At 66.7% G+C, this 46,889-nt stretch carries 49 protein-coding genes (1 of these 49 running past the window's edge); 23 read left to right on the top strand and 26 right to left on the bottom strand.

Annotated elements, in window-relative coordinates:
• The 3 genes from AC3B5L_RS17785 to AC3B5L_RS17775 all read left to right on the top strand — a co-directional run.
• A partial coding sequence (locus AC3B5L_RS17785; protein WP_490096531.1) for a hypothetical protein occupies positions 1-207 on the top strand: 207 nt, incomplete at its 5' end.
• A 368-nt stretch (positions 208-575) separates the two neighbouring features.
• Positions 576-1,010, top strand: coding sequence for a hypothetical protein (locus tag AC3B5L_RS17780; RefSeq protein ID WP_490096530.1), 435 nt, complete (start codon positions 576-578; stop codon positions 1,008-1,010).
• Between the two features lie 9 nt (positions 1,011-1,019).
• The gene (locus tag AC3B5L_RS17775) at positions 1,020-1,679 is read left to right on the top strand and encodes a hypothetical protein (protein WP_490096529.1); all 660 of its coding nucleotides are present in this window, start codon (positions 1,020-1,022) and stop codon (positions 1,677-1,679) included.
• Positions 1,680-1,780: 101 nt separating this feature from the next.
• On the opposite strand, the gene AC3B5L_RS17770 is transcribed toward AC3B5L_RS17775, so the two are convergent.
• From AC3B5L_RS17770 to AC3B5L_RS17655, 24 genes are all read right to left on the bottom strand, one after another.
• Positions 1,781-2,200 carry a hypothetical protein gene (locus AC3B5L_RS17770; RefSeq protein WP_490096528.1) on the bottom strand — a complete coding sequence of 140 codons (420 nt, stop codon included), beginning with the start codon at positions 2,198-2,200 and terminating at the stop codon, positions 1,781-1,783.
• A 62-nt stretch (positions 2,201-2,262) separates the two neighbouring features.
• A complete protein-coding gene (nrdH, locus tag AC3B5L_RS17765) occupies positions 2,263-2,496 on the bottom strand; it encodes a glutaredoxin-like protein NrdH (protein WP_490096527.1) in 234 nt (77 codons plus the stop codon).
• Positions 2,497-2,538: 42 nt separating this feature from the next.
• Complete coding sequence (locus tag AC3B5L_RS17760; RefSeq protein ID WP_490096526.1) at positions 2,539-3,153, bottom strand: helix-turn-helix domain-containing protein; 615 nt, start codon at positions 3,151-3,153, stop codon at positions 2,539-2,541.
• 16 nt (positions 3,154-3,169) lie between these two features.
• The gene (locus AC3B5L_RS17755) at positions 3,170-8,185 is read right to left on the bottom strand and encodes a DUF8841 domain-containing protein (protein ID WP_490096525.1); all 5,016 of its coding nucleotides are present in this window, start codon (positions 8,183-8,185) and stop codon (positions 3,170-3,172) included.
• Positions 8,186-8,441: 256 nt separating this feature from the next.
• A complete protein-coding gene (locus AC3B5L_RS17750) occupies positions 8,442-8,774 on the bottom strand; it encodes a hypothetical protein (protein ID WP_490096524.1) in 333 nt (110 codons plus the stop codon).
• Positions 8,775-9,152: 378 nt separating this feature from the next.
• A complete protein-coding gene (locus AC3B5L_RS17745; protein ID WP_490096523.1) occupies positions 9,153-10,100 on the bottom strand; it encodes a hypothetical protein in 948 nt (315 codons plus the stop codon).
• A 15-nt stretch (positions 10,101-10,115) separates the two neighbouring features.
• On the bottom strand, positions 10,116-11,285 hold the full coding sequence (locus AC3B5L_RS17740; RefSeq protein ID WP_490096522.1) for an ATP-binding protein: 1,170 nt from the start codon (positions 11,283-11,285) through the stop codon (positions 10,116-10,118).
• A 142-nt stretch (positions 11,286-11,427) separates the two neighbouring features.
• A complete protein-coding gene (locus AC3B5L_RS17735; protein ID WP_490096521.1) occupies positions 11,428-11,841 on the bottom strand; it encodes a hypothetical protein in 414 nt (137 codons plus the stop codon).
• Complete coding sequence (locus tag AC3B5L_RS17730) at positions 11,838-12,413, bottom strand: prepilin peptidase (RefSeq protein WP_490096520.1); 576 nt, start codon at positions 12,411-12,413, stop codon at positions 11,838-11,840. Before AC3B5L_RS17730 ends, AC3B5L_RS17735 begins: the two co-directional genes overlap by 4 nt.
• A gap of 5 nt (positions 12,414-12,418) precedes the next feature.
• Complete coding sequence (locus AC3B5L_RS17725; protein ID WP_490096519.1) at positions 12,419-15,796, bottom strand: LysM peptidoglycan-binding domain-containing protein; 3,378 nt, start codon at positions 15,794-15,796, stop codon at positions 12,419-12,421.
• Positions 15,797-15,807: 11 nt separating this feature from the next.
• Positions 15,808-16,644 (bottom strand): hypothetical protein, encoded by an 837-nt coding sequence (locus AC3B5L_RS17720; RefSeq protein ID WP_490096518.1) that lies wholly within the window; start codon positions 16,642-16,644, stop codon positions 15,808-15,810.
• Positions 16,632-17,252, bottom strand: coding sequence for a hypothetical protein (locus tag AC3B5L_RS17715; RefSeq protein WP_490096517.1), 621 nt, complete (start codon positions 17,250-17,252; stop codon positions 16,632-16,634). Before AC3B5L_RS17715 ends, AC3B5L_RS17720 begins: the two co-directional genes overlap by 13 nt.
• Before the next feature lie 11 nt (positions 17,253-17,263).
• Positions 17,264-17,686, bottom strand: a complete 423-nt coding sequence (locus AC3B5L_RS17710) for a Tad domain-containing protein (protein WP_490096516.1) — start codon at positions 17,684-17,686, stop codon at positions 17,264-17,266.
• Positions 17,683-18,123 carry a TadE/TadG family type IV pilus assembly protein gene (locus AC3B5L_RS17705; protein WP_490096515.1) on the bottom strand — a complete coding sequence of 147 codons (441 nt, stop codon included), beginning with the start codon at positions 18,121-18,123 and terminating at the stop codon, positions 17,683-17,685. Before AC3B5L_RS17705 ends, AC3B5L_RS17710 begins: the two co-directional genes overlap by 4 nt.
• Complete coding sequence (locus AC3B5L_RS17700) at positions 18,123-18,536, bottom strand: TadE/TadG family type IV pilus assembly protein (RefSeq protein WP_490096514.1); 414 nt, start codon at positions 18,534-18,536, stop codon at positions 18,123-18,125. Before AC3B5L_RS17700 ends, AC3B5L_RS17705 begins: the two co-directional genes overlap by 1 nt.
• A gap of 2 nt (positions 18,537-18,538) precedes the next feature.
• Positions 18,539-18,745 (bottom strand): hypothetical protein, encoded by a 207-nt coding sequence (locus tag AC3B5L_RS17695; RefSeq protein WP_490096513.1) that lies wholly within the window; start codon positions 18,743-18,745, stop codon positions 18,539-18,541.
• Positions 18,746-18,808: 63 nt separating this feature from the next.
• The gene (locus AC3B5L_RS17690; protein ID WP_490096512.1) at positions 18,809-19,690 is read right to left on the bottom strand and encodes a hypothetical protein; all 882 of its coding nucleotides are present in this window, start codon (positions 19,688-19,690) and stop codon (positions 18,809-18,811) included.
• Between the two features lie 2 nt (positions 19,691-19,692).
• Entirely contained in the window at positions 19,693-20,571 is an 879-nt protein-coding gene (locus tag AC3B5L_RS17685) for a type II secretion system F family protein (protein ID WP_490096511.1), read from the bottom strand.
• The gene (locus AC3B5L_RS17680) at positions 20,568-22,139 is read right to left on the bottom strand and encodes a TadA family conjugal transfer-associated ATPase (protein WP_490096510.1); all 1,572 of its coding nucleotides are present in this window, start codon (positions 22,137-22,139) and stop codon (positions 20,568-20,570) included. Before AC3B5L_RS17680 ends, AC3B5L_RS17685 begins: the two co-directional genes overlap by 4 nt.
• Positions 22,136-22,936, bottom strand: coding sequence for a hypothetical protein (locus tag AC3B5L_RS17675; RefSeq protein WP_490096509.1), 801 nt, complete (start codon positions 22,934-22,936; stop codon positions 22,136-22,138). The genes AC3B5L_RS17680 and AC3B5L_RS17675 overlap by 4 nt, the downstream gene beginning before the upstream one ends.
• 2 nt (positions 22,937-22,938) lie before the next feature.
• Positions 22,939-23,637, bottom strand: coding sequence for an SAF domain-containing protein (locus AC3B5L_RS17670; RefSeq protein WP_490096508.1), 699 nt, complete (start codon positions 23,635-23,637; stop codon positions 22,939-22,941).
• Between the two features lie 27 nt (positions 23,638-23,664).
• Positions 23,665-24,315 carry a hypothetical protein gene (locus tag AC3B5L_RS17665; protein WP_490096507.1) on the bottom strand — a complete coding sequence of 217 codons (651 nt, stop codon included), beginning with the start codon at positions 24,313-24,315 and terminating at the stop codon, positions 23,665-23,667.
• Entirely contained in the window at positions 24,312-25,286 is a 975-nt protein-coding gene (locus tag AC3B5L_RS17660; protein WP_490096506.1) for a ParA family protein, read from the bottom strand. The genes AC3B5L_RS17665 and AC3B5L_RS17660 overlap by 4 nt, the downstream gene beginning before the upstream one ends.
• Positions 25,287-25,823: 537 nt before the next feature.
• A complete protein-coding gene (locus AC3B5L_RS17655; RefSeq protein ID WP_490096505.1) occupies positions 25,824-26,606 on the bottom strand; it encodes a hypothetical protein in 783 nt (260 codons plus the stop codon).
• Positions 26,607-26,891: 285 nt separating this feature from the next.
• Between AC3B5L_RS17655 and AC3B5L_RS17650 the strand changes: the two genes are divergently transcribed.
• From AC3B5L_RS17650 to AC3B5L_RS17555, 20 genes are all read left to right on the top strand, one after another.
• Positions 26,892-27,113, top strand: coding sequence for a hypothetical protein (locus tag AC3B5L_RS17650; RefSeq protein ID WP_490096504.1), 222 nt, complete (start codon positions 26,892-26,894; stop codon positions 27,111-27,113).
• A complete protein-coding gene (locus AC3B5L_RS17645) occupies positions 27,113-28,198 on the top strand; it encodes a conjugal transfer protein (RefSeq protein WP_490096503.1) in 1,086 nt (361 codons plus the stop codon). The genes AC3B5L_RS17650 and AC3B5L_RS17645 overlap by 1 nt, the downstream gene beginning before the upstream one ends.
• The gene (locus tag AC3B5L_RS17640; protein WP_490096502.1) at positions 28,198-28,509 is read left to right on the top strand and encodes a hypothetical protein; all 312 of its coding nucleotides are present in this window, start codon (positions 28,198-28,200) and stop codon (positions 28,507-28,509) included. The genes AC3B5L_RS17645 and AC3B5L_RS17640 overlap by 1 nt, the downstream gene beginning before the upstream one ends.
• Before the next feature lie 15 nt (positions 28,510-28,524).
• Positions 28,525-29,052 carry a hypothetical protein gene (locus AC3B5L_RS17635; protein WP_490096501.1) on the top strand — a complete coding sequence of 176 codons (528 nt, stop codon included), beginning with the start codon at positions 28,525-28,527 and terminating at the stop codon, positions 29,050-29,052.
• Positions 29,053-29,061: 9 nt separating this feature from the next.
• Complete coding sequence (locus AC3B5L_RS17630) at positions 29,062-31,659, top strand: ATP-binding protein (protein WP_490096500.1); 2,598 nt, start codon at positions 29,062-29,064, stop codon at positions 31,657-31,659.
• The gene (locus AC3B5L_RS17625) at positions 31,659-33,746 is read left to right on the top strand and encodes a hypothetical protein (RefSeq protein WP_490096499.1); all 2,088 of its coding nucleotides are present in this window, start codon (positions 31,659-31,661) and stop codon (positions 33,744-33,746) included. The genes AC3B5L_RS17630 and AC3B5L_RS17625 overlap by 1 nt, the downstream gene beginning before the upstream one ends.
• A 14-nt stretch (positions 33,747-33,760) precedes the next feature.
• Positions 33,761-34,942: a M23 family metallopeptidase gene (locus AC3B5L_RS17620; RefSeq protein ID WP_490096498.1), complete on the top strand. Its 1,182-nt coding sequence runs from the start codon at positions 33,761-33,763 to the stop codon at positions 34,940-34,942.
• 120 nt (positions 34,943-35,062) lie between these two features.
• Positions 35,063-35,623: a hypothetical protein gene (locus AC3B5L_RS17615; RefSeq protein ID WP_490096497.1), complete on the top strand. Its 561-nt coding sequence runs from the start codon at positions 35,063-35,065 to the stop codon at positions 35,621-35,623.
• A gap of 208 nt (positions 35,624-35,831) precedes the next feature.
• Positions 35,832-37,970, top strand: a complete 2,139-nt coding sequence (locus AC3B5L_RS17610; RefSeq protein WP_490096496.1) for a hypothetical protein — start codon at positions 35,832-35,834, stop codon at positions 37,968-37,970.
• Between the two features lie 8 nt (positions 37,971-37,978).
• Positions 37,979-38,155 (top strand): hypothetical protein, encoded by a 177-nt coding sequence (locus tag AC3B5L_RS17605; RefSeq protein WP_490096495.1) that lies wholly within the window; start codon positions 37,979-37,981, stop codon positions 38,153-38,155.
• Positions 38,156-38,168: 13 nt separating this feature from the next.
• Positions 38,169-38,885: an SOS response-associated peptidase gene (locus AC3B5L_RS17600; RefSeq protein WP_490096494.1), complete on the top strand. Its 717-nt coding sequence runs from the start codon at positions 38,169-38,171 to the stop codon at positions 38,883-38,885.
• Positions 38,886-39,034: 149 nt separating this feature from the next.
• A complete protein-coding gene (locus AC3B5L_RS17595) occupies positions 39,035-39,316 on the top strand; it encodes a hypothetical protein (RefSeq protein ID WP_490096493.1) in 282 nt (93 codons plus the stop codon).
• Positions 39,309-40,067, top strand: a complete 759-nt coding sequence (locus AC3B5L_RS17590; RefSeq protein WP_490096492.1) for a hypothetical protein — start codon at positions 39,309-39,311, stop codon at positions 40,065-40,067. The genes AC3B5L_RS17595 and AC3B5L_RS17590 overlap by 8 nt, the downstream gene beginning before the upstream one ends.
• Positions 40,068-40,069: 2 nt before the next feature.
• Positions 40,070-40,288: a hypothetical protein gene (locus tag AC3B5L_RS17585; RefSeq protein ID WP_490096491.1), complete on the top strand. Its 219-nt coding sequence runs from the start codon at positions 40,070-40,072 to the stop codon at positions 40,286-40,288.
• Positions 40,289-40,293: 5 nt separating this feature from the next.
• Positions 40,294-40,947 (top strand): hypothetical protein, encoded by a 654-nt coding sequence (locus AC3B5L_RS17580; RefSeq protein WP_490096490.1) that lies wholly within the window; start codon positions 40,294-40,296, stop codon positions 40,945-40,947.
• Entirely contained in the window at positions 40,944-41,501 is a 558-nt protein-coding gene (locus AC3B5L_RS17575; protein WP_490096489.1) for a hypothetical protein, read from the top strand. Before AC3B5L_RS17580 ends, AC3B5L_RS17575 begins: the two co-directional genes overlap by 4 nt.
• A 17-nt stretch (positions 41,502-41,518) precedes the next feature.
• Positions 41,519-41,797 (top strand): hypothetical protein, encoded by a 279-nt coding sequence (locus AC3B5L_RS17570; protein WP_490096488.1) that lies wholly within the window; start codon positions 41,519-41,521, stop codon positions 41,795-41,797.
• Between the two features lies 1 nt (position 41,798).
• Positions 41,799-42,263 carry a hypothetical protein gene (locus tag AC3B5L_RS17565; protein ID WP_490096487.1) on the top strand — a complete coding sequence of 155 codons (465 nt, stop codon included), beginning with the start codon at positions 41,799-41,801 and terminating at the stop codon, positions 42,261-42,263.
• Complete coding sequence (locus tag AC3B5L_RS17560; protein WP_490096486.1) at positions 42,260-42,568, top strand: hypothetical protein; 309 nt, start codon at positions 42,260-42,262, stop codon at positions 42,566-42,568. Before AC3B5L_RS17565 ends, AC3B5L_RS17560 begins: the two co-directional genes overlap by 4 nt.
• On the top strand, positions 42,568-42,738 hold the full coding sequence (locus tag AC3B5L_RS17555; RefSeq protein ID WP_490096485.1) for a hypothetical protein: 171 nt from the start codon (positions 42,568-42,570) through the stop codon (positions 42,736-42,738). The genes AC3B5L_RS17560 and AC3B5L_RS17555 overlap by 1 nt, the downstream gene beginning before the upstream one ends.
• Positions 42,739-42,769: 31 nt before the next feature.
• On the opposite strand, the gene AC3B5L_RS17550 is transcribed toward AC3B5L_RS17555, so the two are convergent.
• Together AC3B5L_RS17550 and AC3B5L_RS17545 are read right to left on the bottom strand one after the other, a co-directional pair.
• Positions 42,770-45,985, bottom strand: coding sequence for an Eco57I restriction-modification methylase domain-containing protein (locus AC3B5L_RS17550; protein WP_490096484.1), 3,216 nt, complete (start codon positions 45,983-45,985; stop codon positions 42,770-42,772).
• A protein-coding gene (locus AC3B5L_RS17545) for a helicase-related protein (protein ID WP_490096483.1) crosses the window boundary here: on the bottom strand, positions 45,982-46,889 show its 3' portion. The gene runs 2,380 nt beyond the window's last position; 908 of the gene's 3,288 nt are visible here — the last part of the coding sequence; its start codon lies beyond the right edge, outside the window — the gene reads right to left on this strand; the stop codon is at positions 45,982-45,984. The genes AC3B5L_RS17550 and AC3B5L_RS17545 overlap by 4 nt, the downstream gene beginning before the upstream one ends.

Raw genomic sequence — 46,889 nt, 5'->3', positions numbered from 1 at the left:
GCTAGAGCGCTCACGCGCTCAGCCGATGCCAGCTCGGCAGGCCGAGCTGTGCTCGTGGCTGCGGTTCCTCGTGGACTCAGCCCGCGGTCGGTGGCTCCGGGCTGCGCCCTCCGCTCGGCCGATGCCGGCCCCGGCCCCCGCTCAGCCGCGCTGGGGCCGGGTCTGCTCGAGGTGCTCGGTGCGCCAGGTGTTCTCCTCGCCCCGTGAGAAGTTGCGGGCCTCCGCTCGCGCTCCGCAGCTGCACTCGAGGATTGCAGTGCGCCAGGATCCGTATCCGTCGAACCTCTTGGGGAAGGCTGCGTGTATGCGTGCCTGGGGGCCGGTTCTCCCCTGCACGCGATCCTCGTGGGCTGCTACAGCATCGGGGGCCGTGATGCCGGCGTTGCGGCACCGGAGCAGCCATTCGGGGTCAGGGTCGGGGAGACTGCGCTCGAGGATCTCGGAGCGCGCTGAGATCAGCCAAGGGCGCGTAGGTGTGCTGGCGGCCGCGGTCATGATCCTCCCGTCCGATGGTCGAGGTGTAATCTCTATATTAAGCGTCATCAAAGGACTATTTATACTCACTGGAGGTTCCTATGCCTGGCCAGATGATTGGCTTCGCGGAGATCGCGGAGAAGATGGGCGTGGTGGTCCGTCACGCTCGCAGGGTGGTGAGTGAGGACCCGGACTTCCCCAAGCCGATCACACCGCCTTCGTTGCGCTCTCCTGGCTTCGATGAGGAGGAGGTCGACCGCTATCTCAAGCAACGGGCTGAGCGGTCGATGCGCCGAGTCGGCCGGCCGCCGGCTACGGTCGCAGGCCAGCGGGTGAAGCTCTCGCCTGAGCAGCTCGAGGAGATTCGCTTGGAGTTCCGTGGCCGATCGACGATTGCAGCTGCGGCGCGTGCGTTGGGGATTTCTGAGGTGACGATGCGTTTCCGGCTGAATGGCACATCCTCGTGGCTCCCTACCGAGCTGCCGAAGCTTGCCAGGCACCTAGGTGTGTCCGAAGCCGAGCTGCTCGGGAAGTAGGCCGCCGAGATGGAGCTGAACGAGGTCTGGAGTGATCGCCGGCTCGGCATCGCCCTGATGAACCGACTCAGCGCGTTCGGCCGGCACGGGCGAGTGGATACCCGTCTGATCGCGGAGCATTTCGGGGTAGCTCCCGGCACTGTGCGCCGTTGGATCCGTGAGGGCGTTCCGCGATCGCGCGTGGAGGCGTTGCGCGAGCTCGTGATGCCATCCGCGTCGATCCGCAGGCAGGAGAAGGTGGATCTCGACTACGCCCGTGAGGCGTTGTGGGATATCGGCGGCCGCGGCGCCCCGGTGAGCGAGCTGTGGGTCAAGAACGGATGGCTCAAGCCGCATTCGCTCGCGGTGGTGCTGTTCGGCGATCGGCAGTTGTGCACGGCCCGCCTCGGCCGCGCTGATGGCGATCGTACGAATGCCCGGATGCGGGCGGACGGCGGCGAGGTGATCGAGCTGGAGACGTTCCGGAACCGTTTCGCGGCCCAGATCGCCAAGATAGAGCTGCTCGAGCACGTTGCCGAGTGGCGGGTCTCGCTCCCCCACGGTGCGGTCAGCCGCGGGCATACAGAAGCATGGCTGGCATCAGCTCCTCGGCCGACGCTCGAGGAGCTGCGGCTGCATCCTGCGGTGAAGATCCCGCACACCAAACCGAGGAAGCCGAAAGCCCGGTGACCGATCAGGTCAACGGGCTTTCGAGCTGGGGAAGCTGGGCATCTCACCCTCATCTCCCGTGATCGGGACGTGGTCGGCTTCCGCGACCGTTGGTTGCCATCTTAGTTCTGTGAGCTGGTGACGTCGACGGGGCGCCAGATGACCATCGCGGGCAGCTCGAGGCGCGTCCAGGGGCTGAAGGGGCGGTCGTCTCCGAATACGACGCCATGGTCCTTGTCGAAGCGGCTGGCGACGGTGCCGGCTGCTGAGCGGACGATCACGCCGGCGGGCAGAGCGTCGAGCTCGTCTGCGGTCTGGACGACGTCGTAGAGGGCGGTGTGGTCGATGACGACCTTGAGGATCTGAGCCAGAGTCGACATGCTCCCGGCGAGCTCGCCGTGCATCTCCCCGAGGAGCTGACCGGTGACGGCGCTTCCGTCGTGGCGGTCGACGTCGGCAGCGAGATCCTCGCTGATCTCCGTGAGGAGGGCCTGGAGCGTCTCTCGGAGGGACTTGGGCGTGGTGGGTTCGGTGGTGGTCATTCGATCCTCCTGAGGCTGTAGAGGGCCGCACCTGGTGGGGTGCGGCCCTCTGCTGGTGACGGTCACGCCAGGCGTGCGGCGAGCTCGTCGATCTTGTCGGGGCGGAAGCCCGACCAGTGGTCCTCGTCGGTGACGATGACCGGGGCCTGCATGTATCCGAGGGCCTTGACCTGCTCGAGGGCCGTGGGGTCCTCCGAGAGATCGTGGATCTCGTACTCGATGCCCTTGGCATCCAGCGCGCGGTAGGTTGCATTGCACTGCACGCAGCTCGGCTTGGTGTAGACGGTGATCGACATGTTCACCTCCTCTCTCTGTCTGTTCGTGGGTCGGTGGATGGGTCAGAGTGCGCGAGGGTCGTCGCCTTGCGGGTGCTCGTCGATGCGGAAGTCGTCAATGGTGCGGAACTCCCAATCGGCGGGATACCGGCCGTCGCTGTAGAGCGCCTGCAGGTAGGAGAGCGCGGCGTCCTCGCCGTCGGTCGCGGCGATGTTCATGAGGGTCGAGTACTCCTCGGCGGTGAGCTTCACCTGGCTGTTGCGCTCGCGCATGCCGTGCTCACTGGTCGCGATCCCCTGGTAGCCGTGGACACGCACCCGGACAGGCTTGCTGCCGGTGAGGGCCTTCTGGTGTGCCGCGGCGCGGCGGAGGGTGCGCTCACGGCCGCGCTTCGTGGTCACGGACTGCCGGTTCTTCGTAGCGAGCTTCTTCAGGTTCTCGGTCCGCGGCTTGGTGTCGCCCTTCAGCCAACGCTGAATGGTGCGCTGGCTGACGCCCTGCCGGCGGGCGGCTTCCTTCGTGTCGATGCTCTCGGCGCCGCCGCGGACGGTGCCGTAGAGGTTCTGCAGCATCTCCTTGACGGTGGCATCCTTCGGCGCGGTCGCCTTGCGTCCGGTGAGCCCGGAGAACACCTTGTTGCGCCGGGAGGCGAAGTCGTCGGGAGTCATGTCGGCCATCGTCATCACCTCCGGGTCAGATCAGTTCCTGGTCGAGGAATTCTTTGCCCTCGTACCGGCCGCGGCCGGTGAGGAACTTCAGGTGCCCAGCGAGCTCGGTGAACCCTTCGGGCTTGAACTGTCCGAGGCCGCGACCGAAGTTGCGGGCCTCGCCCGGCCAGGCCTTCGCCGGGTCGATCTCGTTGCTCGTGTAGAGGACGGTGTCGGCGATGATCGCGACCGGCCAGCGGCCGGTGTTCTTGCCGATCTGGTGGATGCGGCGGATGATCGCCGCGCGGGCCTTCGCCTGGATCGCGTGGTAGCGCTCGGGGGCGTATCCGTCGCGGCCGCGGTGGTGCTCGTGGCTGGCCATGAGACCGAGGCCGCGAGTGTAGAGGTTCTTGAGCAGGTCGCGGGCTGCCGTGTCGTCCGGGTCGCCGGTGTCGAGGGCGGTGCGAGCGTCGCGGACGCGCTCATACCAGGTGTCGAGGAGGCGGGTGTGCTGTTCCCAGACGTAGGCCTCCTGGATCTCGAACGAGTATCCGCAGTCGAGGGCGATCTCGAGGGTGGGCGTGCTCACCCAGGTCAGCTGACCCGTGGTGTCCTCGTCGCGGTTGCGGGGGTCGAGCGGGTTCGGGGTGAGCCATTCGGCCTTCTCCGGCATCGGCACCCGCCAGTAGCCGGGGGTGTTCTTGTCGAAGGCGATCGGCGTGCCCTCGGGGAGGTAGGTGGGGGCGCCGACGCCGAGCTGCAGGCCGGCGACACCGGCGAGATAGGAGCCGCCGCGGTCGAAGCCGTGCACGTACCGGTGGGTGAGCTCCTCCTCGGTGGGCTTGCGCTGCCAGTTGATGTCCGCCTCGAGGGTTGCGATCTCCGCCGGCGGGACCGGCTCGGAGGGAGCGAACCGGAGCAGGCGCTGCTCCTTGCTCGGGGCTGTGGTCATCATGAGATCCAGCCCGGTCGTGGATGCCGAGACCGCGTAGGGCGCGCCGAGCGCATCCGCGAATCGCTGCAGCCGGCGGGCGACGTCGGCCGGGCCGGTCGCGCCGGCCATGATCGGCGCGAAGTCGTCCTTGAGCGCGGGGATGAGCACGAATCGGCCGCGCAGCTGCGGGTTCTCAGGGTGCCAGACACGGGTGGTGGCGTTGAGTGAGCGCTCGGTGCCGCCGACCTGCCAGCCGGCGTCGATCGCATCGGTGATGAACGGGATGTCCTTGGTGCGCTTCTTCAGCTCCTCGGTGAAGTCGAAGGTGCCCGGCTTGGGGAGATCTGCCATGGGCAGGCCGAGCTGCTGCGCGGCGCCGAGCGTGACGAACAGCTGTCCGTCCTCGTTCTTCCAGCCGTTCTTCACGCCGAGACGGAGGTGAGCGATCAGCTGAGCGACGTCGCCGAGGTGGCGCAGCGGGAAGGGCAGCTCGAGGCGCTCCCCTGACGGCATCCAGAGCCCGTCGACGTGCAGTACCGCCACGGCGCCCGCGAACGGGCTCGTGGTCTTCGCGGGCGCCGTGGGACGTGCCGCTGCAGGGGCTGGCGCCGAAGGCGTCGGCGTCGTGGGCTGTGTGGAAGCATCCGGAGCAGCGGCCGCAGGGGCCTCCGGCTCGTCGACGGCCGGCTCACGGCGGGGGCGCTCACCGGCGTCTGCCGGAGCTACGTCGAACAGAGAGGGAGGCTGCGGCGCCGTCGGCCCTTCAGACGGCCGCTGCGGCCCCGTAGACACGGTCCCCGGGGCGGGCGCACCGTCGTCGCCGTCAGCGCCGGTGAGGACGCTGAGCGGGATCTCCCAGACGCGCTGCTGCACACCCTCGATTCGGCGAAGAACTGCGGCACGACCTTCGTTGTCCGTGGATACCCATCCGTGCGCCTGGAAGGAAGAGCCGATCGACATCGGGGTATCAGAGAGGCTTTCGCCGGCGCCTCGGGCGACGCGGGAGATGAGCTCGTAGGTGACTCGCGGATTCAGGAGCAGCTTGGCATCCGGCCCATCGCCCTTGACAGCGCCGATCCGGGGGCCGTTGGGCAGCAGCATGTCGTGCGGCGGGTTCCCACGAAGGGTCCACCCGAACTGCTGCGCATGCGCGGGAGCGTCGCCCTGTGTGGTGGTGAGGTGCGCCATGTTGGCGGCGAGTCCCTCACGGATCAGCTCGATCGTGGTCATGCCGGGGTCGCCGGCGCCGTGGTCCTGTCGGCGGATCGCGGTCAGGATGCCGTCGATCGCCCACTCGAGGAACTCGTTCGCCTCGTCCCGGGTTATCGCGTCGACGTCGACGAGCATGCGCAGCATGATGTGGATGCCGTGGGTCGCGGCGACGGCAGCCTTCGTCATGCGGCCCTTGGCGCCGTCCGAGTGGGGCAGCGGCGAGATCCGCTCGAGCCACATCGCCGAGAGCGCCTCGTTGCTCGAGCGGCCGGGGGTGTCCTCGTCGAAGAACTCCGCCTCGAGAGCACGGCGGTGCTTGCAGAGCCACTGGATGAGCGCGGCGCCGAGGATGGCACGCGCCTGGCGGCGGTCCTTCTTCTCGAGGTCGGCGAACGTCTTCGGGGTGTCGACGATGTCGCCGGGGCTGATGTCGATGGTGAAGACGCGCTGCAGGCCCGATCCGTGCAAACCGACCTGCCCGGTGGCGATCACAGAGGCGTCGATCGGCTTGCTCTCGCTGGTGCCGCCGCGAGCCTTACCGATCACGCGGGGTGCGCGGTCGAAGATCGCGCGGGCGAAGTTGTCGATCTTCGCCTCGGCCTTGCGTGCGTCCTGTGCGTCGACGAAGTCGTCGGCGAGCACGGGCATGTGGCTGACGTGCTGCGCGAGGAGGCGAATCATGCCGATGAACGAACCGCCAGCCTGCGTCGCGGACAGGATCGTCTTGCTCGCTCCGACACGGTCCGTCAGCTCGGGAGCGAAGTAGTGCATCGCCTGGCGACCGCAGGAGGACTTGCCGGATCCGGGAGCGCCCTCGAGGTAGGTGATCAGCGGGACCGGAGCGAACGGCGCCTCCCAGACGAGGCCAAGCAGCGGGGCGATGACGCGGGCAGGAAGCTTCTCCCGCAGAGACACGGTGCCCCGGATCCAGGCCTCCCGCAGCACCTTCGGGTCGAGGGTCGGCTCGGGCACGGTGAGCTTCTGGATGCTGCTGGGCATGCGGACGTCGACGTCCAGGTGGCCCTGGCCGGTGATCGCGCCTCCGCCGTGCACGAAGAAGTCGCCGAGGTCGGTCTTGCGCCAGCCGGTCGCGGTGTAGATCCGGTTGAACGAGGACGGGGCGCGGCGGGCGCGGTGAATCGCGTTCCAAGCCATGTCGCGGCCGCGGCGTGAGGAATCCTCGAGCATGCCAGGCCAGCCGAGGTGGTTCGTCCACTTCCCCTCGCGGAGGACCTCCTCATCCCAGACCACGACCTGGCGCTCGACGATCACTTCGCCGTTCTCGTCGTAGAGCGGACGTCCAGTCTCCGGATCCCGGGACCAGCGCGAGAACTCGACGATCATCTCGCTCAGCGGGGAGGCGGTGGCGTCGTCACCGTCATCCTCGAGCGAGGCGGAGAGGATCTCGGCCCAGCCGTCCATGATCAGATGGAAGCGGGGTTTCCACCCGCCCCCCTCGTCCGGGACGTACTTGACCTGAACAGTCTGCCCGTTGCGGACCCGGTATTCGGTGCCGATATTCGGGGTGCCGTCGTCGCCGGGGATGAACTCGTGGCCGGTGAAGCGCGGCGGCTGCTGATCGTCGCCGTCGTCGTCGGATACTGCCTCGATCGGAGCGACGTTCTGCCCCTGGTCGCGCCATGCGGTGATGCTGACCGGCGTGCGCACCTCGGCGAGCTCGTGAGCTTCGCGGGCGATCTCGGCTGCAGACTCGATGATGGCGTCCGCGTCGTTCAGAGCCGCGTGGGTGATCGGGTCATCGCCGGAGTACTCGATGCGGGCCTTGGTGAGCGCGTCGACCATGCGGCGGAAGCGGATGTCGGACTCCGTCGCCCAGGTCTCGGCTGCTTCGCGATGCTGGGGTGCTGCGGCGCCGGCGGCAGGGATCCGCTCGAGGTGGGCGCGGATCTCGCGACGGCAGACGTCGACTGCCTTGATCGTGCGGTGGGCGTCGCCGACGGCGGCGAGCAGCGCAGACTGCCGAGCGGTGATCTCCTCGAGCTCGTCGACGCCGAGGCCTGCCTCGAGGTGGTCGCTGAGATCGGCCTTGTCCTCGTCGACGGCGGGACGCAGCAGCGTGACCGATGCTGCGACGCCCTTGAGGAGCCGGTGCATGGTGACACCGCGCTTGTAGCCGGCGGCGTCACGGTCGACGACGACCTTCACGGTGGCGCCAGCGAAGACGTCGACGAGCTCCTCGGGGAAGCTGCCGGCTCCCTGCGCGTTCGTGGTGGCGACCAGTCCGGCGGCGATCGCGTTGTCGGCGTCCTTCTCGCCCTCGACGATCCACACCGGGTTGCCGGCGGCGATCGCCTCGAGCAGCTGCGTGTGGTGGTACAGCACAGGCGTGAACCACTCAGGCTTCTTCGTGAGCCACCGGCCCTTGTCGCCCATGAACCGCTGCCGGAACCGCTTGTGGGTGACGCCGTCGAGCACGGTCTGCTCGCGGATCACCTCCTCGATCACATCACCCTTGGAGTCGGCATACGGGTAGGTGAGAACGCGCTGCCAGGTGGCCTTCTTCAGGCGCTCCTCTAGGCCGGCGTCATCGTCTTCGGTGATCCGGCGGGGCACCTTGTGGGTGGGCACGAACTTGGTGCGAGGGGTGCGCTTCTTCCGCTCGCCGCGCTCGTTCTCCGGAAGCGGCTCGTCGAACAGGTCCGCGGGGGCCAGATGGATCGCCGCGGCGATGTCGCGGTACTCGGCGTGGCAGGTGAAGCAGTTAAACAGGACGGCGCCGCGGCGGCTGTCCCACTTGACGCTGAGCGAGCGGTTCGAGTCGCCATGGACCGGACAGAGCGCCATGAACTTGTCGCCACGGATCGACTCGGGCTTGAAACCGCCGGCGTCGAGAGCGTTCCAGACGCGGTCGACGGACGAGCGCTGCGAGCCGACAGGAGGAGAGACGAGCGTCACTGCTGTTGCCCTCCCCCGCGGCGGACGCGGAGGAGTCGGGCAACACGATGCTGATTCTGATTCAGAAAAAGACAGAACTGCGCTACCATGGTGCTCGAACACCTCCTTACATGTTCAACAAAGGGCCGGTTCATCCGGTTCTTCGTCCCGGTCAAGGACTTACAACTTCAGAGCTTCGGATCTACTTGGCGGTAGTTCGGAAGCCACCCACTTCGGAAGATCCCACGAGTTGGCGCTCGAGGGATCTTTTCCTTTTCTAGGCCGATCGAGCCAGAGGCCGCTCCTTCCGAGGGAGTACCGCTGGGTGTCCCGGCTTCTGCTCGGGAAGTTCTTCGAGGCCCGCGATCTGCTGACGAGCACGCTCTTCGGCTGCCTTCTTGGCTTCGTCGGCGCGCTTCTTCTTGGCCCGCTCGATCTCATCGAGTACCCAATCGGGGACGTCGAGCCCTTCGGCTTCAGCCATCCGCATGACGCTGTATGAGCCGAGAGCGATGCCGAGCTCGTCCGCACGCTGCTGGTAGACCGCGAGCTGATCAACAGGCGGGCGCAGCGGGATGTACCCGCGTGTTCCCTTCCGTGGCTGACCCATGTGGGAACCATAGCGAATAACTGAACCAGGATCGATACCTGCTCGGCGTGTCCGCGTGTCGTCTTCACGCTAGCCATGGGTGCAGGTTTCCGGATGGATCGGACATCGATTCAGAAAATTTCTATCGGATCCTCGCGCGCATGCACATGTGGGGGTTACATTCTCGGTTACGGTAACAATCCCCCAGGTTGGCCACTAAATCCCCAGTTCAAGCATGAAAAATACCCTGTTACCAAGGCGTGGTCACAGGGGTGTCAGCGAGCAGTGTGCCGCAGGGTGCTTACACAGAAGAATGCCTGATCAAAAGGTAGATCAACTCTGTGACCAGTTCAGTTGGCTGATGGCTGATCGAAGCGCTGAAGTTCTGGTAACAGAGGCTCAGATGACGTAGGAGATGTCGACGTCCCAGACTCGAACGAGCTTGCCGTTGATGCGGCGGCCTACGGTGTTCCTGTTCGAGCCGTCGACGCGCAGCGCGCCCATCTGGCTGAGCCCTTCTGCGATCTCTGGCGGCGTATATGGGAACGGCTGGCCGGCGGCGGCGGCGGCTTCGATCGCTCGTTCCGTGGCGGTCTGTGGGTGTAGGAGGAGTCGTTCGCCGCGGATCTCGCCGAACGCAGCCATTCCTCCGTCTCGGATGAGCTGGAGGAATGCCTGTGCTGCTCGCGGAATCGGTTGAGAGCGGTCGGCTACATCGTCTTCGTGCTCCGTGGCGTACTTGTGGTCGATCGCGCGGAAGGAGCGCGCAAGAGGGTCCGTGAAGTCCGGGCTCCAGACCAGGTCGAGATCTGTGAGGACGACGAGTTCCATTGCCCACACCTTGAGGGTCTGCCCATTGCGGGTTCTGCTGACGGAACTGCGTGACCCGCTTCCTCGGACGACACCACGGCGCATCAGTCCCTCGGCGACGTCGCGCACGCTCCATGGGAATGTTCGCCCGTCACGGGCCGCTAGAGCGGCGACTCGTTCGACGGCCGGCGTCGGCTGGATGTAGAGCTCATCGGCGTGGTTCCAGCTGATGTCGCCGCGATCGATCTCTGGGAGATAGCGCAGGAACATGTCTGCAGCTACATCAGGGTCGTGCGGGAGGAGCTTGAGGTCGTCGCGGCCGAGGTAGCGGCGGGTCTGGGCATATGTGAGCTCGAGGAGGCCCGGAACATCTGAGATCCTGCGGCCGCCGCGGAGTGCGACCCGGATGGCGGCGCCAAGCGCCTGGTCGTGGACGTCCTGCGCCTGAGCGAGAAGCCGGCGAGCCCTGGTCACGAGCTGCTGTGCCTCCTCGAGTGTGTGAGGTTCGGGGAAGGGGTGCAGCTCGTCGGTGCTCACGAGTTCTCCTTGCGTTCAGGCGTCGATCTGTCGGTCGATGAAGGCCGCCATGCCGGGGACGGTGAAGGCAACGACACCATGTTCGGGCGCGTAGATGAGCCCCTTCGCGATGAGCCCGTTCCTCGTCGGACTCATGCTGCCGACTGTGCGGCCGAGGCGCGCCGCGACGTCGCTCGAGGCGCTGCCGTCGTCGCCGTCCTCTGCCATCTTGCGGAGGTACTGCTGCTCTGCTCGGGTGGCTCTGTCCCAGCGGACGCGGAAGAACCCGTTGTCGAGCTGGTTGGTGCCCTCGAGGACGCCGAGCTCGGCGTCGGTGCGAGTGATGTTCGGGCCGGTGGCCTTGTTCCACGTAGATTGCCCGTACTGCTGCAGGAAGTAGGGATAGCGATCGGACGCTTCGACGACCAGCGCGATCGCGTCGTCATCCCAGGAAGCGTCCTCCTGCGCGGCGGGGATCGAGAGGGCCTCGGCGACGACGGCGGTGTCGATCTTCTCGATCGGGAGGTAGCGGAATCTCTCGGCGTAGGACTTCGCTTCGGCGAGGATCCGGGGCAGGCTCGGAAGGCCAGCGAAGCCGAACAGGACCCGCCAGTCGTCTTGTGCGGCGGCGTGCGCGATCGCGCAGAGGGTGGCGAGCTCGTCGGAGGTGAGGTCCTGTGCCTCGTCGACGAGGATCGCCAGGCCGACGTTCTCCTCGGCCGCGGCGTCTGCGAGATCGCGAATGAGGGTGCGCAGGTCGGTGTCGAGGATCCCGGTGTCGGCTCCTCCCCCGCTGGTGCCGGCGAGATCCAGCCCGAACGTCCAGGTGCCCTGCGTGTCGTAGGACGCTTTGAAGCTCAGCATCGTGGTCAGCGCCTTGAGGAGCTTCTTCCCAGCGGAGGGCCGTGCGAGATCTCGCAATGGCTCATAGAGTGCCTCGCCCAGCAGCTCACGGAGAGTCTTGCCGCCGCCGGCCTCGATCTGTGCCACCACCCAGTCGCGCTTCGCGGCGTTGCGCCGAAACTCGGACAGCAGGACGGTCTTGCCGACCCCGCGGAGGCCGTAGAGGACGAACGGCTGATCGGTGCGATCGCGCTCAACTCGCTGCATGGAGACGGCCCACTCGCGCAGAGCTTCGTCTCGGCCGACGAGCGCGGCCGGCTTTCGGCCGGCACCAGGCGAGTACGGGTTCCGGACGGGGTCCATGGCAACTCCAGATCTAGGGAAATCTAGCTACTTATAGTGAATCACTAGACATCGCTATAAGTCACTACAACTCTCTAGATGTCGGCACTCGGAGCGGCCAGATACTCCCAGATAAATCACCCTGGATTATCTGGGAGGGCGCTCACCCTCCGTTGACCGAGGGGCCGTCGAAGTCGGGGATCTCGTGCTCGAGGGGAGGAACCGTGACCTGGTGGCCGCAGCTCCCGCAGACCCAGGTGTCGGCCTCGGTGCGCAGGAGTGTCCCGTCGACGGGGCATGTCGGCTGCGTCGACGGGAGGAGCGTGAGCGCATCCATCGCGGCACGCAGTGCGTCTGCCGGCACTTCGAAGGCGGGGTCCCAGGCGATGAAGCTCTGGTCTCTGCTCGAGCTGCGCATCCGGATGCCGGCGGCGCGGGCGGCTCGCCGCAGCTGACGACGGAACTCATCGACGTCGACGGGGATCTCTGCCTGCAGCAGGGAGATGCTGCCCGTCTGCTGCAGGCGAGCGACAAAGGCCGGGTAGTCGATCTCGATCTTCTCGTTGCGGGCGTTCATGCGATGAGTCCCAGGAGGGCGAGGGTTCCCGCGATCACGGCGCCGAGGACAAGGTAGGGGCCGAAGGGGATTCGGCGGCCGCGGCCGTCCTTACGGAGGACCAGGGCGATCGCGTGCGGGGCGCTGAGGAGGTAGGCGAGGATCGTAGCGGCGATCACCGCGGTGAGGCTGTGCCAGCCGAGCAGAAGGCCGATCAGGCCGCCGAGCTTGACGTCTCCGAACCCGATGGCCCCAAACAGGCTCAGAAGCGCGTATACGGCCCACAGGGCCGCTCCGAGGCCCACTGCGGCCGCCAGGCGCCCGACGTCGCCGGAGAGGGCCGTCTGGGCCGTGAGAGAGGCGCTTACGGCTGCGGCGAGGGGGAACAGCATCCGGTTCGGGATCCTGTGCTCGCGGGCGTCGACGATGCTGATCGGGATGCCGCCGGCGATGAACAGCGCGAGGGTCAGCCAGGCGGCGAGGTTTGCGTCGATGAGGGCGGTGAGTCCGAGCAGGGCGCCGCCGGCCGCGGCCGCGGCGATCGGCGGCCAGGTCAGGGTGCGCGGGGCGGCGCTCTGCTCGAGGAGGGTCATGGTCGTCAGCTGGCCAGGGCGTGGCGGCCGCGGATCGAGTGGATGAGCTCCTGCGTCTCCTCGTCGGGTTCGAGGCCGTCCTCGATGTCGTCGAGCTGCGCGTGCAGCTGGGAGACGATCCGCTCGAACTCGACCATGTCGCCGGCGAGGTGTTCGGCGCGCATCGCGTTGCGCCAGGCGAGTTCGTTGCTGGGGTCGATCTGTCGGCCCACGGATGCGGCGAAGCGGGCGTTCGGGATGTCGCCGGCGCGCAGTGAGCGTGTGGCGAGCTCGTGGGCGGCATCCGCGATCTCGGCGATCATCTCGGTGCGGATCCGCTCTGCCCAGACGTAGCGGCGCTCGCTGACGCCGCTGAAGGGCTGGCCCTTCACCAGGTGCATGGCGTTGATCAGGTCGGCGGTCTCTGCAGAGGCCGGATCCGGGGTGACGAGCTCGCGCCAGACGTCCCAGTCGGAGCGGACGTCTGAGTGCAGCCTGTAGCCGGCGGTGCCGACCTTCGGCACGAACTCCTCGCCGTCGTTCGCTCGGCCAAGCCAGCGGCGTGCGCGCGAGGTGAGGGCGTTGCGGCTCTTCGCTGCACTGTCACCTCGCGGGTCCTTGCCGGGCCAGAGCGCGGCGTGCACGTCGACCGCGGTCGCCGGGCCGTGCAGGGCGAGGTAGGCGATCAGTTCCGTTGCGCGCGCGGTGTGCGACATCGTCGCCGTCCGAGGCTCCGGGCCACGGGCGCCGTGAATCTCGACGTTGCCGAGCAGCTGCACGTACGGGATGCCGAACAGCTGGATGATCGGCCGCATGGGCGCCGGCTCCTTGGCCTCGGCGGGTGCAGCCGCCTCGGCGGCCGCGGGGGTCGCCTCCTCGGCGGGCTCCTCGGCGGGCTCCTCGGCGGGCTCCTCGGCGGCATCCTCGGTCGGCTCTTCGGCAGGCCCGGGCGCCGCCTGCTCGTCGACGGCAGACGCCGGCGTCGGCGTCGTCGTGATGGAGGGCAGAATGCTCTGCAGCACGATCTTCCATTCGCCGTCGTCCGCGTGCTCATCCTCGTCGACGTCGTCTGCGGAGATCTCGGCCTGGTCGTCGACAGTGGCCGCATCCTCCGGGATGCTCGGCGCCGTGGTGACGGGGAGCTCATCGAGCTCGAGTTCGAGGCTCTTGGCCTCATCGCCTTCGGCGGGGGCCTCTGTGGTGGCGAACAGGTCCAGGATGCGACGCAGCTCGTCGCCGTCGATGATCTGCGGCGTGAGAGGGATGCCATCCTCCGCGTTGGGGATCTGCAGGGAGGCTTCGGCGCCGGCGGCGGAGGCGACGACGTTGAGCGTCCACTCCCCCGCGAGCTGACCCGATGCGACCGCGGCGATCCCCACTCGGGGAAGGCGAGTGACGAGCTCGGCGAGCTCGTCGGCTTGAGCTGCCGCGGGCATCTCTCCGAGCAGGACGATTTCAGGGAACCAGCCCTCGGCCTCGGTGCCTGCAGATCGTGCCTCTTCGATCGACGAGACACCGAGGTCCTCGAGCGTGCGGTCGGTGTCGGCGGCCTGCGCGCGCAGCTCCTCGAGCAGCCGGTCCACGTCGTCGACGTGGCGCACACGACCTGTGTCGAGTGCGACCGGGAGGCCGGGTGCGACCCCGACGAGCGTGACGCGGAGGTCTTCGCCCCACTGGCTGGTGGCCAGCTCGATCGCGAGCGCGGTCATGGCGCCGCTGACGAGCTCTTCCGTGCCGGTGAGGTTCAGGGCGCCGATGTACTCGAGGTCGACCATCAGGTGGGCGTTGAGCGGGTCCTGTCCGATGGTGACCAGCGCCGGGTACGGGGCGCTAGGCGTGCGGGTGAGCGCCGGCAGCTGCCGGGGGTCGACGGTCCATGCCGTGCGGTCCTCGGAATCGGCCTGGAACGGCTCGGGGAGATCCATCGGGGCGTCGAGGAACAGGCTGATCCCGTCCTCGGCGAGACGCAGTGCGTACAGCGGCGGGAGCGCGTTGTCGGAGTCCTGCGCCCACACGGCGAGGTGGCGCAGCGCGTGGTCGACGTCGTCGATCCCGAGCCGGTCCTCGACCGCGCGCAGCTCGAGTTCCATGGTCTCCGTGTCGCCTGCGGGCATCGCGATCCGCTGCCCGGCCTTCCGTTCCCGGCGCTGCTTGAGGCGGCGCGCGGCGAGCACGCTGAGCAGGCCGGCCGCCGCGACAGCGCCGATCCCGCCGGCGGTGCGGATGTTGAAGATCTCGTCGATCCACGAGGCGCTGTCGGCGTCCTCCTCGGCTTCGGCATCGATGACGACGTCGTCGGCCGGCGCCTCCGGCTTAGGCTGCGCCTCCCCCATCGGCTTCTCGTCGACGACGCTCGCGCCCCCATCGACGTCGGCGCTCTCGGCGCCGGTCTCGTCGACGTCGACGCCTGCCGGAGCCTCGTCGACAGCCGGCGCCTGCTCGGTCACGGGTGCCTCGACCGGCGGAGTAGGTGCCGGCGCCTCCACGTGGGGCGTCTCGGCCGCGGCCGCGGGAGCTGCGGACGCGGGAACGGTGAGAACCCATCCGGGCAGGATGAGGTTCGGGTCGGTGAGCTGCTGCCCGTCTGGCTGGATGGTGTCGCGGGAGGCATCCGCGATCTCGTCGTACCGCTCGCCGGCGCCGAGCTCGGCCTCTGCGATGTCCCAGAGGGTGTCACCGGACTCCACGACGATCGACTCGGCTTCCGTCGACGGAGCCTCGCTGGTGGCTGTGGCGGCGTCTGCCGGCAGGGTGAGCACCCATCCGGCGTTCAGCCAGTGATCTGCGGTGAGGGCGTGGCCGTCGGCCTGGGTGACGCCGTAGTTCAGCTGCGCGATCTCCTTCCACCGTTCCCCGCTGCCGAGCGCCTGCTCGGCGATCCGCCACAGCGAATCTCCGTCCTTCACGGTGACGGTGGGAGCTTCGACATCCGCCGTCTCGGCTGCCGCCGGTGCCGGCGCCGGGGTGCTGTCCTGGGTCGCGACGCTCGAGTCCACGGACGCGGTGGCGGCGATCGGTGTCGAGGTGTCGACGGGGGCATCCGCGGCGACGGCGGCCATCGGCGCGACGACGGTGGAGAACATGACGACGATCGCGCCGAGCATGGCTCCAGAGAACTGCTGTGACAGCCCGAGCGCCGGGATCTTCGGCGCGCGCATGTGACGCATCCGCGACCCGGCCTCGATGAGGAAGCCGATCACGAAGTACGCCCAGCACACCCAGCCCACGACGGTCAGTGCGAGGAGGAATGTGCGGCCGGTGTAGTCCGGTGTGGTGAACAGGCTGAGCAGCTCGCCCCAGGAGGCGGGGATGAGCTGCTCAGCGAAGGTGATCAGCGCGACGGGGATCCCGACGAGCACGATGGCCAGCGCGAGGAGCGCTCCGAGACCTCTGATGAATCGCATGATCTTGCCTCTCAGTTGTTCACTGACTGCATCTCGTTGACCTCGAGCTCAGCATTGCTCTCGGTCGTCAGCGGGATGGTCCCGCTCTGGCCGGCCGCCTGCCACTCGAACACCCACTGGCTCGTGGCCGTCACCTGGTAGCGATCGCCCGGGCGGGACTCGCTGGTCTGGTGGTAGAGGTAGCCGCAGGTCGGGCTCTCCGTCACGCCATACCCGTTCTGATAGGGCGTGCCGGCGTTGCCGCAGGTCACAGAATTGCCGTCACCCATATCCCAGCGGATCGACGTCACACGGACGGAGCCGGTGACCGTGATGCCTGCTTCGGTCTCGCTCACCGTGTATCCGTTGTAGGTCGTCGGGCCGGGGTTGGCGACCCACATCCACACGGGCACGCCGACGTGCGTGCGTCGGTAGCCCCACTCCGGGTTCACCTGAGGCGCCATGCCAACCTCGAACGCCTGGACGTTCAGCCGGGCGGAAATGAGCCGGGCGGCCTGAGCGGGGGTGATCGGTGCGCCGTCAGGCGGGGTGACGAACCACTGTGCGACGGTGAACGGGCCGCTGGAATCGCACGGCTCGTACCACGCGCCCTTGCCCTCCTCGCGGCCAGCAGGAGGCGGCGACTGAGGATCGACGAGCTTCCAGCACTCTTCGCTTTCACCGTCGCCGCCGCCGTCACCTCCACCGTCGCCGCCGCCGTCACCACCTGGCACTACGACCTCAACGGTGCACTCTCCGGTGATGGGGTCGTACTGCGCACATCCAGCCGCTGACGCACTGGTTGCGGGGACGATCACCGCGGCGAGGGCGAGGACCAGGGCTCCGATCCCGAGAATTAGCCGGCGCATTCTGTGCTCTCCAGATCCTGCTTGTAGCTGATGATGGCCCACCGCTGCTCGGCCTTGAAGTACCGGGCGATGACCTCGACCTTGATCGAGCTGGGGTTGGGCGCCGGGAACGCCTTGCCGTCCTTGTCAGACGCGCTGGTTTCGCTGTAGTCGACGCATCCGTAGAGGATCGGCTGCCCAAACTCGGATTCCGTGACGCCGTTCGCTCGTGCCGGTGCTGCGTAGGACTGGCCGTCGAGCAGTGTGAACTTCACGTTGCCCTCCGCCTGGTAGCCCTTCTCGGCATAGCGCGTGACCTCGTTGACCACAGCGTCCTTGGCTGAGCCGAGGGCGATCGAGTCGATCGCGGACGGGTCGTCAGGGTGCTCGCTTCGAATCTCGTCCCAGATCCTGAAGTACTCCTCTGCCGTGGCGTAACCTGCGGCGATCGCGTCGGTGTCGCTGGCGGGTTCGGCTGCAGCCGTCTTCGTCGGCGTGGGGGTGGGCGTCGCCGTCGACGAGGTCGTCGGCTTCGGTGTCGGCTCCTCCGTGGGTGTGCACGCGGTGAGGAGCCCGAGCGCGATGACGCCCGCGGCGGTGATGCCGGCGATCGTTCGGGTGGCCTTCATGGGGATCTCCTTCATTGGGTGAGCAGTGTGGCCTTCGCTTCACCCTCGACGGGGAGGGTGTTGACGCCGAAGAGGCTGATGAATCGGGTCTCGACGGTGGACCAGACGCGGACGGTGATCTCGCCGCCCTGAGCAGTGACGGTGCCTTCGTAGCCGGCGGCGCGGAGGTAGTCCATTGCGACCTGCTCAGCCTTCGCGGAGTCCATGGTCGACGAGCCCATCGAGACGGCATCTGCGCCGATGGCGCTCGTGCCTGCGCGAGCTGCGGAGCTGGCGACGAAGTGGGCGTCCTCGTTGCCGTGGTAGGAGATGGCGCTGTCGATGACGATGCCGATGATGCCCATCAGGAGCGCTGCGGTGAGAACGAGGAACGGCATGATGCTGCCCTCCTCCTGATCCCGCTGCCGGAGCGGGGTGATCAGCTGTCGCATCATTCACGCTCCTTGTACGGGTCGACGGGCGATCGCTCTGTCACGGTGACGACCCGGGTTCCGGGGAGTCCGGGGAGGGCGATGTCGGAGAGGTCGAGTGTGCAGGTTACGGTGGCGCTCACGGTACCGACAACCCCGAGCGGGGCGTTGATGCCGGAGCTGTCGATCACCACGGTGAGGCTGGTGCAGCTGACACCGGCGTTGGCGAGGGCTGCTTCGGCCATCTCGCGGGCGCCGATCTGCGCTGTCTCGGAGGTACTTGAGAGGGATGCCTCGCGTGCAGCTGCGCCGGCGGCCGACTTGATCGAGAGCTCGGTGAGGGCGATGCGTCCGAAGGCGATCACGGTCAGGAGAAAGGCGAGGATGAACGGCGCGAAGAGGACGAACTCGAGGGCGGTCGAGCCCTCTTCGCGCCTCAGGAGGCGGCGGATGCGGTTCATCAGTCGATCCACCTCTCGACGGGAGCGGTGGCAGTGCGTTCGATGTCACCGAACAGGTCGAAGAACGAGTTCGTTCGGCCGGTGATGGTCACGACGACCTCTGTGTCGCTCCGGGAGACGGCGATGGTCGCGTCGTGGAGGTTGGAGGCGTGAGAGTCGATGAAGTCGTTGCCGACGGTGACTGCGCTCGAGGTGCTGCCCTCGTACAGGCGGGCCTCATTGAGCACGATGTTGGCTGTCGACTGGGCGGCGTTGCCGGCGTCGAAGAAGATCGCTGCCTGGATGATCAGGAAGATCAGCCCGGCGAACATCGGGAAGAGGAGAACGAATTCCACGTTGCCGTCGCCGCGCTCCCCCGTCACCCGGGTGCGGAGGGTGCGGAGGAGCGCGGCGAGACGACGGGAGAGGCGCATGATCAGAACGGGTCGGTGATCTCTGCGAGACGGGCTTCAAAAAAGCCGGTCATGACGCCGGCGACAATCCCGGCGATGACGATGACGAGGATGACGATGAGGACGAAGGACACGAGGCCATCGCCCTGCTCACGCTTCCCTTTCATGTCATCGATCAGTCCGTCGAAGTAGACGCGCAGGAAGATCGCTGCGCGGGTAAGAGGATTCATGGTGCGCCTTTCGTTGCTGTGCTGTCGAATGTCATGGGTGGTGATTTCGTCTGCGATCGGACATCACCCCGTGAGATTCATCAGGAGCGGGGTGAAGATCATGCCCATGAACACCACAGCGACAGACCAACCCCCGATAGATGTGAAGTCGTCGCTGATCTTGTTGGCCTTGGCCTTCTCGGCCTGCAGAACCTTCACCCGTAGCCCCCTTCCGGTCGACCTCAGTGTCTCATATATGGAAGATCCCGTCTCGTCTGCCGACCGGGTGATCCGGGCGACTTCAGCGAGCTCAGGGACGCCGATCTTCTCGGAGAAGGCGTTCAGCGCCTCCCAGGAGGGGGTGCCCGAGAGGCGAGCGCGGGTGAGCTCCTCGCGGATTCGGACGAACACCCAACTCTTGCCGATCGCCGCGGCGTTGGTGAGGGCAACGGTGGGCGGAGCGTTCCTCTTGCGTTCCGCAGCCACGAGCTCGAGGTAGATGGCGACGCCGCGGGAGAATTCCTCGCGTGCGGCCTTCGCAGCCTTCCTAAGGTCCCGGTCGGCTCCTGTCCAGCCGAGCACGGCGAGGGGAAGCCCCAGCGCCGCGACGGGGAGTGCGAATCCGCTGAATCCGATCATGTTGAGCACGAGAGACACCAGGCTGGGTGCGATCAGCAGAAGCAGTGCGTCGCGGGTCTTCTGGTACAAGTACTTGTTCACCGGCGTGCCGACGAGCTCGAGATCCTGCACGGGGATCGTGAACCCGGGCAGGTCGGGGATACGTCGGTGCACCCAGGACCCGACTCGGGTCTCCAGGTCTGTGCGATGTTCCGCGTCGACGACGGACACGGAGCCGATGCGCTCGGCGACCGCGGACAGCCGCGGCTGCCGCGGCAGCAGCGCAGTGAGGACGATGGCGAGGCCGGCACCGATCAGGGCACCGGGGATGATCAGGATCTGCCACATGGTCAGCTCCTCCCCTCGTGAGGGTTGACCAGGATGCGCGGCAGCGGGCGGAACCGGATGAGCCTCTTCAGGAAGTAGAGCGCGACGACGAAGATGCCCATCCACATCGCCAGCAGCATCTGGCCGAGTGGTGTCTGGTAGGACGCGAAGAACTGCGACTGCCCGAGGAACGGGAACGCGCACAGCGCGGCGAGGACGATCAGGGTGATGACCTGAACGGTCCGCTGCGGCTTAGCACGGTCTGCGGCGATCTCACGGCGGTTCTTGACCTCGTCGAAGACGTCATCGGACAGGTCGTCGAGCGCAGCAGCGAGACCGTTGCCGCGCTCCTTCGCGGCGAGGAGCAGCTGCGCGACGACCAGGTCTCCGGTCGCATCGTGGAGGTCGTCGCCGAAGGCGTTGAGGGCGTCCTCGATCGGCCACCGGCTGGTGAGTCGCGCGGCGAGCCGCTCGACCTCCTTCCGGATCGGCGGCGGAGTGGACTTCACCGAGGCCTGCAGTGCGGCCTCGAGGCCGATCGATCCGCCCGAGATCATGCCGGAGAGGCTGCGGGTCCATGTCTCGAGCGCCTGCAGCTTGTCGACGTCGTCGCCGTCGCCGCGGCCGCCGATGAGCAGCGGCAGGATGACAGCGAACACCGGGCCGGCGAGCAGCATCACGGTCCACCCAGAGACGAGCCACAGCACGATGCCGAGCACGAGGCCGGCGCCGCCGGCGATGAGGTTCCGTCGAGTGACGTACGTGCGCCAGCGGGACACGGCCTGCTTGACCTTGCGGGGGAACTCGCGGGTGCGGTTCTCCTGCGAGGGGAAGATGCCGAGCAGGATCACCAGGATCCCGGACAGTCCGAGCCCGACCATCAGCGGGAGGGTGGCGCTCATGCTGCCGTCTCCTGGATGTTCCGGAAGAAGTCCCGAGAGAGCCCGGCCTCGTACAGGACCTCGTCCATCCCCTGCGTGGGCCGGCCGACGAGGACCTGCTGCCCGGCCTTGTTCAGGGCGAACAGCGGGTGGGCGACGGGGTGACCCTCGACGGTGCCGACCTGCGCGATCTCGGTGACCATGCGCTTGACGGTGCCGTCTGGGCGCCGCACCTTGGCGACCTGGATGATGAAGTCGATGTGACGGGCGATCTGACGGTATGCGTACTCCGTCGAGGCGTTGCTCTGGCTCTTCAGTGCGAGGTCGGCGAGTCGCTCGATAGCGTCGCTCGCGGAGGCGGCATGGAGCGTGCTGAGCGAGCCCATACCGGCCTGCATAGCCTGGAACATCGCGTCCACCTCGCCACCTCGGACCTCGCCAACGATGATGCGCTGGGCATCCAGTCGGAGAGCGGACTCGAGCAGGTTCACGAGCGTGATCTCTCCGGGCTGGCTGCCGTCCGCCGCCCTCTCCCCCAGGCCCGGACGGTACTGCAGCGGGGTCACGATCAGGTGCCGGTCGCCCATGAGGTCGAGGTGGAGCTCGCGTTCCTTCTCGATCGTGATGATCTCCTCGAGCGGGTCGATCTCGTTCGACAGGCCGCGGAGCAGTGTCGTCTTGCCCGCGGCGGGGTGGCCTGCGACCACACCCGACCGGCCGGCGCGGACGAGGGCCTTGAGCAGCTCTGCCATATCCGGGGTCAGAGACCCGAGCTCGACCAGGTCGTCGAGGGTGATGTCGACGAACCTGTGGATGCGCATGACGATCTTGGGGCGCTTCGAGATCGGCGGGTGCGTCGCCTCGAGGCGGCCGATGCCGCCGGGAAGGTCCATGGACAGGATGGGGTGGGCGCTGGACCAGGGGCGTGCGCTCTCTCCCTGCAGCGTGGCGATCATGCGGATCTCTTCGACCAGATCCTCGTCGGTGGGGGTGATCGGGGCGACCTTCACCTTCTTGCCGCCGGCGTACTTGACCCAGACGCTGTCGCAGCCGTAGATGTCGATGTTCTCGACGCGGCTGTCGTCGACGAGGGGCTGGAAGCGGCCGAGGCCGTACAGGCCGTCGATGATCGCCTTCGCCATCCGGTGCTGCAGCTCCTGGCTCCAGACGGCCCGGTCTCCGTCCTCGGCGGTGATCATGGCCATGCGGTCCTTGATCACGTCGAGGGCGTGGGTCTGCGCGATCGCACGCTGGTCGGCTTCGCTCATTCCCGGGCGGTCGGTGAGGGAGCGCTGGAGCAGCTCGGCGACGTCGCTGCGCAGCGTGCGCAGCAGAGCCCAGTCGACCTGTTCGGCGATCTTCGGCTCGTCGTCGCCCGGCGCCGCGGCCGGAGTCGTCTGACGGGGCGTCTGCGGCGTCTGGGAGCGACGAGTCGGGGCCGACGTGCCGGCGGCGGCGAGCAGGTGCGCTGCTGGCCCTGTGGGCTGTGGCGCGGGCAGGCCGGGGACGGCGCCGGGGTCCGGGGAGGTGAAGGCCGGAAGGTCGAGGAACGACCCGTAGTCCGGGCTGTCGTTGTTCGAGGTGCTCATGATGCGCTCTCCTGCTGACTCGGGCGGGCGCCGAGGTGCTGGTGCCGGCGGGCGATGCGCTGGTTGATGTTCGCCTGCGCGGCACGGACGGAACGGATGTACCCGCCGGTGAGGAACTTCTTGGGCTGATCGAGGCCGATGCTGAACGTCGCCGCGCCCCGCGGGTCGTGCTTGATCTCCGCAGTGACCTCGGCATGGAGGTGCTTGGAGATCTCGCCGCGGTTCCACGTCTCGAACGGGGCGTCCACGAGCAGCAGGTCCAGGTAGTCGCGATGGCCGGCTGCCTCGAGCTGTTCGCGGAGCTCACCGGCGGCCGCGGATGTGGCGAAGATGTCGGGGAGGGAAGGGTGCATGACCAGAAGCACGCTGTCCGCGATCTGCAGCAGCGGGATTCGCGGGTCGCGGGCGGAGATCCGGCCGAGGTCGACGATGACGTCCGTGCCCGCCCCGTCCAGCGTGCTGAGAACGGCACCGAGCGGCCCCCAGAGCGAGTTCGTTCCCTGACCGGCGGCCACGTTGGTGAAGCCGAGGATGACGTCACGCTGGTCGGTCAGGGGGACGCGCTGCTCCATGATCGTGTCCGCGGTGAGCGCGCCGTTCTGCTGCGCGATCGCCAGGTTCGTCATGCCCGTGGCGTGCGGGAGCTGTCCGCGGAGGTAGCCGAACAGGACACTCGAGGTCTTCGCGGTGTCAGCTTCGACGAGGAGTGCCGGGCGGTGCCAGGCGAAGGTGAGCGCAAGCGCCGTGGTGGTCACGCCCGGGGCGCCGGAGAAGCTTGCCAGTGCGATAACCGCCATGACTACTCCCCTCCTCCGTCCAGGATCAGCGCCACGCGGCCGGTGGCGGCCCGCGCAGCGAGCGCGGCGGCTTCCGACTTGGGGACGATCACGTTGACGTTCCACACGCCCTTGTCGAGGTTCTGGCTGACGGTGAAGACCGTGGCAGGGAAGGTCTTCGGCGTCTCCGCCGGCGGGTCGCCCTGCGCGACGGGAGTTTCGACGATGCGGATGGAGTCGCCGGCGGACAGGGGCGTCGACGGCATCTGAGCGCCGCTGAGAGTGAAGCCCACAATGGACTGGTCGTCGGCAACCTCGATCCTGTCGCTGAACGCACCCGGTGTGAGCAGGGAGCCGGCGGGAAGGTCCACGGTTGCCGTCTTGCCGAGGATCTCGGATGCCTGGTCTGCGGGGATCGCGTCCGTCTTCTGGCCGGCTGCGAGTTCGATCGTCACTAGGTCTGTCTGCTCGATCTTCTCGCCTCGAGTGATGTCCGTCGAGGTGACGAACACGGCCTCGGTGTGGCGGGCGTTGCTGATGTAGAACCAGCTGCCCAGCGCGCCGACGATGACGAGCGCGACCCCGATCGCAATGACGCCGGGGCGTCGCCGCGATCGGGTCTCCGGCAATGCCATCGGGGCATCCGTCGTCGCTCCGTCCGTCGCTGCGGCTCGCTTGCCGCCGCGACGCTTCTTGCTCGCAGCCTCCGGTGCTGTGGTCATGATCCCGTGTCCCCCTTGGGTCAGGTGCTAGTTGGTGGTCTTGGGCAGGAACTCGTCGTAGGCGACGACGATCATCGCGTTCCGGTTGGGAGCTCCGAGGCGGTGCCAGAGATCCTCGAGGATGTCGACGTTGTCCTTGCGGACACGAACGATGAACATGCTCGAGTCCTCCTCGGGAGCGAACGTCACCGTGGTCCGGTTGGGGCGATTGAAGATGCTGGTGCTCTTCGATTCCCCGTACTTCGCGCGGATCAGTTCCGGCAGTCGGTCGATCGTCTCGTCGATCGCATCGAAGAGGATCTCCGAGTGCGAGTGACCAGTGCTCGACTTGTACGCCTCGTAGCGCTTGCTGATGCTCACCGGGAGCGAGATGTTCACAGGCCGATACGGGTTGGCGCTTGAGGTCGCTCCCCCAGCGGTTGCCGCCTTCGCCTCCGGGGCCGCCGCTGCAGGGGCAGCCTTCGGCGGCGCAACATCCTGCTTCTTCGCACGCGACGGCTTCCGGGAGTTGGTCGCAACTGGCGCGTTGGCTGCCGGCGCCGCGGGCGACGCTTCCTGCTCAGCCGCGGCGGGTACGGACTCGGGCTCTGGCTCCGGCGCCGGCTCAGGAGTTGGTGCCTCCACGGGTGCGAGAAGACCGGCGAAGGCGTCCAGCGTCAGCTTCGATTCAGTGCTCATTTCACCTGCTCCTTCTCGTTCGCGGCGAGCGCGTGGATGATCTCCCCCGTCAACTTCAGGTAGTCGTCTGCGAGGTCTGCCGCAGACTGGCTCAGTCGACGGCTCTTCCTGGTCTCGGTGCCCTGCTCGAGCTGGGCCTCGTCGACCTGCTCCCCCGCCTTCTTGGCCTTGAGCATCCGTGCCCAGTTGATGCGCTGGGTCTTCTGCTCCTCCATGTCTGCTGCGAGCTCGATGACCAGCTGTCCCCTGTCGCGAGCATCCACTGCGCTGGTCTGCGTGAACCGGATGGCGGAGGTAAATACAGGGGCGACGTCGCCCATGACCTGGCTGATCTGCTCCGCCTTGCGCTTCTTCATCGCGATCGCGCGGGAGTCGATCGCGAACAGCACCGCACCGAGCGGCATGATCGTCTCGTTGAGGGGCCGGGTGGCGATCACCTTCTGCGCCAGGTCGATCAGGCCGTTGATGCTGCCGTCATCCGGTGCTGTGGGTATCAGAACCCACCGCGCGGCGACGAACGCCTGCGTGAGGAGGTGGTTCTCTCCGGGTGGGCAGTCGATCAGGATGATGTCGTAGCTGGCGGCGATCCCGGCCAGCTTCTCGGCAAGAAGGTACGAGGGGTCTTCGCCTCGCATCGCCTTGCCAAGAAGCGAGTCCACGAGATGAGACGTCTGCGGTCCGCCCGGGATCACATCGAACTTGGGGCGAACGTCCTTTACCGGCTTCAGCTCCTGGCCGAGGATCAACGCCTGGAAGAGCCCCGCTCCCCCATCGTCGAGGTCCGTCCCCTTGTAGCCGAGCTCGACGCCGAGGTGGCCCTGGGGGTCCAGATCAATGGCGAGTACTCGATATCCCGCCTGCGCGAGCATGCCGCCAACGTTCGAGGTGCAGCTCGTCTTCCCGACGCCGCCCTTCTTGTTGCTGACAACGATGACTCGCTTCAACGCTGCGCGACCAGTGGCAGTCAGCATGACAGCCCCTGGTTAGGCATAGATGACACATGTGTTTGCTGCATGCAGCCAAGTCTAGACCTGATGACTGCTATATGGAAGCAATAAAACATGAATATTGATGCCATGTCTGACGTTGCAGGGTGCCTAGTTCATAGTCAGCGTGTGGCACGAGGTAATCAACAGGCTGATACGTTGCACGAATTAGGCATCTGCTTGGTAGTCAGATGGCAGTACCGGACTAGCAATCAGATAGACAACCGATAGCCAATTGGGAGCAAAGGCACTGCCAAGAACAGCTCTAGTGAATGCCAAGTGGATGCAAAGTGCATGCCTAGTCGTCACCAGGTGACTGTGAAGCCGATGCCGACGGCGGTGGTGGGGAGGAGGCCCTCATCGAAAGCACCGACCAATTCTCACATCGAGGGGGAGGGGTTGTCTGCCCAGCGGGGGAAGGAGCCATCCCTCGGGACCACCGCTGAGAAGGGGGGCAGGAGAACGCCCCCTGGGGCCGTCCAGGGGGCGTTGGTCTCGCTACGGCTCGGGGTTGAGTTGGAGTTACCAGCCGCCGTGCGTACGGATGTGGGTCTGAATCGCCTCGATCAGGGTGCCGCGAATCCGATGAACGCGACGGTTGAGGCTGTCGCGCTTGACCTCAAGCTCGTCGGCGAGGTCTTCGCGGTCCGCAGGAGTTCCGAGGTCGTATCGGGCGAGGATCCGTACCTCGGTGGGGGAGAGGGTCTGCGTGTCGATGGCCCAGCGGAGAACGAAGGCGAGATCTTCGACTGCGCGTGCGTTGTCGGTTGCCCATGCGTCGGGGTTCCAGTCGTCGACGTGCTCGAGCGGCTGGGAGTTCTCGATCGACTCCTGCAGCGTTTCGGGTTCGAGGATGACGGACTCGGCTGCGGTGATCTCGGTGATCGAGTGGAGCGCGTTCAGGCCGATGTTGGCGTGGATGCGCTTGGTGGTGCGGTGAAGCTTGTAGGTCCGAATCTGCTCCCAGATGGCGCCGATCGCGATCGCAACGGCATCCTGCGAGACGTTGTCGCGGCCCTTGATATCGCGAAGCGCGGCGCAAGTGCGCGCGAGGTGCACGGCCTTGGGGAGCATCAGCTGAAGGATGATCCGCTCGGCGAGCTCATTCCCGTCATGGCCGGCGATGAGCAGCTGGTGCAGCAGGCGATCCTGCTCGGGCGTTCCGGCAGCTGCGCGAAGGAGAGTGAGCAGCTCGTCGGCGGAGCGCTCTGCACCGTCGACGTCGATCGTGCGTGATCCGGTGGTGGCCCACTCGGTACGCAGCTGGGTGAGCAGCCCGGGGGTCTGGATTGCGGTGGAAGACATGAGTTCGGCCTCTCGTGTCGTGGTGCATGGACACGAGCGACGTTCCTCACGAGGTCTTGCCCGAACTCTTGCCCAGAAGTCAGCGACTGCACGGCGAGCCGGGCGAAGTGGGGGAGTGGCGCTCTTGAATTAGCCAGATCAGGAGCTGTTTATATCTGCTATCTGAAAAAGACAGAATCTCGTCTGTCCGATCTGCCCCTCGAAGCGCACCCATGGCATGTGACAGCGACCCGACCGGGCGCTGCAGGCGCTTGAGGAAGGGACACGGCAGTGAGCGGAGCAGCAGTGGCGGAGGAGTTCCCCGAAGATTTCGTGCGCGACGCAGCTTGCGCTCTGCGTGCGATCGACGAGATCACCACCGCGGCGCCACTTCTGCTGGATCGCCCGCTAGACCCTCACGCGCAGCAGCAGATGCTTCGCGTTCTCGAGGAGTCGCGGGCGGCCGGCGTGAACGAATCTGCAGCGCGGATCGCGCACCTTCGGATCCCGCACGAGGGGGTGAAGTGATGGCTCTGTTCAACCGGAGCAAGCAGGACGAGGCCAAGGTGGCCTCTCCCAAGCGCTCACCCAAACGGGCTGCCAAGCAGGCGACCGGTCATCCGTACACGCAGGGCAGCGCGATCGGGGCGAAGGTCGTCACGGGCCTCGCGCTGTCAGCCCTGCTGTGCGGACCGTTGGCGCTGGCAGTCGGTCTCGGTGCCGCCGCCAAGCCCGCCATCGCCCAGCAGCAGCAGGTCGACGCCGGCCTCACCACTACCCAGCAGAAGGCAGGGGGCTACGCCGTCGGACTGGTCAGTGCATGGCTAAGTGCGACGAAGGACGACCACCAGGCGCTGGGGGAGTACCTCGATCTGGCAACCGTGACTTCGATCCTCAGCGCCGAGCCTTGGGTGTACCGCGACCTCTCGGTGGTCTCGATCGAAGAGCCTGAGAACATCGACGCGCCTGAGAACTCAGAGTTCGTCGCGGTGGTCATCTCTGCCAGCGTCCGTGAGACCAGCTACGACTCCGAAGGCAACGCGCGTGACATCTGGCCCCGGCGCTACTGGCAGGTCATGGTGGCCGCTGTAGACGGCTCCCTGAGAGCGGTTGGGCTTCCAGCCCCAGTCGAGGCGCCCGCCACGGCAACTGCCGTTCGCACGGACTACGGCACGCGCCTCAGCGACAAGGATCCGGCTGGACAAACCGTCGTCGACTTCCTGACGGCATATCTCACCGGCGCCGGCGAGATCGATCGGTACATCACTCCCGGGGCTGAGATCTCGGCGATCGCCCCCGCGCCCTTCACTCAGCTCCAGCCTCTCGAGCTGCTGGCCAATGCGGAACCCTCCCAGAACCCGCGCGACGGCGAAGAGCTCCATGTACTCGCCACCGTCGCGGCCGGGAACGTGGACTCGCGCGTCCTCCCCGCGACCTACGCCATCTTGCTGACGGCGCGCGCCGGCCGCTGGGAAGTGCTCTCCATCGAGCCGGCTCCGAACATCCCTGAGGAATCGGAGCCAGTCGATTCCCCCTACACCCCGGATCCGGTATCTACCGAGATCCCCGAACCCACCGAAACCCCTGACACCACCACTGAGGAGAACCACTGATGGACACCATGATCGCAATCGCAACCGCCGCCCCTTCGATCGTCGAGGCTGCAGGCGTCAACCCCGTGCTCGCCAACGACCTGTTCGGCGGGTTCAACGAGGGGGCTCGCCAGCTGCAGACAACCGTCGGCATCGTCGTCAGCGCCGTCGCCACCATCGTCTTCCTGTTCTTCGCCGCGAAGAGAAGCTGGGGCATCGGCGCGATCGTCGGCGGTCTCTTCGTCGGCGCCGTGCTCGTTGTTGGATCCGCTCTCGGCGGCGTGAGCCTGGTCGGCCAGGTCATCATGGCCACGCTGCAGAGCATCTTCTGATCGCGAGGGCAGCGCATGGCTACTGAGGACGTTCGGATTGTTGCGAAGTTCTACACGATCGCTCGCAAGTTTCCGAAGCTGATCGGGCGCATCCAGTCGTGGAGGATCCCCGGCGGCCCGTACACGATGACCCAGCTGGGCGTGCTGGTCGTCGTGTTCATCCTCGCCATGGCCACCCGAGGAGTCTGGGGCGGATTCCCGCTCACGGACTTCATCATCTCCGTGATCGTCGGCGGTACCTGCGCGTGGGCGATCGGCCAGCTGCCCTCGCAACGGCGCAGTCTCCCCAGCCTGATCGGTGGAGCGCTGCACGCCATCAACAGTCCGGCCATGGGACGTCACCGCGGTGTGACATTCCGGCTCAAGCCCCCGCACGGCACGAGAGGCCGCGTCGCCGTCGGTCAGCCCCGAGCCGTCACTCCGCTCGAAACACTGGCCCCGCCGGCGGCCGAGCCTGCCGTCGTCCCCGCTCCGACTCAACCCCGCACCCCCGTCGCCGTCACCGGCGTCGAGCGCCTGCTGCAGCAGACCAGAGGCAAGTAAGGACCCGTGATGAAGATCGAGATTCCCGCTGTCGCGCTCGAGAAGAACCTGATGTGGACGCGCTCCGGCGTGGTCTGGGCCACCTGGCGAATCCAGCCACCCCTGGTGAACGGCAAGCCCGTGCTCTACGGACTCGCACCCACGGTCGTCAAGGGAATGGTTCGTGGGCATCACCAGGAGCTGTACCAGGCGATGCGCGGCGAAGCGCTGATGCTGGGCCTGTGCGCGGACGTTGACCCGACCGAGATCGTCGACCGCATGCTCGAGGGCATCGATGTGGGGGAGTGCAGCGAGTGGGCTGACGAGGTCGAGCGCACCTACGACGCGCTCGAGCAGATTCCGCTGGGTGAACGCGCCTACTGGCTCGCCATCCCGCTGGCAATGCGCTCACCCAAGGAGCAGCTGATCCGGATGGGGCAGGTCGGCGACAGGTATCTGCGCGAACAGGTGGGGCTGCCGGCATGGCGGCCGTCGCCCAGCGATGTCCGCTCCGCGCTCGTGGCTGCCGCGAGCGTCGCCGAGCGCATCCCGGCGAACTTCAAGCCGACCCCCGCGACCGGCGCCGAGCAGATGTGGATCGCGTTGCACCTGCAGCAGCGAGGACTCGGCGCCGACGGGATGTTCCCGCTGCCAGCGCCCAGCGTCGACGCCGACACGATTCCCGCGATCGACGGCGCTGAGGCTGTCCGCTATCCGCGCCCGACGAGCATGCCGCACCCGTGGCTCGATGAGGGAGGGCAATCCGACGTCGAGAAGGGGCAGCGGTTCGTTCCATACAAGCGGCGCTACCTGAAGGTCGTCTGCCCGTGGAGCACCGAGGAGATGCCGTCCTATCAGGTCACACAGGCGCTCGTCGCAGGCCCGCGAGACGGCTGGCAGTCGCCGGGCGTGGAGTGGATCTCGTTCGCCGACCAGATGCCCTTCGACGTCGACTGGGCTCTCCGGCTGCGCGTCACCCCCGCCGCCGACGTGCGTCGACGCAACAAGCGCGCCGAGAACGACATCAAGGACCAGTTCGAACAGCAGGACGGCACCAACGAGATCACCGGAGGCACCAGCGAGCTCGGCCGCATCGCAACCACTCTGAAGGAGTACCACGCGGCGTTGAACGCAAGCGACAAGGAGGTCGAGGTCGAGGCGGCGGTGATGTTCACCACCAGCGGCCACACCGCGGAGATCGCCAAGACCAAGGCGCGGATCCTCCGAGACGAGTACAAGCGCCACGAGTTCATCCTCGAGGCGCCCCTCGGCGCTCAGGAGGAGCTCTGGTGGGCGTCCTGGCCCGGAGTGCCGACGACCCCCAAAGTCCGCGAGCACGCCCAGATCACCACGGGCGCCGAGTTCGCCACGGGAGTCCCGATCGTGGGCTTCTCACTGGGAGACTCCTCCGGAGCACGCTTCGCGACGAACATCTCCGGCGGCCGCCGCACCCCCGTGCTCATCGACCGCGCCTCGATGCTGCGCGCGGACCTGTCCGCCAGCTTCGGGACCGTCGCCGAGCTCGGCGCCGGCAAGAGCGTGCTGATGAAGTGCGACATGGGGAACACGGTCGACCGCGGCGGGCGTGTGATCGCGATCGACCGCACCGAAGCCCGCGAGTACGCGGTCTTCGCCGAGACGCTCAGCCCCGACCAGACGCAGATCGTTGACCTGGTCGGTCCGACTCTCTCCCTGGATCCGCTGCGCGTGCTCGGACCCCGCCGTGGCGCACGCATGGTGCAGTCCCTGTTCGCGACGATGCTCGGCGTCTCCGTCATCGACCCCCGAGGCGTCGCCCTCTCCCGTCTGCTGAAAGCGGAGTACCTCGCCGCCAACGAGATCACCAGCCTGCTCAAGCTCGCCGAGCACATCAGCAGCCTGGACACCCCCGAAGCGCGCGAACTGTCAGGGCTGATCGAGACGGTCTCCATGTCAGAGCTCGGCGAGGTGCTGTTCAACGACAAGCTCCCGGCACTGGACATCACCGCACGCGCGATCGTGTTCCTCACCCGCGGGCTGACTCTCCCCACTCAGTCCGAGCTCGAGCACGAGCACCTGTTCAAGCAGATGACCCCGGAGAAGATCGTCGGCCGCGCCATGTACGCGATGCTCATGAACCTCTCGCGGACGATCGCCTTCGAAGACAAGAACACCCTCGTCGGCGTCTACATCGACGAGGTCTACTTCGTCACCAGCAGCCCCGAGGGGCTCGAGGCACTGCGGCTGATGATCCAGGACGGCCGTAAGCACGGCGCCTTCGTCGGGATCGCTTCCCATGACCCAGTGCACTTCGGTGACACCGTGATGCGCGGCCTGATCCCCGAGAAGTACGTGATGCGCCAACGCAACAAGGCGCTCGCTCGCCGAGCCGTGCAGTGGCTCACTGGGGCTGAGAGCACGGAGCCCGGCACGGAAGCCGAGCCGGCCGACGAGTACCTGGTCGAGATCGTGACCCACGACCTCGCACCTGTGGGAGCGGACGGCGAAGTCGCCCCCGAGCGCCGAGGCGAGGGCTTGATGAGCGACCGGCTGAGCACGATCGGGAAGATCCAGAAGACCCTTCCCGAGAACCCGCGGCGCCGGGCTGCCGTCCTCTCCACACCGCTGATGCGGAAGGAGGCGGCCTGATGTTCGCCCTCACGCGGGTGCTCGGCTTCTACGAGCGAACCTGGCAGAGCGGCATCGCACGACCCCTGTGGGCGCTGCGCATCTGGCTGCACTGCCACCCGGTTTGGGCGCGCATCCTCGCAGTCGTCGTCATCGATCTGTACATCGTCGTCTTCGGCAACACGATCGCCGCGCACGCAGCCGACCCGTCCCCGGTGCCGTTCCTCCCCGGACTGACCATCACCGACAGCGCGGGGATCCCGATCAGCCACTACGCGGTGCTCCCCATCGACCGTGGCGACTGGCTCAACACGGGCAAGTCGATCCTCGCCGCGTTGACGGACCCGATCTGGACCGGGCACCTCGCTGCGTTGTCGTGGCTGATCTGGGTCTACGAGCAGATCCTCACCTTCGCGTGGCTGGACATGCTCATCATCCCGTTCCAGGCCCTCGCCGATCTGATGCAGGACTTCTTCGGCAAGCTCTACTGGATCCCCCTCGCCCTGGCGATCGCCGGCGCGATCGGCGGATTCGCCATCGCGCTCGGCCGCTTCGCCGCCGGCTTCAGCGAGATGCTGATCGCCGCGTTCATCTCCGTCCTGGCGGTCACCTCCCTCGCCAACCCGGTCACGACCATCACCGCCGCCGGCGGCGCCTTCGACACGGCGCAGGACTACGGCACACAGCTATCCGCCGCGGTCGTCGCCGGCGACATTAATGCTGGCGAGACGCCCCCGGAGAACATCGCCGACGGCGTCACCGGCCAGCTCGTGAACATCTTCGTGCGCATCCCGGCGCAGACGATCGCCTTCGGCCAGGTGCTGGAGGGGGAATGCGCCGACAAGTTCGACCAGCTCATGCTGGAGAAGCCGCCACTCATCGACCAGAGCGCGGTGCGCGACGGCGTGCGCAGCTGCAACGAGTCCGCGAAGCAGTACAACGAGAACCCGAACTTCGGACAGGTCCTCACCACGGGCATCATCGCCACGGGCTCTACCGGGTCTTTCCTGGTGCCGATCATCCTCATGGCCCTGTTCATGTTCACCGCGTTCGGCACGCTGCTCTCCGGGGTGAAGACGATCTTCCACGTCCACGCCGCGATCTTGCCGATGTTCCGCGCCGCCCTGTGGCGTTCGGTGTCGGACATGGCCGTCGGCGTGATCGGCATCGTGTTCCTCTGCGTCGGCTTGGCAACCTCACTCGTCCTGACGGGCAGCGTCATGACCTGGCTCATCGACGTCGGCTACTCGGTGGTCGCGCAGATGCTGTCGGTCGACATGGTGATGATCATCGCGCTCATCTTCCTGGTGCGGATGAAGATTCGCGCAAAGCGCGGCGGACGGCGCATGGCAGACCAGCTCGCGAGACTCGGCGTCGCCGGGAGCGCCCCGAAGCCGCAGACCGGCATGAAGGCAATGGCCGTCGCGGGCATGGCCTCTCACGTCCTCGCGTCCGCACTGAAGCGACCGCCTCAGACCACCAGCATCGACGCCCGATCCCTCCATTTCGGCGCGGACGCTGTGGCCGGCGGAGGCTCAGAAGGCGGTCCGATGAACCTCACCCAGGTGCGGCCGCCGACTCCGCCGCAGCCGGCCTTGCCTGGGAGCTCCCGCCTCGCCATCACCGATGGACGAGACGGAGATGCGTTCGGCGGTACGCCGTCGACCCCGCCCCCTGACGGCCGCGGCCCGCTGGACCGTGCTGGACGCCTCGCCGCGGCCGCGGGAGTCGCCGTCCGCGTCGCTCGCGGGCTTCCCGGAGGCGCCGCAGGCGTCGCCACAGCCGCCGCCAAGGAGGTCGGAGGCGCCGTCATCCGCAAGGGAGCCCAGAAAGCCGCGCAGGCCGCCTCCAGCGGCCGCGCAGGGGCGTCTCCTGCACCCGCCGGCCCCAGCGCATCGCGTCTTGGGGAGGGCGGATGGTCGGGGCAGACGCTCACCGTCCACGAGCGCCCGCGCATCGAGGTGGGCGAGAACGGTCAGGGTCGGTTCCGCAAGGAGCCGGCGCGGCAGGTCATCGACATCAGCTCTCTGGCGCCTGCGCCGCGCCCTGACACCGCGCAGCGTCGTGAGGCGATGAAGGCCCGTCTCGCGGCGATGCGCACCGCGTAATGGAGAGCAGGGCCATGTGGAAGTGGGTCCTCGGAGTCCTGGCGGCGCTGATGGTTCCTGTCACGCTGATCGGCGCCTTCGGTTTCATCCTCCTGACCGTCATCGTCGGCTCTCCGCGGCCAGGGAACGATCTGGGCAGCTGTCGCTCGACGACGGCGTCGGCTGCGGGGGCTGCCGCGCCAAGCAGCCTGCAGATCCCCGTCGACGGACGCCGAGACATCACCCTGGACGAGAAGCAACTGAGCAACGCATCGACGATCATCGCCGTCGGCCGTGAGCGCGGGGTCCCCGACCGGGGGATCGCCGTGGCGCTGATGACCGCTCTACAGGAATCCACCCTGCGCAATCTCGCCAACAGCAGCGTGCCCGCATCGCTGGATTACCCCCACGAAGGCATCGGCAGCGACCACGACAGCGTCAACCCCTTCCAGCAGCGTCCCTCCTCCGGCTGGGGGAGCATCTCTGAGCTCATGAACGTCACCTACGCGGCCACCGCGTTCTACGGCGGGCCGAAAGGGCCAAACGGAGGATCCCCGGCCGGCCTCCTCGACATTCGAGGCTGGGAGCAGCTCACCCTCGCACAGGCCGCCCAGCGGGTGCAGGTCAGCGCATACCCGACGGCGTACGAGAAGTGGGAGCGCGGGGCGCAGCTGATCCTGCAGGCGGCCGGTGGAGGCTCCTGCACCACCGGCCAGGCAGCGCTCCCGCTGGACCCTCCCTACGTCCTCACCAGCGGCTTCGGACCCCGCGACGCCCAGGGCAACGCCAGCACCTGGCACGCCGCCGTCGACCTGGTCAACCCCGGCAACGCATGCGGGAAGCCCGTCTACGCGGTCCTCGAGGGCGTCGTCACCAAGTCGACGTTCCTGTGGCTCTCCATCAAGCACCCGGACGGCTTCACCGTCTCCTACCTGCACATGTACCAGCGAGACCACCTGGTCAAAGTCGGGGATCAGGTGGAGGCCGGTCAGCAGATCGGATCCGTGGGCAACGGAGGCGCCGAACAGGGCATGAGCTTCGGATGCCACCTAGACCTGCGCATCGACGTCTCGGGAAACACCAACCCTCAGGTCGCGCAGCTGAAGACGGTTGCCGACCTCGGCGGCGACCCGAACTGGGCCAGCTACGTGCACCCGGTGGAGTTCATGCGCATCTTCGGCGTCGAGCTCCTCGAGGCCGGGCAGACCGGCCGATAGGGGCGTTTAGAGGGGCTAGACGGGTAAACTCGACCCACCCCGATAGAAAAAGACAAAACGGCGGAATCACGGTCCCGTCGTCTTGAATTTTCAAGAATCCCCCGAGGAGAGATCGCGAACTTGGCTGCCAATGGAGCCCCCGCCTCCGCCTCGTCCGACGCACCCGAGAGCCGCCTGCAGGGCTTCTGGATCCGCACGTCCGACCATGAGCGGCTCAAGGCCGCATGGTGGGCGACGCAGACCTTCCCCACGCTCGGCGCCCTGATCTCCGACATCGAGATCTCCGAGGCGGAACGCCTCGAGCTCGAGTTCAACGACGGCAAGCCGTTCGAGCCGGCGCCGCGCGGCGCCCGCGGTCGCAAAGCCGGCGACGAGGCCGACTACCGGATGCACAGCTACTACATCCCGATCGCGCCCCACCGCCGCCTCATGGCGGCCTGGTGGTGGACACGTCAGGAGCCGGGCGGCTTCGCGTCAGTCTCGGCTCTCATGGCCGATCGGATCCTCGCTCGAGCGGAGCAGCTCGAGCAGGAGTTCAACGACGGGGAGCCGTTCCCGCCGGCACCGAAGAATGCCCGCGGCGTCGACCCAGCAGCCGCCCGCCGGCAGTCCGAAAAGCTCTCGGCACAGTGGCAGCGTGCCCGTGAAGAGCGGGGCGCCAATCCCGTGTCAGACGGCTAGGCACCGATTAGGCATCCCTTGAATACGGGGGAGATATCCCTGTGAGAAGGGGGGTTTAGGCTTCCTTCCGCTTCTCGTTCCTGCGGTGCTCAGGAAGCCTACCACCCTTGTCAAGAGGGTGCCAGGTGGCCGCCACCCGAAAAACCACCTGGCATGTCCGATCTAGCCTCAGAACAGCACCTATGACCTGTAGAGGCATGAATATGGCATGCCCGTTGCGAAGGGATTAGGCATGCGAGCTGGCATGGATGTGCGACCCGAAGTGGTGGGGGAGGTGGCAGTCCGCTCGCTGCCTCGACGCCCGCTGATCTATCCGAAGCGGGTGATCCTGGTGCTCGTGTTTACACTGATCGCCGTCGGCGTGTTCGGCATGGTCGGGAGGACGGACCTCGTCGCGCTCACGATCACCGGGGCCGCGCTGATCTCCGCGGCGGTGATCACCTTCGGGCATCGGAAGTGGCAGCGAGGTCGGTCGATCGACAAGACGATCGAGGCAGTCAACGCGGCGATCCGGACTGCCGCCCCTACGCGCGATCTCGTGAAGGCGAAGCGGTGGCGCCGCGACGAGCGCAGCGCGCATCCGAGCTGGGTCGGTATCCCCTACCTGCTCCGGATCTCCTACCCGGCCGACGTCGAGGTCATCTCGCCGAACTTCCTCGAGATCCTCGTCACGCAGGTCTCCACTCGCATGGGCGTGCCTTACCGGGTCGACAAGAACGATACGAAGCACTGCCTCGTAGACCTGGTCGTCGACGACAGCGAACCCGACGTCGTCGACGAGGAGCTCGCCGAGCTCAGCACCATCATCAGCGCTGAGATCCCGGAAGCCACCGTGACGACCGTCGACCGCGATGTCGACGGGGCGGTCACGAAGATCGAGTTCACCTGGCCGCCCAAGCAGTCGGCCCGCGCGTCCAAGCCCTACATCCAGAAGAACGTCACCTCCGTCGTCCGCGAGGTCGTCGGCAACCCGACGCTCGTCGGCGCCTACGACATCGCCGAGCGTCGGGGACTGTTCCTGCCGCTCACGCCGCTCGCCGACCGCATCCCCAACCCGTCGCGGAATGAGCTCGACCCGATGAAGGTCGTCTTCGGCCGGTTCCGCAGCGGAGCGGAGTGCATCTGGGACCTCGACGCCCCGATCCCGCATCTGCTCATCGTCGGCGGTACTGGCGGTGGAAAGACCGTCCTGCTGATGACGCTGCTCACCAAGCTGCCGATCTCGCCGTCACAGCGGGAGAAGTTCCAAACCGCGCTGCGAGGGGCGCTCAACGACCTCGGTATCGAGCACCACAAGTTCGAGGACTACTACGGCGGATGCGAGATCTTCCCGATCGACCCGAAACGGCTCGGCCTGTTCGACCTGGATCTCATCCCCGGCGCGCACCGGGCCGCGACCCGCGAGGCCGGCATCGTCGAGATGCTCCTCACGGTGAAGGAGCGGATGGACGAGCGCTACGCCTTCCTCGAGAAGCACGGCCCGCATCTGCGCAAGATCCTTCCGCCCCTGATCCTCGTCATCGACGAGGGCGAGGAGATGAACGACCTCCTCAACGACTGGTGGCAGTCCGGCGAGGGCAAGAAGCACTGGTGCGAACGGTTCGACCTCGAGAAGCCGCCGAGCGGCACCAAGCACCCGGTCATGCGGATGCTCGGCTCGGTCCTCCGCCTCGGACGCGAGGCCCGCGTGCACGTCATCCTCGCCAGCCAACAGGCCGCCTCCTCCTGGCTGAGCACGAGCTCGCGCAGCCAGTTCGCCGTCCGGATCGCGCTGCGGAACCTTGAGTCGTCGACGTCGATGATGACGTTCGGCTCCCTGATCGCCACCGAAGGGCTCGAGGCGCTCCCCGGTCGGGCCTGGGTGTCGGTCGGGAACGGCGTCAACCCCGAGCACGCACAGATCTTCTGGACACCGAAACTGGAGAAGCACCTGCCCGACGTCGACCGCAAGATCCTGCACGGCCTCGGGATCAAGCTCAAAGACGATCCCGACTTCGTGCCGCCGATCGCCGTCGACGAGGAGTACGACGCAGCTCCCGAGAAGGTCCACACGACGGCTCCGGATGTGGCCGACGCTGCGGATCTGGACCTGACCGACGAGGACGTCGAGCACCGCGATGACGGGCTGCAGAGCTTCGAGGTCGCAGCCAGCGAACTTGAGTCCGGCATGACGATCCTCGTGGACGTGAACGGCGACACCATCACGGCAACGATCGACGACGTCGAGATCGACCCGGATGACGACGGGTGCACGAGGATCACGTTCACGACGGAGACCGGTGAAGCGCGAATGTCGTCCTGCCCCGACGATGACGCGATCACCATCCTGCTCACCGCAGCGGCCTAGGAGAAGCCATGGCAGAGAAGGCGGCTCGCGTACACGGCCCGATGGAAGGCGCGCGAGCCGCCTGCGGCCGCCGGGACGTGCCCATCGACGACACCTGGAGTCGCGTGAACTGCGACGACTGCCATGCGGCCCGTCGCGCCGACGAGGCGGCCGGCATCCGCCCCGTGCAGCAACTCGCAGCGTGACTACGCTTCTCGTATGTGCGGCCGATTCGCGATGGACGATCGCGTCAACAGTGAGATCACCGAGTTCGTCGAGCGCACCGGCCGCAGGCCCGAGGAGTGGCAGCCCGACTGGGAAGCCTCGTACAACATCAAGCCCACGAACGACATCCCGGTCCTGATCGACTCGGCGAAGACCGGCGAGCTGAGATTCGAGCGAGCCCGGTGGTCTCTCGTCCCCGCATGGTCAGACACCCTCAAGCTGTCCTACGCAACCCACAACGCCCGCGCCGAGGTGCTCTTCGAGAAGCGGACCTGGCAGAAGCCGATCCGCAGCTCCCGCGCCATCATCCTCGCCCGCGGCTTCTTCGAATGGACCGGCCCGAAGGGCAGCAAGCAGCCCTGGTGGATCCATCACCCGGAAGGCGACCTCCTCGGATTCGCCGGGCTGTATTCGTGGTGGCCAGACCGCTCAAAACCAGAGGGGGACCCCGATCGGTGGGTCCTCACCGCGACGATCGTCACCTCCGATGCAGTGCAGACCCTCGCCGGCATCCACGACCGCAATCCCGTAGTCCTGCCGCAGCACATGTGGCTGCACTGGATCGACCCGTCCGTCGCGGGGGACCAGGCGCTCGTCGACGACGCGGTCAGCGCTGGCATCGCCGAAGCCGGCGCACTCGAGTTCGATCGTGTCGCGCCGTTCAAACGCGACGATGAAGGCCCGCAGCTGCTTCAGCCCCTCGCCAGCTGACGCCAACGGAGGGCGAATCAGACGATCTTGTCCTTTTTACATATAGGAGATAGTCTCATATATGCAAAAAAGGACAGTGCCGGGTTGTCCGATCTGGGCGAGCCCACGCACCCATGGCAAGTAAGAAAACCTGAACTGAGGAGATAGACATGTCGAAGTCGACCATCACCGACGAGGAGGTATTCGTCCTGATGCTGGTCGGTGCGGGGATCCTGCTTGCCGCCCCCTGGACGCTCACCCTGGAACCCGTACGCGCGTGGGCGATCGAAGCCGGAGTGCTCGTCTCTGGTGACGATGTTCTGCTTCCCCTGTGGGAGGGGGCAGGCCTCGACATCTGGCGGGTGGCGATCGCGGCCGGCATCGGCCTCGCAGCCATCGCGCTAGTCGCCGCCGGCATCCGTGCCAAGCAGAAGAGCGCTCGTCGTGTGTGATCCCAAGCCCGGCCCTCGCTGCAGCGCTCACACCGCGCAGGAACTCAAGGCCGCCGCTCATCGGCTCGGCGCCGCTGAAGCCGAGCTCGATCGCTTTCCGGAGGATCCGAGCTCGAGGCGCCGCGCTGCACAGGCCAGGGAGAACTACTCGGCCAAGCTCGCCGCCTACGACTCCTCACCTCGAGGGCAGCGCGACCTGCAGAACGAGATCACCTCCAGCCCCGATCCGGACTCCGCCGAGGTCGACGCCTTGCGCACCCGCCTCTACATCGGTCGCGCCACGCGCATCGCACAGAAGCGCGCGCTCGCCCGCGCCAAGGGACTGACGTCCGAGGAGGAGAATCTGGACGTGGCGAAAGCGCTGCGTCGGCTGCGGCATCCCGACGGCGGATACACGCGTGATCCGCGCACTGGCCGTGAAGTGGGCATGGGGTTCTTCGTCTCGCCCTACCCCGACCGGGAGCGGCCAGTGCCGGCAGAGACACTCAGCTTCCGCGACGTGCGAGGATTCGCCCGCGACAACGCCGATCTGCTCGCACGCGACGGGCACTACGAAGGCGCCTGGCACGACCCCGAAACCGGGATCGTCTCGCTCGACGTCTCCATTCGCGTCGAGTCGGCCGAAGAAGCCCGCCGGCTCTGCCACGACCACCAGCAAGCCGCGTTCTACGACCCCCAGATGGGGAACTCGGTGAACGTCACCCACAGCGGCGGCCGCGAACGCATCGCCGCCCAGATCGAAGGGAACTGACCATGACGAAGGAACTCAAGCACCTGGGACTCGGCAACACCGAGGACCCGATCACCGACATCGCCGTGGCGATCGTCGCGGTTCAGCAGATCAACGGGACGACCCCGGACGACGCCGAGATCCGTGCGGGACTCGTCGACGATGGCCTCGAGCCCACCGCCGAGAACATCGCCAAGGTGCGCACCGCGGTCGCCGAGATCCTCGCAGCCCAGGAGAAGTGACCACTATGCGTCACAACCGCGATCTCATGCGAAGGAAAGATCCGCTCTCCACCCCGACGGATCCTCTCGACGCTGCCCGGCAGGAAGCCTGGGTCCAGAACATCGACGATCCCACTCAGGGAAAACTCGTGCACCCCGACCGAAGGGACGAGGCAGCCGGCCTGCTACGCGCCTATGTCCGGTCGGCGATCTGGCGTCGGCGGCAAAGGCTGATCATCCCCCTGACCGCGGTCGCATTCCTCGTCGTCGGGGTCATCCTCATGGTGCTGAGGTCCCCGGCGCCGCTGTTCCTCGGTGCCTTCGTTGCAGCGCTTCTGCTGATCCTCAGCCAGCCGAAGGCCACCTCGCTCCGAAGCAGTCGGCTCGAGCACTCGCTGATCTTCCGCAACGCCGCGGTGCTCAATCGGTACTACGTGGCGACTCGTGATCCGGCCGTGCTTTGGGCAGCTGCCGAGAAGGTGGACCACCGCGAGGGGATGCTCCGCCGGATCCGCGAGCTTCAGAGCTACGACGTCCTGACGGCGCCCCGCCGGCAAGAACTCGAGCAGCTGCAGCTGACAGCAGAGGCGCTCGTCGACGAGATCGTGCAGATGCTCGATCCAGCAGCGACCGCGACCGTAGGCGTTCGCCCCAGCAGGGGAGAGGAGACCGTCTCGTGACGAAGCAGCTCGACACCGATCTCATCGTCGGCAGCATCTACCAGGACTCTGCCGCCGGCCGCTACACACCGGCGCCGATCAGCCCGGCGCGCGAGAAGCTCATCGTCAAGCTCACCGCGGCACGCGAGGCGGCCTGGGACAGCGACCAGGAGCGATCCGTCACAGCCCTGCTCGAGGTCCTCGACTGGCACCGGCCCTGGCAGATCTGGCGGCAGACCTTCGCCCCGACCTACATCGGTGACCGGTACCAGGGCGTCGGATGCCGCAGCTGCAACTGGAGCTCAGCAACCGACTGCCCGACGGTCCGCGCGATCGCCGCGTCCTTCGGCATCGAAAGCGAACCGTGGACCAACGGCACCGAGATCCCGACAGCCGTCCCTCCTCACAGCCGCATGGCAACCCTCGCCGGCGAGGTCGTCGCGCTCGTCCTCGATCGAACCAGCGACCGAGGCGCAGTCGGCGCGATCGACTTTCACCACCGCGCCGAAGCCCTCGGCACCGTAGCCGACGACGTCGAGCGACTGATCGCCGAGCACCTGAACGACCGACGATGACGACCGAGAGCACCACCATGGAAACCACCCCGGCTCAGACGGAGTCGCTCATCGAGGTCATGAACGACCTCGCCCGCTCTGCCGACACCCAGGCCGCGCGAGCCGCCGCCGTCGACGACATCGACACGAGCTCCGCCCTCTTCGCCCTCGCCGCGCTGCTGCGAAGCGAAGCCGCCGGGCTCCTCGAGAAGCCGGACACCCACGAGCACTGCCGCGAAGTCTTGGCCGGCGCGCAGCACATCGTTGCCCGGCAGATGCTGCGCCTCGACCGCACCGCGATCCCCCAGGAGGTCTGACATGACCGACAACCGCACACCCGCCCCCGCTCTCGCGCCCACCGTGACGGTCGGAATCGAGATCTCCTCGAACGCTCCTCAGGCCCTGCTCGATCGGGTCACCGCGATGGCCGACGACCTCATCGCCGCCGGAGTCGAGACCACCCTCGACATGATCCGCGCCTGCCGAGTCTGCGGCTGCACCGACGATCGCGCATGCCTGGGCGGATGCTGGTGGATCAACGACGAAGACGACCTCTGCTCGCGCTGCGCTCCGGACGAGCACGCATCGACGCGCCCCCGGGGATCGATGGGCCACGTCTGGCCCTGCCCGCTGTTCTACACGGGCAACTGGACGCCGGCAGGAAACCCGCAGCAGCCGTGCACGACGCCACGAGCTTGCACAACCCCCGAGCCTGCCGACGGGGACACACACTCCGGCGACCATCCGGCCGCCGGTCAACCGGAACAAGGAGAACCATCATGAGCACGACAGCACTCGAGGCGGCACCTGAAGAGGTGGAAGCGGAGCGCATCGCCGGCGTGGCCGCCACGAGCCCCACGATCATCTGGGCGCTTCCCGATCACACCGCCCACGTCTCATTCCACCTCGCGACCCCGGCCGGCCCTGGATACAACGTCCACGCCAACGGTGCTCCGGCCGAGCTCGCACGCCTGACGATCCACAAGGGCGACGAGCTCACGATCGTGCCTCGCCGCATCTACCGACACAGCGAGCACCAGATGACGCCCGACGTCGACGCCGAGTCCTTCGAGCTGACCGTCCGCTGATGCCGCTGTCCTATCCGCCCCTCCGCCCCGTCGTCGTCGACGGAGAGAAGCGCTGGCAGGCGACCTGCCGAACCTGCGGCCGAGACGTCTGCGCCAACCCGCAGCTCGCGAAAGCCGCCGTGGAGGAAGCGCGACGGGGGCACGGCTACGAAGCCGACTGCCAGCGCTAGTGGCTGGACCGACATCTTGTGCTTAGTTGCGTCAGCTGTCGACCTCGAATGGGAGCTGCCGCAACGTGGTGGCCGAGATGCCTGTGCTCTTATTCATGCGAGCGTGCGCGTACTGAACTTCCGGCAACAGGTCTGCCCGACCAATCGCCTCCAGCATGATCACGTCGGCCTGGCCGGTGAGATGCCGCAGCTCGGGCACCGCGTATCCACCCACGTACTTCCCGGAGTTGAGATCCCACGAGCGCACACCCGTCAGCGACTCTTCAATCTTCTCGCCGAGCTCAACTAGAGCGTCGAACGTGTCTTGCCCGTATGCGTGGGGAGAGAACGGGATCTGCGACATCGCGCTCTTGGTGACGTTGAAGCAGTCCCCCGTGAATGTCCACCACAAGAACGCCAGCCGGGATGCAGCGATCGCGCTCACCGCTAGCTGATCCTTGCGGTTCTGAACGAACAACTTCCCCTCGTTGAGCGGCACGGTGGCATGCGTCGTCTTGTCATAGGTGACCGGGGGCACCGTGTAGGTGCTCAGGAAGTACGTTGCGGTCTTCTTGAACCCGACCGAATATTCGCTCACACGGACGAGCGGCGTCGAGGTGACCGTTCCCCTCGAGAGAAGCGTGTCGATCAGCTCGAACATCGCATCACTGCTGGCGCGCATCCAGTTCGGGGTCCTCGAGCCGGCTGGCCGCAGCGAGTATCGCAGCGTCGCCATCAGATGCGGACGGAACGCCTCGATCCAGCTGTGGGTGAGCGTCGTGCGCAACTCGGACACCTTCCCGTGCCCCGCAGCAGTGATGATCGTGCTCCGCACCTTCACCTGGAACAGCGCGGCCGGACGCTCTTGGAAGGTGCTCACCCAGAGTGCGTCGAATCGCTCCTCGTAGTACTTCCGCAGAGACTCGTCGCGATCGCCGAACTGGCTTCGGATCGGAACGATCAAGCTGAGCCGGCCGTCGGGGCGCGTGATCTGCGCCGAGCGCTCGCAGCACGAGGCGTAGATGTCATCGACGTTGTCCGTCTCGAAGCCGGTGATGCGGTAGCTGAGTTCTCGCCGGTTGACGTAGGGCGGGTTGCCAATGACGACGTCGAACCCACCTTGATGGAACACCTCCGGGAACTCGACGAACCAGTGGAACGGGTGATGAGTCTCTACCCATGAGGCGAGCGGAAGCGGCTCACTCTGAGTGAACTGGATTGCCGAGTGGTAGAGCTCATCGACGTGAGTTCGCACTTCGTTGAGCAGGTCGACGAGCTGACGGCGATGCGCCGGGTCCGTGTCGCCACTCTCTTGGCCCTCTCGGAACGCTGAGTAGGCGAGAGCAATGCGTGCGGCTGATTTCCGCACCTCTGCGACGCGCGGCATCAAATACCAGTCGGCGACGTCCTTCTCCAATGAATCCTCGGTGAGCGCACCGACAAGCGCGTTACCGGCCTTGATGTTGAAATCGAGGTCGGGCAGTGGCTCGAGGTCATTACGATCGTCGATCGTCGCTACCAACTTGAGGAACAGACGCAGGCGGGCGATCTCGACCGCCTCACGCATGATGTCTACGCCGTAGAGGTTCGACAGTGTGGCGTGCTTAAGGACGAAGTACTCGCGGTTCGCGTGATCGTCCACCTTCGCCAACAGCGCCTCGCCAGCGGGGAAGTCAGTCGAACGCACATGGCGCTCCAGGGCATCCAGAGTGGCCTCGTATAGGGGCTGGAGAATCCGCAGGCCCGCGAAGAGAAACGCCCCCGAGCCGCAGGTCGGGTCGATCACGCGCAACGCAGTGAGAATCTCCCACGCCGCGAGTGCCTGCTCGGGAGCGTTGAGCTGGTCAATGGTGTCGATTGCGAGCTGCTCGAGGTCGATGTTCTCGGTGACGGCGCGGTTGACGGTGTCGATCTCGCCGGCGCGTGCCGCAGAGAGGACCTTTGCATGCTCCTGGCGGCGCCGGTCGACTTCCCACCAGGTCTCGCCAGGGAGTGCGAGGGTGTCATCGGCCACGGCGCTCCAGAGCGGCCGGTCGCGGTCGTTGCGTAGCGCTTCGATCTCGGGCGGGAGGGGACGATCGGCGCCCCACGCGAGGCTGGCCCAGATGTATGTCTCAGGGGATTCGCGCACGTAGCGCCAGGGGTTGACGCCGGTGCGCTGGATGAGCCGCTCGAGGAAGACGGGCACCATGGTGTTGCTGGCCATGAAGTGGGTGACGTCCTCCTTCGTGTAGTAGGCGCCCTTGTCTGAGCCGCGGTTGTCTTGGCTCTCCTTTTCGTTGACGAATTGCTCGAAGATGTAGCCGAGGACGTCGGGGTTGATCTCGTTCTGGGCGGCGGTCGGGCGGTCGTCGAGGTGCCACTGAAATCGGTCGAACAGGTCAAAGATGGTGGTGAAGATCTCGTCGGGCACGTTGATCGTGTTGTCGCGCTCGAGTTCATGCTCAGAGAAGATGCCGCCGTTGATGTAGGGAACGTCCCCGACCAGTTCGCGGATGCTCTCGCTGGGGTACCCGTGGTGCTTGTCGCCTAGTCCCTTGTGGAACATCGGCAGCAGGAAGTCGCGATAGAAGCCGTAGAATTGCCCGTCGCCGACCATGTCCCGCAGTCGGTTGAGACGGTTGCGGAGGTAGTTGGTGTCGTTGTCCATGAACGACTTCTTCTGCATGAAGTAGATGAACATCAGGCGGTTCATCAGCAGGGCCGAGTACCACTCGCGCTCGGCGTCGTCGTCGATGCCCTCGATGACGTCGCGGAGTGCGCGCTGGCGGCGGATGAACTGGTCGTAGAAGCGGCGGGTGACGACGTCGGCGTCAAATGCGGCGCGCATACGGCGGAGGACCTCGATGAGGGTCCAGTTCTCGTTGAGAGGGATCTCTATGGTGCCAAGTCGCTGGTTGAGGGCCTCGTTCGTGGTGCCGACGTGGTGGCGGTGGAGGGCCAGTCGGGGGTGGCCGACGCCCTCGGCGTCGGCGGTCTGGAGCCAGCGCCATTCTTGGTGGGTATCGTCGGCGAAGATCAGCAGTCGTGCGTCGGAGACCTTGCGCACCTGCTGGTCAATGAGGCGCTGTGTGCGCGCGGAGGGGAGCTCCTTGCAGAGCCAGACACGCAGGCCGGAATAGCCGGCCACCTGCTCGAGGGTGTAGATCCGCTCGTCGATCGTGATCTTGAGCGGTGGGAGGTCGGGGCGGTCCCAGCCGAGTTCCTCGAGGAAGAGTGTCTGGAACTTGCCTGCGTTGACGAGCTTCATGCGCTCGGTTGCGCTCATGCCACCACTCCCATTGAGCAGACGATGTGGATCGGGTCTACGGCTGCGAGGTCGATCACCAGGCGCTTGTCGCGATGTAGCAGAACGAGCAGGTCGGCGAGGTCGTCGACGTCCGTACGGGCAGCGAGCGCGGTTGTGAACCGCTTCTCCGCTTCCTTGGTGAGGGGGCGGGTGAAGATCGCCTCGAGTGCCTCGGCGACCTCCGTCTTCCCGGCTGCCATGGCGCCGTTGAGACGGTTCCAGACGCGCTTGCGAACGCCGCTGAGTCGGCCCTCGATGTTGCCGCTCTGGATGAGGTTGCCCTGTGCCATCTGCATCAGCAGGGGGAAGTGGTCGGTGCGGGCCGTGAGCGCGGGGGTGTCCGGTTCGCAGCGGAACCGTGTGAGAGCTTCCTGGCCGGTGAGCAGTCGGATCCCGGCAGCGGAGCCGAACCCGAATCCGTCGTTATCGTTCTCGGTGCGGACGTAGCAGACCACGCCGTCGATGTCGCGGTCGGATAGTGATGGCCTGGTCGAGTAGACGAGGTCTGGCAGGTCCCGGACGCGCGCGGCGAGTTCCGGGGTGTTCTCTTCTGCCGCGCTCCAGACTTCGTAGGCGAGGCTGGAGGCGTCGACTTCATTGTCGAGCTCGTTGTCGTCGAGCTTGCCCTTGTAGAGGTCCTCGATGATCTTCACCTCTTCTTCGGAGCCGAAGAACTGCTCGTCGGAGCCGAACACTTCTGCGTTGGCGTGCAGGCGCTCCGAGATGCGCTGGCGCAGGTTCAGCACCTGTTCAACGCCGTCGTGCCAGAGCGAGTAGATGAGGACCTCGTCGGATTTCTGGCCGACTCGATCGACGCGGCCGGCGCGCTGGATGAGCCGGATGATCGCCCAGGGCAGGTCGTAGTTGACCACGATGTGTGCGT

Source organism: Microbacterium sp. C-MGS6, assembly GCF_058140415.1.
This window is presented reverse-complemented; position numbering and strand designations above follow the sequence as displayed.

What these genes read in the sequence shown, in the direction of transcription:
- AC3B5L_RS17780 (WP_490096530.1), top strand. Translation starts at nt 576, where the DNA reads ATGCCTGGCCAGATGATTGGCTTCGCGGAGATCGCGGAGAAGATGGGC.
- AC3B5L_RS17775 (WP_490096529.1), top strand. Translation starts at nt 1,020, where the DNA reads ATGGAGCTGAACGAGGTCTGGAGTGATCGCCGGCTCGGCATCGCCCTG.
- AC3B5L_RS17770 (WP_490096528.1), bottom strand. Translation starts at nt 2,200, where the DNA reads ATGACCACCACCGAACCCACCACGCCCAAGTCCCTCCGAGAGACGCTC.
- nrdH (WP_490096527.1), bottom strand. Translation starts at nt 2,496, where the DNA reads ATGTCGATCACCGTCTACACCAAGCCGAGCTGCGTGCAGTGCAATGCA.
- AC3B5L_RS17760 (WP_490096526.1), bottom strand. Translation starts at nt 3,153, where the DNA reads ATGGCCGACATGACTCCCGACGACTTCGCCTCCCGGCGCAACAAGGTG.
- AC3B5L_RS17750 (WP_490096524.1), bottom strand. Translation starts at nt 8,774, where the DNA reads ATGGGTCAGCCACGGAAGGGAACACGCGGGTACATCCCGCTGCGCCCG.
- AC3B5L_RS17740 (WP_490096522.1), bottom strand. Translation starts at nt 11,285, where the DNA reads ATGGACCCCGTCCGGAACCCGTACTCGCCTGGTGCCGGCCGAAAGCCG.
- AC3B5L_RS17735 (WP_490096521.1), bottom strand. Translation starts at nt 11,841, where the DNA reads ATGAACGCCCGCAACGAGAAGATCGAGATCGACTACCCGGCCTTTGTC.
- AC3B5L_RS17730 (WP_490096520.1), bottom strand. Translation starts at nt 12,413, where the DNA reads ATGACCCTCCTCGAGCAGAGCGCCGCCCCGCGCACCCTGACCTGGCCG.
- AC3B5L_RS17725 (WP_490096519.1), bottom strand. Translation starts at nt 15,796, where the DNA reads ATGCGATTCATCAGAGGTCTCGGAGCGCTCCTCGCGCTGGCCATCGTG.
- AC3B5L_RS17720 (WP_490096518.1), bottom strand. Translation starts at nt 16,644, where the DNA reads ATGCGCCGGCTAATTCTCGGGATCGGAGCCCTGGTCCTCGCCCTCGCC.
- AC3B5L_RS17715 (WP_490096517.1), bottom strand. Translation starts at nt 17,252, where the DNA reads ATGAAGGCCACCCGAACGATCGCCGGCATCACCGCCGCGGGCGTCATC.
- AC3B5L_RS17710 (WP_490096516.1), bottom strand. Translation starts at nt 17,686, where the DNA reads ATGATGCGACAGCTGATCACCCCGCTCCGGCAGCGGGATCAGGAGGAG.
- AC3B5L_RS17705 (WP_490096515.1), bottom strand. Translation starts at nt 18,123, where the DNA reads ATGAACCGCATCCGCCGCCTCCTGAGGCGCGAAGAGGGCTCGACCGCC.
- AC3B5L_RS17700 (WP_490096514.1), bottom strand. Translation starts at nt 18,536, where the DNA reads ATGCGCCTCTCCCGTCGTCTCGCCGCGCTCCTCCGCACCCTCCGCACC.
- AC3B5L_RS17695 (WP_490096513.1), bottom strand. Translation starts at nt 18,745, where the DNA reads ATGAATCCTCTTACCCGCGCAGCGATCTTCCTGCGCGTCTACTTCGAC.
- AC3B5L_RS17690 (WP_490096512.1), bottom strand. Translation starts at nt 19,690, where the DNA reads ATGTGGCAGATCCTGATCATCCCCGGTGCCCTGATCGGTGCCGGCCTC.
- AC3B5L_RS17685 (WP_490096511.1), bottom strand. Translation starts at nt 20,571, where the DNA reads ATGAGCGCCACCCTCCCGCTGATGGTCGGGCTCGGACTGTCCGGGATC.
- AC3B5L_RS17680 (WP_490096510.1), bottom strand. Translation starts at nt 22,139, where the DNA reads ATGAGCACCTCGAACAACGACAGCCCGGACTACGGGTCGTTCCTCGAC.
- AC3B5L_RS17675 (WP_490096509.1), bottom strand. Translation starts at nt 22,936, where the DNA reads ATGGCGGTTATCGCACTGGCAAGCTTCTCCGGCGCCCCGGGCGTGACC.
- AC3B5L_RS17670 (WP_490096508.1), bottom strand. Translation starts at nt 23,637, where the DNA reads ATGACCACAGCACCGGAGGCTGCGAGCAAGAAGCGTCGCGGCGGCAAG.
- AC3B5L_RS17665 (WP_490096507.1), bottom strand. Translation starts at nt 24,315, where the DNA reads ATGAGCACTGAATCGAAGCTGACGCTGGACGCCTTCGCCGGTCTTCTC.
- AC3B5L_RS17660 (WP_490096506.1), bottom strand. Translation starts at nt 25,286, where the DNA reads ATGCTGACTGCCACTGGTCGCGCAGCGTTGAAGCGAGTCATCGTTGTC.
- AC3B5L_RS17655 (WP_490096505.1), bottom strand. Translation starts at nt 26,606, where the DNA reads ATGTCTTCCACCGCAATCCAGACCCCCGGGCTGCTCACCCAGCTGCGT.
- AC3B5L_RS17645 (WP_490096503.1), top strand. Translation starts at nt 27,113, where the DNA reads ATGGCTCTGTTCAACCGGAGCAAGCAGGACGAGGCCAAGGTGGCCTCT.
- AC3B5L_RS17640 (WP_490096502.1), top strand. Translation starts at nt 28,198, where the DNA reads ATGGACACCATGATCGCAATCGCAACCGCCGCCCCTTCGATCGTCGAG.
- AC3B5L_RS17635 (WP_490096501.1), top strand. Translation starts at nt 28,525, where the DNA reads ATGGCTACTGAGGACGTTCGGATTGTTGCGAAGTTCTACACGATCGCT.
- AC3B5L_RS17630 (WP_490096500.1), top strand. Translation starts at nt 29,062, where the DNA reads ATGAAGATCGAGATTCCCGCTGTCGCGCTCGAGAAGAACCTGATGTGG.
- AC3B5L_RS17625 (WP_490096499.1), top strand. Translation starts at nt 31,659, where the DNA reads ATGTTCGCCCTCACGCGGGTGCTCGGCTTCTACGAGCGAACCTGGCAG.
- AC3B5L_RS17620 (WP_490096498.1), top strand. Translation starts at nt 33,761, where the DNA reads ATGTGGAAGTGGGTCCTCGGAGTCCTGGCGGCGCTGATGGTTCCTGTC.
- AC3B5L_RS17610 (WP_490096496.1), top strand. Translation starts at nt 35,832, where the DNA reads ATGCCCGTTGCGAAGGGATTAGGCATGCGAGCTGGCATGGATGTGCGA.
- AC3B5L_RS17605 (WP_490096495.1), top strand. Translation starts at nt 37,979, where the DNA reads ATGGCAGAGAAGGCGGCTCGCGTACACGGCCCGATGGAAGGCGCGCGA.
- AC3B5L_RS17600 (WP_490096494.1), top strand. Translation starts at nt 38,169, where the DNA reads ATGTGCGGCCGATTCGCGATGGACGATCGCGTCAACAGTGAGATCACC.
- AC3B5L_RS17595 (WP_490096493.1), top strand. Translation starts at nt 39,035, where the DNA reads ATGTCGAAGTCGACCATCACCGACGAGGAGGTATTCGTCCTGATGCTG.
- AC3B5L_RS17585 (WP_490096491.1), top strand. Translation starts at nt 40,070, where the DNA reads ATGACGAAGGAACTCAAGCACCTGGGACTCGGCAACACCGAGGACCCG.
- AC3B5L_RS17580 (WP_490096490.1), top strand. Translation starts at nt 40,294, where the DNA reads ATGCGTCACAACCGCGATCTCATGCGAAGGAAAGATCCGCTCTCCACC.
- AC3B5L_RS17570 (WP_490096488.1), top strand. Translation starts at nt 41,519, where the DNA reads ATGGAAACCACCCCGGCTCAGACGGAGTCGCTCATCGAGGTCATGAAC.
- AC3B5L_RS17565 (WP_490096487.1), top strand. Translation starts at nt 41,799, where the DNA reads ATGACCGACAACCGCACACCCGCCCCCGCTCTCGCGCCCACCGTGACG.
- AC3B5L_RS17560 (WP_490096486.1), top strand. Translation starts at nt 42,260, where the DNA reads ATGAGCACGACAGCACTCGAGGCGGCACCTGAAGAGGTGGAAGCGGAG.
- AC3B5L_RS17555 (WP_490096485.1), top strand. Translation starts at nt 42,568, where the DNA reads ATGCCGCTGTCCTATCCGCCCCTCCGCCCCGTCGTCGTCGACGGAGAG.
- AC3B5L_RS17550 (WP_490096484.1), bottom strand. Translation starts at nt 45,985, where the DNA reads ATGAGCGCAACCGAGCGCATGAAGCTCGTCAACGCAGGCAAGTTCCAG.